The organism is Aquibacillus saliphilus, from assembly GCF_020404745.1.
Classification (GTDB): Bacteria; Bacillota; Bacilli; order Bacillales; family Amphibacillaceae; genus Aquibacillus; species Aquibacillus saliphilus.
Genome location: NZ_JAIZAP010000024.1, coordinates 1 through 57,671, shown reverse-complemented (window position 1 = coordinate 57,671; position 57,671 = coordinate 1). Strand labels below are relative to the sequence as shown.

The window sequence follows — 57,671 nt, the reverse complement described above, 5'->3', positions numbered from 1 at the left end:
GATTCTGATTGTATAGAGGCAATCGATGAATTTTATCACATGCTAGCCGCAGGTATATACAACTTACAATATATGTATGACCCTGAAATAATTCTAATCGGCGGTGGCATTAGTGCAAGAGATGATCTTGTTGATAACATTAAATTAAAATTGAAAGAGATTATGAAAGTTGTTACTATTGCCAAAGTCGTTCCTAATCTTGAAGTATGTAAATATAGACAGAATGCAAACCTTCTGGGTGCTGTATATGGGTTTATGAACGATAGTAAATTGAATGAATAGTTGCTGAATCGATTTGACTAATAGCTAATATTAACGCGAGATTGTAGTGTGGATATGGAATACATATTGGTGGAATGATAAATATAAGAAAAGACTACGATTCTTTGGAATGGTAGTTTTTTTTCGGAGTGAAAGTTTTTTATGAATTTTTCATCAAGAAATTTTTTGAAAATAGTTGAAACATAAAGTATGTTTATTTCGTCTAAAAGATAAGAAGATAAATTTTGACAAGCTACTACAAATATTTACTTTGGATAGAATATTGAACTCAGGAGGAATAGCAAATGAAAACAACTAGAATTATTTCAACCATCTTTTTAATAGTCTTACTAATAGGTTGTAATAGCAATAAGACAATTCCTGAAGGGTTCTATTCTTATGACCAAGAGGAAGTGAAAACAGCAGTCGAAACGCTAACGTTTCAACCAGAGTTACCTCAATTTGTTCCAATTAAAGTAGAATTTCAAGTTTCAGATCATTATACAGTTACTGATACAAATTCTGAAGCTCTAGATGTTAGCTTTTACACAATAGAAAATGATTTGTTGTCGATACAATTTGTAAATGGTAACTTAAATGAAATTGCTGTTGACCCAGAAAAGGTTGAAATTAATGATACTATCGAAGGTGAATACGTGGATAATTCATATGCAAAGACACTTTATTGGGAAAGTGCTGGTGTCAGCTATAAGATGACTTATCGAGCTAGTACTGTTATCGAGAATAATAATCCAGAAAATAATAAGAATGTAACGAAAGAAGAAATGGTAAAAGTGGCTAAATCTTTTCATTTATAAAACACCCTTCACCCTAAATTTGTGAGCCATTATCTGAAATGAATTTTCAGGATATCAGAAAGGAAGAACTATGTATATTATTCATCTTTTGTCTAAACATATGAGTAAAAGGTGGTTATTACATGGTTCAATGGTTAGTGCTAATTGCTTTGATTGTTGTCGTTTTCTCGTTATTTTATACATTAAAGGTAGGCAAGGTAATCAATGCTAGAAAAGGTGAGTTTGATACAGAAACCAAAACAACTCGAAGACATTCAATTATGCTCAATCCAATTTTTCTCGCATATATAATTGCATTAGGTGGATTGATTATTTTTGTCGCTTATCTCACACTATCATCTAGATAGATAAGTAATACGCTAATGTAGAGTGTCTATAATAATAAGACTTAACCAGGTTGAAGGTAGAGGAATTGCCCCACCAGCAGAAATCCCTGCAGGCATTTTCACAGCAGTTATTGGTGCTCCTTACTTTTTATACTTGCTTAGAAATTTAAATGCAAAATAGCATACATAGATCGATAATATTTTTGGTGAACTAGTACAAGATTACTCTTGTACTAGTTTTTTAATTATCATAATTTATATAATTTGTTGAATGATAACAGTATCGATAATTGATTAGATTTAGGTATTATTTTTTCAGCTGTTTGGGAGAATAAGATTCTATAATACATTACGGGAGGCATTATAAGTGGATATACTTCTAGGATTACTTGCGGTCATCGTAGTTATTGGTATAGCATACCTTATGTCAAATGATCGAAAAAACATTAATTATCTCGGAATTGGTGTCATGTTGGTTGCACAGGTGATAACTACATGGTTCATGTTTAAAACTACAATTGGAAGTTGGGTAATCCAAGGGATTGCAGGTGTTTTTAACAAATTAATTGAATTTGGTACTTCGGGAGTGAGTTTTGTTGTTGGAGGTTTGATGGTTGAAGAAGGAGGAAGTGTCTTCTTTTTCAATGTCCTGTTATTAATTATCTTCTTCGCTACAATTCTTTCCGTTTTAACCTATATACGGGTCTTACCATTATTAATTAAGTACTTAGGTGGGTTTCTTTCTTTAATTACCGGACTACCAAAGGTCGAGTCCTTCAATGCTGTTAACAGTATTTTCTTTGGTCAGTCGGAAGCAATTATTGCGATTAAGTCACAGTTTCAACATTTAAACAACAATCGACTTTATATTGTCAGCGCATCGGCAATGGGTTCAGTATCTGCATCGATCATTGGTGCCTATATGCAAATGTTGCCTGAAGAATTTGTACTTGTTGCTTTACCATTAAATATGTTTAGCTCGTTAATTTTAGCTTCTATTATTGCTCCAGTTAAGGTAGATAAAGAAGAAGATAAAGTCGATATTAAAGAAGTATCCGAGTCAAAGAGTATATTTGAAGCAATGGCGAATGGTGCTCTAGATGGTGGGAAAATCGCCTTAATTGTTGCGGCAATGTTAATTGCCTTTATCGCCTCGTTGGAGTTAGTTAATATGATTATTCAAACTGTATTTGCTGGAACAACCTTACAACAAATATTAGGTTATATATTAGCGCCAATTGGCATATTAATGGGAATTGCTCCGAGTGAAGTGATACAAGCTGGTGGAATTATGGGTACAAAAATTGTAACAAATGAGTTTGTAGCTATGTTGGAATTACAACCATTAATAGAGACTTTCTCTTTAAAAACAGTAGGTATTGTTTCGGTATTTTTGACTAGCTTTGCTAATTTCTCATCTATAGGTATTATCGCAGGAACAGTTCAAGGGATAAATGCCGAAAAAGGTGCTGAAGTTTCTCGCTTTGGCTTAAAATTATTAATTGGAGCTACCCTTGGTTCAATTTTGTCAGCGACGATAGCTGGATTATTCCTATAATATACTATTAAAGAGAGCAGGATTGAATTTGATGAAGAAAATCAAAATAACGAGTGATATAGCATAGATATGCATAATGATTGGTATGCTATTGTATAACCATATTTAAAGATAAAAAATAACACCCTTCTAATAGACGTTAGTAGGGTGTGTTTTTTATGAGATTTTTGTTGTTAAATGGAAGTCTAATAACTAACTGAACGTCAAAGTGAGTCTGAACACGAATGGAAATGACCTTCATAAAGGAGATGAAAGTCAAAATGAGCCGGAAAACGAAAGGAAATGACCTTCATAAAGGAGATGAAAGTCAAAATGAGCAAGAACACGAATGGAAATGACCTTCATAAAGGAGATGAAGGTCTAAATGAGCCAGAACACGAAAGGAAATGACCTTCATAGAGCAGATGAAGGTCAAAATAAGCCAGAACGCGAAAGGAAATGACCTTCATAAAGGAGATGAAGGTCAAAATAAGCCAGAACACGAAGGGGAATGACCTTCATGGAGCAGATGAAGTTCAAAATAAGCCAAAATACGAAAGGAAATGACCTTCATGGAACAGATGAAGTTCAAAATGAGCCTGAACACGAAGGGGAATGACCTTCATGGAGCAGATGAAGTTCAAAATGAGCAAGAACACGAATGAAAATGACCTTCATAGAGCAGATGAAGTTCAAAATGAACTAGAACACGAAGGGAAATGACCTTCATAAAGGAGATGAATGTCAAAATAAGCCAGAACACGAAAGGAAATGACCTTCATGGAGCAGATGAAGTTCAAAATGAGCAAGAACACAAAGAGAAATATCCTTCATGAAGAACTTTAATCTTGTTCGTAGCAACTGTAGTTGCACAATACAATAATAGTCATGTGTTTTCCCTGCGGTAAGTGAACTACTTAGACTGAATGAAAGGCTCTCTTTTCATTTTATAATTAGATTTTAACCTAATACAGCAAATTGAGTTTTAATTTTTCTGTAAGTGGAATATAAATACATAACACAAGGAAAGGAAGGTTGTTATGTCGCAGGTATATAAGCTTTACATAAATGGAAAATGGATTGAAACAAGTGAGAAGAAGGATGTTTTAAATAAATATAATCAAGAGGTGTATGCCTCCGTTTCTCAAGCCTTAGAAAAGGATGTTGATCACGCAATTGAGTCTGCACAACAAGCTTATAAATCAGACGCTCTCTCACCGTATCAACGATTCGAAGTATTAAAACGTGTTAGTGAGCTTTTAATAGAAAAGAAAGAAGAACTTGCTGTTTGTATACTTAAGGAAGCTGGAAAACCTTTGAAACAAGCGAGGAGTGAAGTTGAGCGCTCAGCACAGACATTTGAGGTTGCTGCAGAGGAAGCCAAAAGAATTACTGGTGAAGGTGTTCCAGTCGAAGCTGCACCTGGATCAGAAAATCGAATGGCGTTTACCATTAAAGTTCCTGTAGGTGTCGTAGGAGCAATCAGTCCGTTTAATTTTCCACTAAATCTTGTTGCACATAAAGTTGCACCTGCAATCGCTGCAGGTAATGCGGTAGTATTAAAACCCGCGAGCGCAACTCCGATTACTGCTTTAAAGCTGGCAGAAATTTTTGAAGACTCAGGTTTACCTGCTGGTTTATTTAATGTTGTCGTAGGTTCAGGTTCGACAGTTGGCAAGCAAATGATGAAGGATGATCGAATCAGTGTATTTACTTTTACTGGTAGTGCAGAAGTTGGCTTAAAATTAAAGCAAAACACTGGCCTGAAAAAGTTAATATTGGAGTTAGGTAATAATTCGCCAGTTATTGTCGATAAAGAAGCGGATTTAGAACAAGCGGCAAAAACTATCGCACAAAAAAGTTTTGCTTTTGCAGGACAAGTTTGTATTTCGGTACAGCGTATTTATGTACATGAAGAGGTCTTAAATGAATTTCAACAAAAGCTTGTTGAGGAGGTTAAACAATTAAAAGTTGGTGACCCATCCGACCCTGATACAGATGTAGGTCCGATGATTGCTGAGAAAGAAGCTGAACGTGCCGAACAATGGGTCAGTGAAGCAGTTGAGAGTGGAGCTGAGGTTATTTATGGTGGTGAACGGAACGGTGCTATTCTGCAACCAACGATAATTGGCAAAGTGAACAAGAATATGAAGGTTGTTTGTGATGAAGTGTTTGCTCCAGTTGTGAGTATTATCCCGTTTAGTCAACTAGACGCATGTATTGATGAAGTGAATGAGTCATCTTATGGACTCCAGGGAGGAATCTTTACAAAAAATCTCGATACAGCATTTTATGCAGCACGTAAAGTTGAAGTTGGAGGTTTGATGATCAATGATGCTTCCCAATACCGAGTTGATTTAATGCCATATGGTGGCATCAAAGATAGTGGGAATGGAAAAGAAGGGCCTAAATACTCAATTAAAGAAATGACGGAGGAAAGATTAATTGTATTAAATCTAACTAAATAGGGGATACGAAAACTCGCGTTGTGGCCTAAGAGCAACGCGAGTTTTCTTTCGGATTGTATGTTAAAGTATAGTGGTTAGGGGGAGAAGCATGACTACACAAGAAAGTTTACTGAAATTTTGGATTCAACCAGGAAGAGTAATTAATAATGAAGTTGACAGAAATACAAGGAAAGTCCCTATCATAATTGTACTGTTATCAGGAATTTACGATTTCTTAATGATTAGTCAATCAAACAATCATGGCGATCAATTCTCACTAAGTTCGATACTCTTAATGGCTAGTTTAATTGGTCCTTTAATTGGATATCTTTCTTATTTAGTAGGCTCGTGGATCACAGATTTGATTGCTGGATGGTTTAATGGAGATAGAGATTTACGTGGATTTCGGATTGCCTATGCTTGGGCTCATTTGCCGGTACTAGTCAATTTGGTTGCGATTCTGCCATTCATATTGTCAAAAAAAGAGGCATTTTTTCTAGAAGGTTATGCACCTTTACTTTATTTAATAATAGACGGTCTTCTAATTATTCCTTACACGGTTTACTTTATTATTGCCATCAAGACCTTTTATAACTTTTCTTGGTGGAAAGCGATTGTTGTTTATGCTTTACCGGCATTTATATTAGCTGGATTAATTTTGATAATGTCATTACCATTTATATTCGCATAAAATAAAGGCTTTACCGATGGCGGTGAAGCCTTTATTTAAAGGTGAGAAAGTATAAAAATTTGAGTCTTGATGTCTAGCTCCAGCGCCTACCCGGAAATAAGCGGTTTGCTTATTTCGAATGACCCCGCCTGAGGTCCCGGAGTCAATCCTCTTTGCGTGAAAAAGCACCACATAGAGGCGCGACTTATTGCCCTAGGGTGAGCAAGGCGCCTGCGCTTTTCTTTTAAAAGACGTTTTAACTTGAGATAGGATTCTAATTTACCTCGGCCGCAAATTTTTTTAATAATTTTCTTTGCAAATAAAGCATTCGGCCAAATAAGATAATCGCTCCCGCACTCAATCCAATGATTAATCCCATCCAATAACCAAATGGTCCAAAGTCCGTATAATTAGCAAGTAAAAAGCCGCTTGGAAGACCAATTAACCAATAAGATACAAGGGACATCCAAAACGTAATATTTACATCTTTATATCCACGTAAAGAGCCTTGAATAGGTGCTCCGAATGCATCTGCAAATTGAAAGAAAATCGCATAGAAAATAAATTGTTTTGTCAGATTGACAACTTCAGGGTTACCATTATAAAGTCGGGCGATTTGGTCATCAAAAGCTAGGAGAATAAATCCAGAAACAAAAGCAATCAATACCCCTGAAATGATTCCCATATAGGAATAAATTCGTGCATCTTTGATTCTCTTTGCACCTACTTCAAATCCTACGGCAATTGTTAAGGCAGTCGCAACACTTAATGGAACCATGTATAAGAATGATGCAAAATTGATTGCAGCTTGGTGAGCGGCGATTGTATAGGTGCTGTAGGCACTCATGAACAAAGTAACCGCTGAAAAGATACTAACCTCAAAAAAGATGGAGAAGCCAATCGGTACACCGATTTTTAATTGATCCCACCATACACGTAAAGACGGACGAGACCACTGACTAAAAATTTTATGTTTGGAAAATGGACGTATCTTTAAAACAATCCAAATAGATATGCCTAATGCAAGCCAGTATGTTAAAGCGGTAGCGATTCCTGCACCAATTCCACCTAATGCTGGGGCACCAAATTTTCCGAAGATAAACATATAGTTAAATAAGATATTAAGAGGTAAAGACATTAAAATGATGACCATTGATATTCTTGTGTGTCCTAGTGCGTCGATGTAACAACGAACTAAATTAAATACAAATAATGGAATAATACCAATTCCGATTGTAATCAAATAATACTTAGCAACATAACGGACTTGTTCTTCTAGATCCATATAGTTTAAAATTGGGTTTATTAACAAAAAGCCAATAACAGAAACAACAATTCCTAATGCAGTTGCCAAATAAACTCCTTGTCTGACTGTTTCGGGTACGGCCTTCTCATCTTTTGCACCTACTAAATGGGCAACAATAGGCGAGATTGCCATTAGTATTCCATTGATACCTGTTGATATTGGTACCCACAGACTTGAGCCAATTGCGACTCCAGCTAATTCTTCGGCTCCGGCATTACCAGACATAACTGTGTCAAAGAAATTCATTGCATACATACTTAGCTGTGTAATTAGAATAGGAATAAGGATAACTGAAAATAATTTAAGCTTTTGTTTGAATGTATTTGTTTGATACATGGAGAATCGCTCTTCCCTTTTCAATCAATTTCCATTAGGATAGAGAGGATTATAGCACATTTTAAATTTTTATGGTATTTTAGTCGCTAACCTGGTATTACTGTTGTAGGTGGCGCGCAGAGATAACAAAAAAACAAATCATTTTATCCTAGTATAAAAGCAAATATACGGCAATCTGTTTTCCAACAAATAGATGCGATACATAGAAAGGACGTACGTCATGAAGAATAAGCAAATTTTATTTACTGGTGGAGGTAGCGCAGGTCACGTTATCGTTAATCTAGCAATTATTCCAGTTTTTCAACAAGAAGGATGGGAAATTGATTATATCGGTTCAAAAAATGGAATAGAGAGAGAATTAATTTCCCAATTAGACAACGTAACATACCACCCGATATCTACAGGGAAACTGAGAAGGTACTTTTCAAAAGAGAACTTTAAAGATCCGTTTAAGGTCTTAAATGGGACAGCTCAAGCTTTCCGAATTTTAAAAAAGAAAAAACCAACAGTGATTTTTTCTAAGGGTGGCTTTGTATCTGTACCTGTTTTGGCGGCAGCTTGGATGAGAAAAATACCCGCAGTTATCCATGAATCTGATTACAGTCCAGGACTTGCGAACAAGTTAGCTACTCCATTTGCTAAAAAAGTGTTAGCAACGTTCCCTGAGACGATGCAATACTTGCCGGAGGATAAATCAGAATGGGTTGGTGCTGTAGTTAGAAACGAGTTGTTCCAGGGAAGTAAGAGTAAGGGTCTAGAGATAGCGAATCTTACCGGTGATAAACCGGTACTGCTAGTTATGGGTGGTAGTGGCGGAGCCCAAAAAATAAATCAGGCCGTACGCGATCAATTAAATATTTTGTTAGAAGAATTTCAAATTATTCATATATGCGGAAAAGGAAATATTGATGAATCAGTAAAAGCTAAAGGATATGCTCAGTTTGATTATGTTAATAAAGAGTTAAGTGATTTATTTGCAGCAACTGATTTTATTTTATCACGTGCTGGATCCAACGCTATTTTTGAATTTCTTGCATTGAAAAAACCAATGTTATTAATCCCACTATCTCGTAATGCGAGTCGGGGGGATCAAATATTGAATGCGAAGTCCTTTAAAAAACAGGGCTACGCAAATATGTTAGAGGAAGAGGATTTAACTAAAGAAAGATTGGTTAAAGAATTACTACAATTAAAAGAATCCAAAACCAATATGTTAAAAAGTATGCGAAATTATGAAAGTCATCAAGCCAAAGATACAGTTATTAAAATTATAAAGGATTCACAGAAGTAAACAGGACAAAGATTTCTAACCTTAAGTATTGTCACATGAAATTGCACATGATTATGACTATAAGAAAACTACTTGTTATAATGAGATAAATAGTAGACGAAAGGAAATGAGAATGGGCCCGAATATTTGTAGATATTGTTATAAAGAGATTAAAAATAGAGATGAGTTAGTAACTGCATCTAATTTCCTCCGAATTAGACCATTTCATTTCGTTTGTTTTAACGAGTTGGAAAAGGAAGTAAGAACATTGTGGGGTTTTTGGAGACCTTTAAATGGTGTATCAGGTAACACAAGAACGATTATTATGGGAGTTATAGCCGCTTGGTTACTCGCTACCAATACACTTGCTGAGATAGGTGATTTAATTGGTTTGATTGCACTGTATTCCGTTCTTGTTAGAGCTATGTCCTATATCTTTTTTGAAAGAAAACTACCTAAACTAAAACATCGCTAATTGCGATGTTTTTTTGTTTAAACTTTTCGCGGACTTGGGACTTACTAATCGTTCGGAGTGCTTTTGTTCTCTTCATTAATACGAAAGGGCCGATTAGTTATGAATTTCGAGTTATTACTAAGGATAGTAAGTATATGAAACTAAATATATAGAATAATTGATTTATATATTCGTAGTGACTTCTTATAATAAAATTAATGTTGATATGGCTATTTATCCAATTTGGGTAAATGTTACCTGTGCTGTATACTATTAATTATTGTCGGTTTGTGTTGTTTATTATTTATGCTAAACCTCTCCAAGCTAATTATATGTTTTAGACCTATAATTTTTATCCTCAATGGTGTCTAACTAGTGAAGTGAAATCCCACTTAATGTTAACTAATTTTATAATAAGGCTCTAAAGCAAGAGTAGGGCTAGCATGCAAGTTATCTTTAGGTGGTTAAACGTTGGATTTGTATGTGTAAATATGTCTTATACATATTAAATATAAAATGTAATAAAAGGAGACGGAGAAATGAAAAAAATAATTCTGTTAGTATCAACAGTATTCTTATTAATTCTTGCTGCGTGTGGAGAAACAGATGATTCAAACGATGCAGGTTCAGGTGATGGAAGTGCAAATGAACTGGATACAATTGTAATGGCGGATGCTGGTTGGGACAGCATACGTTTTCATAATAGTGTAGCTCAAGTTATTATCGAAGAAGGATTTGGTTATGAAACTGATGTGACACCAGGTTCTACAGCAGCTACAATTCAAGGATTCCGTGAGGGTGACATAAATGTCTATATGGAAGTATGGACGGATAATATTAAAGAAGTATATGAAGAAGCAATCGAAGAAGGAGATATAGTCAAAACTTCTACTAATTTTGATGATAATCAACAAGGTTTATATGTTCCTACTTACGTGATTGAAGGGGATGCGGAACGGGGCATAGATCCAATTGCTCCAGATTTAAGAACAGTAGAAGATCTGAAAGAATATCCTGAAGTTTTTGAAGATCCAGAAGACCCAGGTCGAGGACGAATTCTGAACGCTCCAAGTGGCTGGGCTGTTGCCGAACAAATTGATGCAAAATTTGAAGCGTATGGTCTAGATGAGACAATGAATAATTTTATGCCAGGTTCTGACGCTGCGATTGTCGCATCGTTGGCAGATGCATATGATGCAGGTGAGCCATGGGTCGGTTATTACTGGTCTCCTACTGGAGCAACTGCTATGTATGATTTAACTTTACTTGAAGAACCAGAATTTGATGAAGAAACTTGGAACGAAACAAGAGCAACAGAATTCCCACCAAATGATGTTGTTGTTGCTGTACACAAAGATTTTCCAGATCAAGCTCCAGAAGTATATGAATTTTTAACTAACTACGAAACAAACAGTGCGTTAACTGAAGAGGCATTAACTTATATGAACGAGAACGATGCGGATGCGGATGAGGCTGCTAAGTGGTGGTTAAAAGAGAACCAGGACGTATGGACTGAATGGTTACAAGAAGATGTTGCTAATAAAGTAATGGATTCTTTAGAATAAGTGAGAAGTGGCTGGCCGCTACGGCCAGCTGCTTTGTTTTCTAGTAGAAATACTAAAATTATTTTAAGAAATGAGAGGTGAGAAGGCTGTTTTGTTGCAGTCGTGCCTATGGGAAGCTTTCCTAATATACAAAGTAATTTAGGTGATTATGTTGAAATGTTTGTTGATTTTCTAGATGAAGGATTAGAAGGATTATTTGATTTAATCTTCTTTATTTCTTCTAGGACAATTAATGGTATAGAGGCATTTTTAAACTTTTTACCATGGTGGTTATTTATTATTCTTATTATTTTAGTGGGTTGGTATTTTAAATCGATAGGCTCAGGCCTTCTGTATGGCTTGTTTATGTTCTTGGTTGGTACATTTGGCTTATGGGACGAGATGATGATGACTATTTCAATTGTTGTCTCAGCTGTATTAATTTGTCTGGTTTTAGGTATTCCACTTGGTGTATATATGGCATTTAGTAAAGGGTTTTCCACCGTTATGCGTCCAATCTTGGATGCGATGCAGACAATGCCAAGCTTCGTTTACTTAATACCAGCGATATTTTTCTTCGGTTTAGGAAATGTATCAGCTATTTTTGCAACACTAATTTACGCTTTACCACCAGTGATTCGTTTAACTGAACTTGCGATTAGAGGAGTTGACGAAGAAGTAATTGAATCTGCTCAATCGTTTGGATCATCAAGATGGCAGATGCTTATGAAGGTTCAGTTACCTCAAGCATTACCAACAATCATGGCCGGTGTGAACCAGACGACGATGATGGCTTTAGCTATGGTAGTTATTGCGTCTATGGTGGGTGCTCAAGGGCTAGGGGAGCAGGTGTTAATTTCAATTAACAGAATTGACATTGCACTTGGATTTGAAGCGGGTATTAGTATCGTATTCTTAGCCATCATTATTGACCGGGTAACAAATGGCGTTGCAGATCGATTCCAGAAACATAGGAGGGCTAAATAATGGCTGAAAATAAAATTAAAATAGATCATGTCTCAAAGATTTTTGGCCCGAAACCAAAAACAATTGCACCTATGATAAAAGAAGGAAAGTCTAAAGATGAAATACTAGCAGAAACCGGTCATACTGTTGGTGTTTATGATGCATCAATGGAAATTAATGAAGGAGAAGTCTTTGTCATTATGGGGCTCTCTGGTAGTGGGAAATCTACATTAATTCGTTGTTTCAATTTATTGAATAAGCCAACTGATGGCGCTATTTATGTAGATGGTGAGAACATTGTAGAATATAAGACACCCCAGTTAAAAAAGTTCCGGCAAGATAAAATTGCAATGGTTTTTCAGCATTTTGGTTTATTTAATCACCGTACTATCCTTGGCAATGTCGAGTATGGTTTGGAGATTAAGAATATGTCAAAAGAAGAACGTCAAAAAATTGCACAGGAAAATATTGAACTAGTTGGTTTAAAAGGATATGAAGATAAGTACCCTGATGAACTATCTGGTGGTATGCAACAACGGGTTGGCTTAGCTCGTGCCTTGGCGAATGATCCAGATATCCTATTAATGGATGAACCTTTTAGTGCATTGGATCCACTTATACGTCGTGATATGCAACTCGAGTTATTAGATATCCAAGAACGTTTGAAAAAGACAATTGTCTTTATCACGCATGATGTCAATGAGGCATTTAAAATAGGTGACCGGGTAGCTGTAATGAAGGATGGGAAAGTTGTTCAAGTTGGGACTCCGGAGAGTATATTGGAAGCTCCAGCAAATGATTATATTTCAGACTTCATTAAAGATATCGATCGTTCAAAAGTCTTCCAAGCTGAACATGTGATGATCAAACCGAATGCCCTTGTTTCACTAAAAGATGGTTTAAATGTTGCTGTTAAAGAGATGCAACAAAACGGTATTTCGAGTGTGTTTGTCGTCGACCGTGGTCGACATCTAAAAGGTATTGTAACGATTGATGCTGCGATCGAAGGAATTAAACAGAAAAAATCTTTAGAGGATGTAGTAGATACAGATGTAACAACTGTTGCAAAAGAAGACTACATCAATGATATTATTCCAAAGGCGTTAGAGTCTAAATTCCCTCTAGCTGTGACAAACAAAGAAGATAAACTAGAAGGCTTTATCTTACGAGTTCATGTTCTTTCTGGTTTAGTTGCTGATGATATTGAAGAGAGCAAGGAATATCATGGGTATTATCAAGCAACAAATAATCAAACAATAGAAGATATAGAAAAGTAAACTTCTCCCCTGTCTATCTAGTGACAGGGGTTTTAAATGAAACACGTATTACTTCAATGTAACTTAACTTTCGTTTAAAATAAATTAGAGAATGTATTAAAGAAAGGGGTTTTAAAGATGAGTTTATTAACTACGAGAAAATTACATAACGGTGTGGAAATACCTGCTGTTGGACTTGGCGTATTCAAAATGGAAGACGGAACGAGTGTCTATGAAGCTGTTAAGTCTGCACTAGACATTGGCTATCGGCATATTGATACCGCTTCCTTTTATGAAAACGAAGAGGGGGTTGGTAAAGCAATCAGAGATAGCGGTGTTCCGCGCGAAGAAATTTTCATTACAACAAAGGTTTGGAATGATGAGCAAGGGTATGAGGAGGCATTAGTTGCCTTTCAACGTAGCTTGGATCGTCTTCAATTGGATTATGTAGATTTATACCTCGTTCATTGGCCTGTCCCTGGAAAGTACAAGGATACCTGGAGGGCACTAGAAAAGCTTTACCGTGAAGGAAAGGCAAGAGCGATTGGGGTAAGTAACTTTTTACCACATCATTTAGAAGACTTACTAACTAGCGTTGAAATTAAACCAATGGCTAATCAAATTGAACTTCATCCACAATTAACTCAAGTTGAAACGAGGAAATACTGTGAGAAACATAACATTGTAGTGGAAGCATGGTCGCCTCTAGGAAAGGCACGGTACTTAGATGAGCCAGTATTAATGGAATTAGCTACCAAGTACAAAAAAACTCCAGCACAAATCATTATTCGCTGGGATTACCAAAGTGGAATTGTTACCATTCCAAAATCTATTCAACGTTCAAGACAAACAGATAATGCGGACATTTTTGATTTCGAATTATCAGCTGAAGATATCAAGAAAATTGATCGTCTAAATCAAGATAAACGAACTGGACCACATCCGGACGAGTTTAACTATTAATAGATAAAGGAGCCATTAAGGCTCCTTTATATTTTTCATCCAGATAGGAAGATGAGTAGACAAAAGGTACTGGCTTCTAATCAAAAACTCCATGTCTTAAAATATTTACATCGACATTAAAAGTGACATCGATAGTTGGATATAATTCACGCCACTTTTGCTCTGTCAGTTCTTTATGCTTTGTTTCTTGATTATAAATCCTGCCAAATCCAATGGTATCCACATTTAATTCTTTTAATTTATCTAACATTTCTTCTAATTTTTTGTTGATTTTTTTTGAAATCTGCTCTTCCATTTTATTTAATACTTTCTCGTCTTCGATAACTACTTGCTCTGATATTTCCAACAAGTTCGCATCGATTTTTATATCTACGTTATATTTCAGGTTTTTAGTATCCTCCAATGTAATTTTTTGGCCGCTTCTTAGTTCACTCAATATTACATGTAAGTTTTCAGCATCGCGTTTATCTTCATGTTTCTTTATAAATTCCTCGAATGGCTGTTTTGGTATCGTAATCTCTTGTGTAACAGCTTTGAAGTTTTCCATAACTAGTTTAAATAGAAATGTTTCTTCGGTTGTCAGAGAACCAACAAATACATCGTTTTGGAATAATGCTAGCCTTTCGATAATGGGTTTTTTTTTCTCAATGGTTATTAAAGGTTGGATAGGGTCTATTCCAATATCAGCATACTTATGCGCAAAATCTTTAAAATCACTCTTAGGCAAAATCTCTAGTTTTCTATTGTTGTCAATTAAATTATAAAGAAACTTACTCAAGTTAAACGAAGTATTAATTGTAAGTACATCTTTCGCAGTCGTGTCACTAACAACAACATACAGCCTGGAGGGCTCTTCAGCATCTCGATAATGTGTCGTAAGTAAGCGCACAATACCTTGTTTTGCTAACTCTTTTCCAAAAACTTTCAGACGTAGTTGTCCTGTAACAAGTTTATAATTTGTTTTTAGATTTGCAGCATCAACGGCACCTTCATAGGAATTGGATTTGCTTTCTACTAATTGAATTGGCTCTTTTATGTCCGGATCAAATTGTGTATATAACAATGTATTATTTATCAAATCATCTTCTAATAAATCTGCTCCATAACTTGTAATGATACCAAGTTGTTCGATTTGTTTTGTGTCAACACAACCGATTAGTAATGTAGCCATACATAGTATAGGTAAGACTATTTTCAACTTTCCCCCTCCTTATTTTTATTTGTTTTCTTTTTAATTAGTACAAGCGGATAGAGGATGAGTGGATAAATAATAACGATCCAAAAGCCAATTTGTGCAACATAATCAATAATTGTTTCGATAGTGTATTGGTTTTTAATTGTCCCACCACAAATTAAAAGTAGAAGAATAACAACAAATAACGTTTTTTTTTGAGAAATTTTATATAGTCGCTTGACACCATAAGTAATCATCCAAGATAAGAGAATCATAATGGGAATAATAACCATCATCCATTGTGATACGACGATAATGTCAAACCGCTCAATCAGTGTATATTCGATTAGTTTGTATAATATTAATACAGGCCAAATTGCTTGTTCTAAAGTGTCACCACCAAAAAAACCAATAGAGATTCCAGTAACTAATAAAATTATAAAAGTTGTCGTTGCTATGCCTATTTGCGTGGGTAGTTGAGCTTTTTTTTTGTTATCGATAAATGGATAGATAAAAAAGAGTATCTCTAAACCGAGAAAAGAATAAGAAGTTGCTTTAGCCCCTAGCAACAGTTCTTTTGGTGATGCTTCAAGTAGTGGCTTGAAGTGACCAAAATCGGTTAAAGTCATTGGTTTATAAAGAAAAATCACCAACCATATAGAAAGTATAAAAAAAATAAACGCGACCCCGACGGCAACCCTTAGCCCACCAAGTACTGCGTAAGTTACGATTAATAATAATAAAATAGTTATCATCCATCGAGATAATGTTGGAAAAATAAAGACCTGTACAACCTGGATGTAATTAATTAACACAGTTAATAAACTACCAAATACATAGGTAATAAAGATTGTCCCGAGTATTTTACCAACCCAGTTACCGAATAGATCAACTTGGATACCGAAGATGTCAGTATTTTCATACTTGTTTAGTATTTGAAACATAACAAAAACCACAATGTGGATAAATAAACCTGCAATAAGGATAGACACCCATGAGTCTTGTTTTGCTTCTTTATAAATGTATCGTGGTACTCCCATAATACCTGTTCCATTTTGAATGTTAGCAATGATGAAAAACAAATAAAACGCTCTGATACGTATGCCTGGCTTTACAGCTACATTAATGTCCATACTAATCCCCCAAGTCATCAATATCCTTTTTCTTAGTTGACTTTTTTTCTTTGTACCTAGTGTCGTCTTTTAAGCGGTATGAGATAGATCGTTTATTACTTATCCCAAAAGGTAACCGGATCAATGAATTATCCAAATCTTTAAAAACAAATGGATAAACAGGTAAAAAATAGGGGCGACCAAGAGATGTCATTTTTAGTAAATGAATAATTAATAAGCACAAGCCAAATGTGACGCCAATAATTCCAAATAACCCTGCAACAATGATTAACGGATAACGTATAACACGAATAGCTGACCCCATGAGATAACTCGGTGCCGTAAACGATGCTAAGGCACTCATCGCGATAACAATAATTAGAACATTACTAGTTAGCCCGGCATCTACAGCTGCTTGTCCTAGAACAATTCCTCCTACAATACCAATTGTTTGGCCGACCTTTGTTGGTAATCGTGCCCCTGCCTCCCGAAGTAATTCAATGATTAATTCTAGAAATAATACTTCTAAAACAGGAGAAAAAGGTACTTTCGATCTAGATTGTCCAAGCGTCTCTAATAAACTAATTGGTAGTATTTCATAATGAAACGTAACGACAGCAACATAAATTGGTGTCAGGATGAACGAAATAAACATTGCTATAAAACGAAGCATGCGAAAAAAAGTTGCAATGTTCCACCTGAAATAAACATCTTCAGTGGATTCAAAAAAACCAAAAAAGGTTGTTGGCGCGACGATTCCTTCTGGACTACCATCTGATAAGACACCAATTTTCCCTTTGCTAATACTGTAATTAAACCGGTCTACACGTTCTGTTAAATAAAATTGTGGAAAAATTGAGATGGAAGAATCCTCAAGATATTGCGAAAGAACGGAACTGTCTTCAATATCATCCACTACCAAATCGTTCAGCCGTTGGCGCATTGTTTGGACGTCTTCATCGTTAGCAAGTGATTTTAAATAGGTGAGTCTTACTTCGGTTGGTAATCGTGATCCAATCGTAAATTTTTCAGCCACTAATTCGTTCGATTTTATGCTTGCACGGACAACGTTCAGATTCGTTTCTAACGATTCTGAAAAGGCAGCTTGCGGACCGATAACAATTGATTCTCTTTCAGGTTTTTCTAATGGCCTTTGTTGGTTGTTTAGAATCGAAAAAGTAACAATTTCATTTTCGTTCTCTATGTAAACACCAACAGAACCGCTGATTATTTGGCTGCAAACTTCCTCAACTGTTTGATATTGTTTACCGTCACCTATTGGAAGATTATCAACCAAATTTGATGTGGACCATTCAGTCTCGCTATAAAGTAGAGGTGTAAATAGATTGTCATCTAATCGTTTTTTATCGATAAGATAAGAAATATAGAAAATTAGAATGTTTTTATTCTGAACATTTATCTTTTTGAAAATAAGGTTGGCTTCATCATGTAGTTGATCTTTTACAGATTGCTCTAATTGGTCTATTACAATAGGGAATTCTCCCTTTTTCTTACTGTTCTTAAATTTATTTGTGCGTTTTTTCAAACGGATTCCCTCCCACACGAGGAATGTTCTTTCGTTAGTATGGCAGGAATGATAAAAAGTATGTGGTATAAGTCAATTTCATAATTACAATATCAAGGCATATCCTGATGGCGGTAAGTAGGTAGTATGAAATTGATTAGGTATATAGGGGAAATACTGTAGTATAAGGTATGTGGAACTAAAAGAAAAACACACAAAAAAACCTCCTTATTTTTAAGGAGGTTTGTACTATAAAGAAAGGCTTAATTAATCTTCTCGTAACCTTTTGTGACTATATCCAACTTCCCGGTATTTGGATCAATAACAAGACCATGTACTGGTGTGTCCTTCGGAAGCAATGGATGGTTTCGGATTACGCCAACACTATGTTCAACAGAATCTTCTACACTTTCAAAACCTTCTAACCACTGCTCAACGTCGATACCAGCATATTCTAGTGTATTAATCGTTTCTTTTTGGACACCTCGTTGCATTGCCTTTTCAATAAGTTGTTTGCCACTGAATCCCTTCATACCGCAATCATGATGGCCAATCACTAAAATTTCATCGGCCTTGAGTGCATAAACAGCAACTAGTAAACTTCTCATAATACTACCGAATGGATTTTTAATAATTGCACCTGCATTTTTGACGATTTTAGCATCACCATTTTTAATGTTTAACGCGTTAGGTAGAAGCTCCACTAAGCGAGTGTCCATGCAGCTAAAAATAACGATACGCTTGTCAGGAAATTTATCGGTTTGATATTGAATATACTTTTTTTCCTTGGAAAACTCCTGATTAAATTCGATTAACTCATCTAAATACATCATACAAACTCCTTTTCTATTTTTGTTAAGAAGGTTAGTCAATTTCATAATACTGATTTTTTGTAATTGTCGTCCACATATAGTGGGTTAGACTGTACCCAAACACAATTATAACATAAGGTAATTATGAAATTGATTCAGGTTATATCTAATATAAAGCAAACTTGAAGATATTACAAAAGTATGAAAATTACATTGACTTACCATAATTTTCATAATATAATAAAAAAACAAATACGCAAAGGAGGTCACGAAAATGAGAAAAGTAACTATTTATACATTCAATCAATTTTATATTAGTAGTGACCTTCTAGAATACCGTCCTATTTGTGGTTAAAAAGACAACGCAATAATACAATAATTGTTTTTATACTTAACCATACAATTAATTCTATGAAGGTCACGACAGACATTTGTCCGTGGCCTTTTTCTATTTATATTAGATATTAGCTGCACAAACAACTTCACCTTAATCTGGAAATTTCAGTGAACAGGATCTATTGTGCACTGCTTGGTAGTCGCCAAGTTTATTTTATTAGAAAACGCATGCGCCCTAGGACTAGGACACATGCGTTTTTTTTTATTGCTTTCTTCAGAGCAATAAAATTATATAAATAATTAAAGGAGGAGATTTATAATGAGGATTTTAAAAAGAACAAGGGTAGTAAATTCAGAATGGAAAGAAAGCGGATAGTTAAAAGAATAAAGAGAATAGGTGAGTCTATGTTTAACGCATTTAGGAAATTAGACTGGTTTGTTAATCAGTATATAAAAAGATATAAAGTTGTATTTATAATTATTTTGAATTTTGAAAGAAATAGTCCATTGATAGACAAGGCTGTATTAGTTGTTTCTAAAAGTGAGATGTGAAACTAATATTTTGTGGAATAGGATTGTTAGATTGTAAAAAGAGAAATGAATCGTTGTTTCAGATATTAAGGATAGATTGTACAAGTTCACAATTGGTAAGTAAGAAACCACTAGGTGAAAACCTATGTATACAAATCTATTTGGTTATAAATTTGTCGAACTTAACATGAATGAACAAGACATTTCCCGGGAAATGGCGACTATACTCTTTTAAAATAGGTAGCAGGCACGTATTATGGTCTGACCTTTGTCGATAATCGAAATAACAAAAATAAATTATAGTTTAAAACGTGGTACAATAATATGAAAGGGTAATCGATACTGCGTGCTCATGAGGTGAATAAATGAGTAAATCTGATGACTATCATAAAGATGTTATTGATGATGACTTATATGAGGAATTTGATGATGAAGAATTATTAGAGATTCTTACAGAAGAAAGAAATAAATCGATAGAGAAAAGTAAAAGAGAAAATGACAAACCGAAGAGACCGTTTCCTAAGTGGGCCTTTTGGTTAATCGCTGTTGCGATGACGATAAATGTGATTGCAATCATACCGCAAACATTTTCAATCCCAGCATTAGAGTTTTTAGTTACATCAGCAAAACTCTCAACTGATCCAGTCATTGATGAATACCAGGAGTCGGTAGTTGTCATTGAAGCTGGTAATAGTAAAGGGACAGGTTTTTCTATCTCTTCACAAGGAATTATTATAACAAACCACCATGTAATTGAAGATGAAAAAAGAATTATGGCTGCTTTTCCAGAACAAGGATTGTTTCAAGCAGAGGTAATCGCTAGCTATCCTGATATTGACTTAGCTGTATTACAAGTGGATGGCGAGGGATTACCTCAACTTTCTTTAGCAAAGAAGACAACATTTGACGATAATGAACATATTAACTTTATTGGTAATCCATTAAGGTTTCAAGGAATAGCAAATGAAGGAAAAGTGATTGGCTATACAAAATTAGATAGCTTTGAGCAAGAAGTTCTCATGCTAAAAGCACCTATCTATCGTGGTAATAGTGGTAGTCCAGTGATTGATTCAGATGGAGAAGTCATTGGAGTTGTGTTTGCAACATTAGATCATGACATTCATGGTAAAGTAGGATTAGCAGTACCAATTGATTATTATCATGAAAAAACAATGAATGAGAAGAACTAAAGCCCATGTATGCAGTTTTTTGATACATGGGCTTTAGTTAATGGTACGAGGGAAAATGGTAATAATTAGAAAGTTTATTTCAATCACATGATAAATTAGTCATATTGTCCTAGTTTTTGACAAAATTTTTAAATTAAATGTAAATTCCTTGAGATAGCATGACAGGTAATGATGAGGTATGCTTATTCATACTAGAATTAAAATGGAGAATCAAAACTATGACTATTAATAAAAATGCGCTACATGTATATATAAATATAGATAAATATGACACCCAAAAATGTTCTTCTGGTTACGAAAAATATAGTACTGGTGGTGAAGCGGTTGTCTAAGCTTCAGACTGAAGAAGTTACTATTTCATTAGAACAGCAGGTAGATCTCATTCAACAAGGTAATCAAGAAATTCGAAATGATTTATTGAAAAGCTACCGACCGTTTATAGCAAAGGCCGTTTCTGAAGTATGCAAGCGATATATCGATCCAACAAGAGATGACGAATTTAGTATTGGTTTAATGGCATTTGATGAAGCTATTTCTTCTTTCTCATCTGAAAAAGGGAGCTCTTTCTTATCGTTTTCCAGATTAGTAGTTAAACGAAAAGTGATTGATTATATAAGAAAAGAGAAGAATAAAACGATTACACTATCGCTGGATGAGTCGTATGATGAAGAAAAAATAGAAAGTTCAACAGAGATAATGGCAGCTAAAGCTTCATATAAACACCAAGTTGATCAATGGAATCGACGAGAGGAGATTATAGAATTAGAAAGAAAACTATCGGAGTATAAATTATCTTTTGAAGAATTAACTGCTATTTCGCCAAAGCACAAAGATGCAAGAGAGTCTGCGGTAAAGACTGCTCGTATCTTATTTGAAGATGACCAGTTAAGAGAGTATGTGGTTAAAAAAAAGAAAATCCCGATAAAAACACTAATTCATCATGTGGATGTGAGTAAGAAAACACTTGAACGAAACCGAAAATATATTTTAGCGATGTTTATCATTCTAAGTGAGGATTTTGTTTATTTGAAGGACTATTTGAAAGGGGTAGGGCTGTGAACAAAGGGACCATAATAAAGCAGCGTCATCGTTATACGATTATTTTAAATCGTGATGGTGGATTTGAAAGAGTTAAACCCTTGAGAGGTGCTGAGATAGGAGAAGAAGTGATTTATCTATCGAAACAAGAGTCCCGGGTACAAACTTTTTTTTCCGCGCAGCAAATTACGAAGAGAAAGTTGAAGCTAGCTACAATGGTTATGGTGTTAATCTTTGCAAGTTTTCCACTTTATGCATGGTTTGATAATCAAAAAGCTTATGCATTTGTAAGCATTGATATCAATCCTAGCCTAGAACTAGAATTAAACGATGATATGATTGTAGAACGTGTTAATCCATTAAATAAAGACGCTGAAGCATTACTTGATAAAACAATTCAGTTAGAAGGTGAATCTGTTGAGTTTGTAACAGAGACGATTATAAGTGCGAGTCAACAAGATTTAGTAGCCACAGAAGCTGACATGGTTCTAATTGGTGTTAGCTATCAAAGCAATCATCAGCAAGACAATCACGTTACAGAAGCCCTTGATAATTACTTCGAAGAACACCCTAAGTCTGGCTTGCAGATAGCAACATTTGTAGTACCAAAAGAAGTTCGTGAACAAGCTCAAGAACAAAACGCCTCAATGAATCAAATGATGGCAGAATCGATTAAAATGAATGATGTTTCTATTGGTGAAGATGAAAATATGGATCAAACAGAAAAAGCTATTATTGAATCTTATTATAATGATCCTGACAAAACAGATGAACCAAATTCTAATGAAGATTCTGCAATCAATCCTAATAACGAATTACAAAAACAAGAAAAAAATAAAAAGCGTGAAAAAGAGGACAAGGCTAAAAACGAAAAAGATGAAAATGCAGGAAATGACAAAGCTAAAAATGAAAACGTAAAAAATGATAAACCTAAAAATGAAAACGCACAAAATAATAAATCAAAAAAGACTGTTGATGAGAAAATAGATAACGCGATGAAAAATAGGGCCAATGATAAAGTTCCACCAGGGCTTGAAAAGGAACTAGAGGCTAATGATGGCCGTAATAATAATGCAAATCCAGACAAGACGCCTGCAAAATAGTTGCAGGCGTCTTTATTCTTTAGTCAATCTACAGAGTCCGCGGTAGTTTAGCTAAAGGCTATTATTTGTTGAACACCTAAACATCAAGTACAATTATCTAAAAGAATGACTCTGATTCGAATAAAGGAGTATATAAAATGGAAAAGAAAATCCGTATAGGTATAGTAGGTTTAGGCCAAATAGCACAAAAAGCATATTTGCCCATATTATCAAAGGCCTTAGACTGGGAATTAATTGGAGCTTTTTCTCCAGGTGTGGAAAAAAGAGAAAAAATATGCAAACAATATCGAATGAACAGTTTCAGTAGTTTAGCAGCATTGGCAGATAAATGTGACGCTATCTTCGTACATAGTTCGACGGAGACTCACTATGAGGTTGTCTCTTATTTACTTTCTAATGGTGTTGATGTTTATGTGGATAAACCTCTCGCTTCAACTATAGATGAGGCAGAACGATTAGTTGAGTTAAGTGAAAAAAATAAACGAAAGCTGATGGTGGGCTTTAATCGTCGTTTTGCACCGATGTATCGAAAGGCAAAGGAATTAGCGGGAGACTTCGTGTGGGCATCGATGGAGAAACATCGTGCTACAAGTGTTGGACCACTCGATTATCGATTTACGATGCTCGATGACTATTTACATCTAGTCGATACAATTCGCTTTATTGCTGGAGAAGATATAAAAATTTCGGATAGTTTCAGCAAATTAAATGAGCAGCAGCATTTAGTCTATGCAAACCATAATTATAAAGGAGAAAAGCGACTATTTTCTTCTGCTATGCATAGACAAGCGGGATCTAATATCGAGAAACTTGAATTTGTAACAAGTAATTCAATCGTTCGAGTGTTTAATATGAATAAGTTAGAAGTTGAGAAAGACCAAACAATCCATACTTCTAGTCTAGGCTCTTGGGATTCAATTTTAAAAACAAGAGGTTTTGAAGATTGCATCTATCATTTTATTTCGAGTATTCAAAATGACCAAATTCCAGAAGTTAGTGGCCAGGAAGCTGTTAAATCTCAGCAACTTTTGGAAAGAATAATAACCACAATGAACTAAGGACGAAAGGATAGATACACATATGTCTGAAAAAATAGATTTATCGAATTTTGAAAAAAAACTAGAAGTTAGAAATATAACAGTCAAAGATATAGATGAGCTCTTGGAAATGCAAAAAGTATGTTTTCCTAATATGGAACCATGGGAACCAGGTCATTTGGAAAGTCACTTGGATCAATTTCCTGAAGGACAATTTTGCGTTGAGTATGATGGTAAAATTATTGGCAGTTGTTCCAGTTTGATTGTTAACTTTGATGAGTACGATGACAAACACACGTGGGATGATATTACTGATGAGGGCTATATTACTAATCATAACCCAGAAGGCTATAACTTATATGGAATAGAAGTAATGGTAGACCCGGAATTTCGTGGCATGAGGATTGGAAAAAGACTCTATGAGGCAAGGAAGGAGCTTGCTAGAGAGCTAAATCTAAAAAGTATCATTATCGGGGGAAGAATTCCGAATTATCATAAATATGAAGGCGAATTGACTCCTAGACAATATGTGGAGGAAGTAAGTTATCGAAACATTCATGATCCGGTGTTAACTTTTCAAATAATGAATGGCTTTACAGTCATGCGTATTAATCCGGGTTACCTACCAGACGACCATCAATCATTAAAATATGCTACCTTAATGGAATGGAACAACATTGATTATCATGCCAAGACGAAGCGGCATTTTAAAACCGCGTATCCTGTAAGAATTACAGTAATCCAATATATGATGAAAAATATCGAATCATTCGAAGAATTTGCGAAACAAGTTGAATACTATGTGGATGTTGCTTATGACTTTGATTCTGATTTTGCTGTTTTCCCAGAAATATTTACGGCACAGTTAATGTCATTTTTAGAAGAGAAAGTTCCTTCTAGATCAGTTCGTAAGTTAGCTGAATATACCGAGGACTATATTGAACTTTTCACTAATTTAGCGGTAAAGTATAATGTAAACATTATTGGTGGTTCTCATTTTGTCGAAGAAGATGATCATATTTATAATATTGCCTATTTGTTCCGTAGAGATGGAACGATTGAAAAACAATATAAGATTCATGTGACTCCAAATGAAAAAAAATGGTGGGGTATTCAGCCTGGTGATACGGTCAAGGTATTTGATACTGATTGTGGGAAAATTGCTATCCAGATTTGTTATGATATTCAGTTCCCTGAACTTGCTAGATATGCAGTTGATCAAGGTGCAAATATTATTTTTGTACCATTTTGTACGGATGATCGCCAAGGGTACTTGCGTGTCCGCTATTGTGCGCAAGCTCGTGCTGTAGAAAATCAAGTCTACACGGTAATTGCCGGAACAGTTGGTAACTTAACACAAGTAGAAAATATGGATATTCAGTATGCTCAATCTGGAATATTTACACCTTCTGATTTTGAGTTTGCTCGTGATGGAATTGTTGGTGAATGTCATCCAAATATTGAAACAGTTGTAGTCGGTGATGTTGACTTAGAAATTTTACGGAGACAAAGAAGATCGGGGACGGTTCGACAGTTAAGAGATAGACGTAAAGATCTCTTTGAGGTCAAGTATAATAATATTGAGACAGAAGTAAAACCAATTAAAACGAAATAATTTACCAAAAAGGGACCTTTTTCAAGGTCCCTTTCATATGCTTTTTTTAAACTTCCATCATAGCAGCTGCTGGCGTATGACCCATTGCATGGTCAATATAGTGAAGGAGTTCTTCATGACTACTCATCACTTTTTGCTCGTTTGACGTATAGTGAAATGCATGGAGAAAAACTTCAATTTTTTTTGATAAAATGTCATCGTTTGTTCTAACCATGAGAACAAGTAGATCATCCCATTGTCCCCATAAGGTAAAGTACAATGCTTTGTCATAATCTGGAATATATATTGTTATTCTCCCCTTTCTTAAAGGGCTAACTATAGTATGACCGACTTTGATTTTAACAAGTAGTGAACAATATTGGTTTCTATTCCAATTCTTTACGTGAAATCTAATCATTAAATTCGACAACATGTTTTACTGCACTCAGTCTTTATATGTTTATCGATTGTTATGTACTCCGAATAATTCCATTGATTATTTTAGTATTTGTCGAATAAAGAGTTGTTTGGTGCAAATACTACTGTTAACCCTATAGAAGGAGGAATTATGCCGATGAATTGGAAATCAATTGGTTTAACTGTAGTGGCTTCATTAACGCTCACTGCTTGTGGGGTTGATAATAACGAAACCGGTCAAGGTTTAGATGACGGGGTGCAACAAACACGATTTGGAAATACAACAGATTTTCCGATGAATAATCGTGATAATCAGTATGGTCAATATCAAAACACCCGATTTGGAACAGAACGTAATGGAGCAGGGATGCAGGATGCTACACGTAACGGGACATACGATGGTGGCAATGTACGAAATGACAACAATACAGGAACACGAAATGGGCTTAACAATATCAACAATCAAACAGAAATGAATAGAAACAACACGACAAACAACAACGATGAAAATCGTTTCGAAGTAGCCGATAAAGTATCAGATCGTATTGTAAAAAAAGTTAATGCTATTGATAATGCATATGTATTAACAACTGATAATAATGCATATGTCGCAGTAGAATTAGATAGAGATACAAATAACAACAACAACAAAAACGGTGGCAATGGCGATAACGTCAGTGAGTCCATTGAAAAACAAATACGCGATGTTGTTAAAAATGTGGATAGTGATATTGACAATGTTTATGTATCAACAAATCCCGATTTCGTTAATTTAACAAACAATTATAGAGATGATGTTGAGAATGGAGAGCCAATTGAAGGTTTTTTTGACCAAATGGGTCAAATGATTGAACGTGTATTTCCAGATGCGCGATAACAAACAAATAGTAAAGCGAGGGCTAAATAGCCTTCGCTTTTTTTGTTCGAAGGTAAGAAAGTATAAAATTTTGCGCTTCGATGTCTAGCTCCAGCGCCTACCCCGCCTGAGGTCTTAAGTCAATCCTCTTTGTGGCAAAAAGCACCACATAGAGGCTCGACTTATTGCCCTAGGGTGACCAAGGCGCTTGCGCTTTTCTTAAATATAAAATTGAAAAGGCCTATTTTGTGTGGTATTATAACCAATAATACCGATAAAACATAGTGTAATAGTATGAATTAAATCAAACGTCAAGGGAGCTGAATAAAGTGGGGCGAGAATTCATTGATTTATTTGATAAATGGGCTATATCTTATGATGAGGCAGTAACCGGAAAAGATCCCGAATACCGGGCTGTTTTTGAAAATTATGATACAATATTAACCGAGGTAACAAATCATGCAGAAGGTAATGTATTGGAGTTCGGTGTAGGAACAGGTAACTTGTCTCAAAAATTACTTGATGCTGGTCATCATGTGATTGGGATTGAACCATCTGTTGCGATGCGAGATGCAGCAAAGGCAAAACACCCTAATTTAATAGTTAAAGACGGTGATTTTTTGGCATTTCCTCAATTAGATATGCCAATTTTCACTATTGTTAGTACGTTTGCTTTTCATCACCTAACCGATGAAGAAAAGGATAAAGCTATTAAAGCATTTAGTGTACTTCTACCTTCAAATGGCAAAATCGTATTTGCCGATACTGCTTATGAAAACAAAGAAACAAAAGAGAGAATCTTTAATAAGGCAAAAGAACAAGGTTATAATGACTTGTTATATGATTTAACTACAGAATATTATCCAATGATTGATACGCTTCGGACTTTATTTGAAAAGAACGGATTCTATGTTACCTTTAAACAAATGAATGATTTTGCTTGGCTAATAGTAGCAGAAAGACAGTGAATAATTCAAAGGGAGTGGACAATAATGTCAAAGAAAATGAATGTTGAAAGTTTTAACCTTGACCATACTAAAGTAAAGGCACCTTATATAAGGTTAGTGGGTGTAACAACCGGCCAGAGTGGAGATAAAGTATATAAGTATGACGTCCGTTTTTGCCAACCAAATCAAGACCATATGGATATGCCTGGTTTACACTCCATCGAGCATTTGATGGCTGAAAATATTCGTAATCATATTGATAATGTACTTGATATCGGACCTATGGGATGTCAAACAGGTTTTTATTTAGCGATACTAAATAACGATAGCTTCGACGATATTGCTCAAGCGCTGGAAAAAACGTTGCATGACGTTTTACAAGCGAATGAAGTACCAGCTTGTAACGAGGTTCAATGTGGTTGGGCAGCCAATCATAGTCTAGATGGTGCGAAAGAAATTGCGGCGCGTATGCTTGAAAGCAAAAATGAATGGCATATCGTTTTTGCTGAATAGAGGCTTAGTCAATGGTCCTATATAGAAATACACAAGAATTAATCGGAAATACACCTTTAGTAGAGTTATCAAACTTCCCTCTTCCTAAGGGCGTTCGTTTATTTGCTAAGCTTGAGTTTTATAATCCCGGTGGAAGCGTAAAAGACCGTCTAGGGCAGGAGTTACTTCATGCTGCATTAGAATCTGGAGAACTAAAAGAGGGCGGTACAATTATTGAACCTACTGCTGGAAACACTGGAATTGGCCTAGCGCTAGCTGCTCTTAATAAAAATGTTAGTATCATTTTTTGTGTTCCAGAACAATTCAGTGTGGAAAAACAAGATTTAATGAGAGCATTAGGTGCTAAAATTGTAAACACGCCAACTAAGGATGGAATGCGCGGTGCAATTGCTAAAGCAGAACAACTTCTGCTAGATATACCAAATAGTTATTCTCCCAGGCAATTTGGAAATCCTGCAAACCCATTAACCTACTATAAAACCCTTGGTCCTGAGTTATGGGACGACCTAAATGGTAAAGTGGATGTTTTTCTTGCAGGAGCTGGTACTGGAGGAACGTTCATGGGAACCGCCCGGTATTTGAAAGAAAAGAATAATGCAATTAAAACTGCAATTGTAGAACCTGAAGGCTCAATTATTGCCGGGGGAGAACCGGGTCCTCATAAAACAGAAGGAATAGGGATGGAATTTTTGCCGGATTATATGGACCGCTCTTACTTTGATGCTATTCATACGGTGTTAGATAAAGATGCCTTTCAATATGTAAGAGAATTAGCGAAAAGAGAAGGTCTACTCGTAGGAAGTTCTTCAGGTGCTGCTATGTTTGCTGCCTTAAAAGAAGCCAATATTGCAGAAGCGGGGACAACTATTGTAACTGTATTTCCAGATAGTAGTGAACGTTATTTAAGTAAGGGAATTTATTCTAACTAGCTTTGTGCTTTTATTTATTGTCGTTGTCGAAGCTAGGTTCGTTTTTGTGAAAAAGGAGGAGTATAATGAAACGTAAAACAAGAATGGTACACGGAGGAATCACTGGTGATGAACGAACCGGTGCAGTTTCTGTACCGATATATCAAGTAAGTACCTATAAACAAGAAGCTGCAGGGAAGCATAGTGGGTATGAATATTCAAGAACTGGAAATCCAACTAGACATGCTTTGGAAACAGTTATTGCTAATTTAGAAAATGGAAAAGCAGGCTTTGCATTTGGTTCAGGTATGGCTGCAATTACATCAGTGATGATGCTAATGAATGCTGGAGATCATATTCTTATGACGGATGATGTTTACGGCGGGTCTTATCGATTAACAACTAAAGTGTTGAACCGATTTGATTTAGACCATACATTTGTTGATACAAGTGATTCAACAAAAGTCGAAGCGGCAATTAAACCAAATACCAAAGCATTATTTATTGAAACTCCAACAAATCCATTACTTAAAATTACTGATTTAAAGAAAATGTCAGATATAGCAAAAGCGAATAATTTGATGTTAATCGTCGATAACACATTTGCAACACCGTACTGGCAACAACCATTAGACCTTGGAGCGGATATCGTTGTTCACAGTGCAACGAAGTATATTGGCGGGCATAGTGATGTAGTTTCCGGACTAGTTGTTGTTAACTCTGATGAAATCGCGGAAGATTTACATTTTATCCAAAATTCAGTCGGAGGAATTTTAGGTCCCCAAGATTCTTGGTTATTAATGCGAGGTATTAAGACACTTGGCTTACGTATGGAAGCAATTGAAAAGAATACACACCAACTCGTTGAATTTCTGCAAAGTCATCAAGATGTTAGTACAATTTATTATCCTGGAATTACAAGCCACAAAGGACATGATGTTGCAAAACTACAAGCTGAAGGTTTCGGTGGCATGATTTCTTTCGATGTAGGGAGTGCTGAAAAAGCCGATCAAGTTTTAAGTAAAGTTAAGTATTTTACTCTGGCTGAAAGCCTTGGAGCGGTCGAAAGTTTAATTTCTATTCCAGCAAAAATGACACATGCATCGATTCCGAGAGAACGTCGATTAGAACTTGGAATTACTGATGGATTAATTCGTTTATCAATAGGCATAGAAGATATTGAAGACTTAATTGAAGATTTGAAAAATGCATTAGCATAAAAAAACAGTAATCTCATCAAAATGAGATTACTGTTTTTTTTGTTAGAAATATCTCATAGAAAAACATGTTATACGAATAATAGTAAAAACGAAGTGTTAGTGAATAATACAAAGAAATTGGAGAGATTAGTGTGAATTATATTTTTCTAGCTGTTATTGTTATCGTGCTTATAGCCATTTACTTTGGAATGTACAACAGTTTGGTTAAGAGCCGGAATCGTGTCGAGGAAAGTTGGGCACAAATAGATGTTCAACTGAAACGTAGATATGATTTAATACCGAACTTAATTGAAACGGTCAAAGGCTATGCCGAACACGAGAAAAAAACGTTAGCATTAGTCGTGGAAAAGAGAAATCAGTTAACCCAAGTTCCAGAAGGAGATCGCAACCGCCAAATTGACGCGAATAATCAATTAGAAGGTGCTTTGAAATCAATTTTTGCACTAAGTGAATCGTACCCGGACTTAAAGGCAGATCAGCAGTTCAAAGAATTACAACAAGAGCTAGCAAACACGGAAAATAAAATTGCCTATGCACGTCAACTGTACAATAACACCGTAATGAACTTTAATACACGAATCCAATCAATACCAACAAATATCATTGCAAAGCTCCAACATTTTGACGAACGAGAGATGCTCGAAACACCAGTGGAAGAACGAGTAAACCCAAAAGTTGAATTTTAAAAGCAGAGGATTATAAAGATGAATAATATTTTATATAAACAAATTGACTCGAATAAAAGAAAAACAGTTGTGATTGTTTTGGTTTTTTTCTTATTTATCCTAGCCATTGGCGCATTGTTTGGGTACACCTTTTATGGAAGTGTTCTGTCTGGCGTAATAGTAAGTGGAGTAATAGCTCTAGTCTATATTCTTATTATGACAATGAACAGTTCCAAAATAGTGATGAAAATGAATCACGCAAAAGAAGTAAGAACAAGAGATGAAAATACTGAAGTCTGGGATGCGGTAGAAAATATGGCGATGGTTGCAAATATCCCGATGCCAAAAGTTTATATTGTTGAGGACATGAGTCCGAATGCTTTTGCAACAGGAAATTCCCCAAAAAAAGGCGCTGTAGCTGTAACGCGAGGGTTAGTGAATGAACTTGACAAATATGAGCTTGAAGGTGTTATTGCACATGAAGTGGCACATATTCGTAACTACGATATTCGTTTATCAACCATAGCAATTGCTTTGGTAGCAGTTGTTGGCATTTTGGGTGATATAGCAATGAGGTCTATGTTTTTTGGTCGATCAAGAAGAAGTAATAATAATGGTGGTGGACAAATAATACTAATTGTTGTCTCTTTACTATTGGTTATTATTGCACCTATTGTTGCAACGATTATCCAACTTGCTCTTTCAAGAAATAGAGAGTACCTAGCTGATGCCAGTGCAGTTAATTTGACTAGAAATCCAGATGCTTTGGTTGGGGCACTCGAAAAAATATCAGGAACAACTAAATCTGTTGAGGAAGCGAGTCAGACAACAGCGTCTATTTACTTCATTAATCCATTCAGGAAAAAAAAGAAGCGTTCGAAATTGTTTGCTACACACCCACCGATGGAGAAGAGAATCGAACGGATTAAACAAATGTAACGCGTTTAAGACAAAGTTATTAACAACTTGACTTTGTCTTTTAATCTTTTCAAAAGTAATAAAAATGCAGCTATGATACAATTATCATAAATAAAACATTATCAAAATTGAAGGAAGTGGAATTATGAGTGAAAAAGCTCTTACATATTTGAAAGAAAATAGAGATGTACTGTTAAAAAAATTAGATCAGTTTCTATCTATACCAAGTGTAAGTACGGATCCATCACATAAAAAAGATATAGGCAAGGCTGCTGAATTTGTTGCAAACTATCTTAATCAAATTGGTTTCCAACAAGTAGAGGTAGTCGAAACGAAAGGACACCCACTTGTATACGGTGAGTGGAATGGTGCTGGGGACGATGCACCTACAGCTTTATTTTATGGTCATTATGATGTACAACCGGCTGATCCATTAGATCTGTGGGATAGTGAACCATTTAAACCGGAAGTTCGTGACGGAAGACTATATGCACGAGGTGCTAGCGATGATAAAGGTCAAGTGTTTATGCACTTGGCAGTCTTTGAGGCCTATATGAAAACAGAAGGAAAGTTGCCTGTTAACATTAAGGTATGCATTGAAGGTGAAGAAGAAATCGGTAGTGAGAATTTATATGATATTCTAAAAGATAAAAAAGAAAAATTCCAAGCTGATTTTGCAATTATTTCTGACTCTGGAATGGTTGATAGTGATCAACCAACTATTCTTTACGGTTTAAAAGGTTTTACTGGACTAGAACTCACATTAACAGGTCCATCAAGTGATCTTCATTCAGGTATCTATGGTGGAGCAATCCGAAATCCAGCAATGGCGATGTCACACTTGCTTGCATCCTTGAAGAATGAAAATGAAGTCGTACAAGTAGAAGGTTTCTATGACGACGTCGAGGAACTAACAAATGAAGAGCGGCAGCTTATAAAAGAAGTACCTGGAGAGGACTTTAGTAAATCTACCGGAGTAAAAGAGACGGTATCAGAGCAGGATTACACAGCAAAAGAACATACAATGGCACGCCCGACCCTAGAGGTGAATGGTTTGTTTAGTGGTTATCAAGGTGAAGGGACAAAAACAATTATTCCATCTACTGCAACTGCTAAATTAACGTGTAGGCTTGTTCCTGGTCAGGTGCCAAATAAAATCCAGGACTTACTTGTAGCACATCTCGAGAAATATGTACCTAAAGGTGTGACTCTAGATATAAAGCGAGAAGCACTTTCTGCTAAAGCGTATAAGGTTGATCCAAACCATCCATTAATTGCAAAAGCAGCGAATAGTCTTACTACTGCATTTGGAAAGGAAGCTACCTACGTGCGAATGGGAGGGTCTATCCCGGTAGTAGAATGGATTGATTCTAATTATAATATGCCTATTGTATTATTAGGATTCGGTACTCCAGAAGATCGACTCCATTCTCCAAACGAAAGTTTTCTATTAGCTAATTTTGACAAAGGGATGGAGACTCTTGTTTATTACTTGGAAGAGGTTAGTAGTAAATAAAACTAGAAAACTGTTATGCATGGTTCTTACTTAAGACGCTATTGACAAGTCGTTATTTATGATTTAGATTGTTGTTTCTAGTATAAAACTAAGAATAAAGTTAAGGTTGTTGGATAATCTAATTACTACTAGAGGAGGTAGTAATCATGATTAACCATCATTTTGAAAGATTTATTAGATATCAACAAAAAGAAAATTCAACATATATAGGCAATGGAGAACGTGGAGGAAATCTAGATTCTAAAACGAACAACAGAAAAGCTCAGGATCCGAATGTAGGCGCTAGAAGAAATCTTGAATAACAAAAATGTCGAGTGTGTCTCTCCCTCTGACCACACTCGACATTCATTTATAGGGTTATTACTGACAAACGTATTACCAAAAGATCCCCCTTGATAATAGTATTCTATTCAAAAATCTGTAGATAGAGTCCCCTAATCACTAGCAATATAAGTTAAATGAGTATAAAGTATATAATTGAAAAAGAAATAATGTAACAAGAATACTAATTCTTGGTCTTTCTTGTTATTGACAATATACCCTTGAGGGTATAAGATGTAAGACGTTAACCATAATTGATAATAGGGGGTAAAACATGACTATCGTTATTATTGCCTTTTTTATGATTATAGCCTTGTATGTAATATATTTAAGATATGTACCTATCAAAGGGATTCCGTGTATAGATATAAATAGTAATAAGTTGGATCAAATGATTTTGAAACTTGATATTAGGGATTATAATTCTTCAGCTAAGCAAGAGATTATCGGGTCACATTCGTTACCTATAGCTTATTTTAAAAGATACTACCATGAAATTCCTGCTAAAGAAGTACATGTGATAGCATCAGACCGGATTGAAAAAAATCTAGGTATTCGTTATCTTCGTAACAAAGGTTTCAGAGTAAGTGGTTATACATTAACCAAATGCAACTGTGAATAACATATATCATTGTCCGAAACGATTTTTAACTAGGTCAGATTACCACAAACTATCTAGAAGTAAAATAAAAGAAATATCCTAGGAGGGTTAATAATGGAATATAACGACCAGATGAAAAATAGAGTTAAGCGGATTGAAGGTCAATTACGTGGTATATTAAAAATGATGGAAGAAAAAAGCGACTGTCGAGATGTGATAACACAAATGTCTGCTGCTAGGACAGCAATTGATCGCACAATGGGCTTAGTGGTAAGTTCGAACCTTGTAGAGTGTGTTCAAAAGTCCGAAGAAAATGGTGAGGATACAGAGGAACTAGTACAAGAGGCTGTTAACTTACTTGTTAAAAGTCGTTAAATAAAATTATATATACTATAAAAATAAGACTCCTAATCCAGTAGTCTTATTTTTTTATACAAACTGTTCATCATCCTTTTAGATGTATCATATAGTATAGGTAATACATCAAAAGGAGAGATTGTTTTTGAAACTTTCAGATCAAAAACACCTAGAAAGAGTGATTACAGAAATAACGGAAATTGCAGAGGGATTTGGGTTAGATTTTTATCCCATGCGATATGAAATTTGTCCTCCTGAAATTATTTATACATTTGGCGCCTATGGTATGCCTACACGATTTTCACATTGGAGTTTCGGAAAACAGTTTCATAAAATGAAAGTGCAATATGATTTGGGTTTAAGTAAGATTTATGAACTTGTAATCAATTCAAATCCCTGTTATGCATTTCTGTTAAACTCCAATAGTCTCATCCAAAACAAACTGATTGTTGCACATGTATTAGCACATTGCGACTTTTTTAAGAATAATGCGCGATTCCAAAATACAAAAAATGATATGGTTGAAAGTATGTCTGCGACTGCAGAACGAATAGCTGATTATGAAAAAATATATGGAATTAAAGAAGTGGAATCCTTTTTAGATGCAATTCTTGCCATTCAGGAACATATAGATCCTACATTAGTCAGGCCAAAACTTGATTGGGAGATAGAGGAGTTTGAAGAAGAACCTCCAATTAAAACTAGTGCATATGATGATTTATGGAAATTAGACGACGTTGAGTCTGAAAAATTACAAAAACCTAGAACCAAGAAAAAACCATTCCCACCTAGACCAGAAAAGGATCTACTACTGTTCATTGAGGAGCATTCTCGTAATTTAGAAGACTGGCAAAGAGATATTTTGACAATGATGCGTGCGGAAATGCTTTACTTTTGGCCTCAACTGGAAACAAAAATCATGAACGAAGGCTGGGCTTCTTACTGGCATCAGAGAATCTTAAGAGAGATGGATCTTACCAGTGACGAAGCAATTGAATTCGCTTCACTTAACGCGGGTGTTGTGCAACCATCTAAAACCCAGATCAATCCCTATTATCTTGGAGTGAAAATGTTTGAAGATATTGAAGAACGTTTTGATAATCCAACCGAAGAAATGAGACGATGGGGAGCGGAACCAGGTAAGGGTCGAGAAAAAATGTTTGAAGTGCGTGAAATAGAGTCTGATATATCCTTCGTACGTAACTATTTAACAAAAGAATTCGTAGATCGAGAAGACTTGTATTTGTTCCAAAAACAAGGCAACGAGTACAAAATCACTGATAAAAGTTGGGAAAGCGTTAGAGATCAACTGATTTCGATGCGGGTGAATGGAGGTTTTCCCTATATCACTGTTCAAAACGGCGACTTTTATCATAACGGGGAATTGTACCTGAAGCACCACTATGAAGATGTTGAGTTGGACCTAACATATTTGGAAAAAACATTGCCATATATTCATCAATTATGGGGGCGTACGGTCCACATGGAGACGGTTGTGGAGGATAGAAACGTCTTGTTCACCTATGAGGGGAATAAAGTAATGAAAAAGCATTTGTAGAAGAAGCAGGCTATGCGCCTGCTTCTTCAAATGGATTACCACACGTTTAAGAAGTTGATTTTAATTTATTGAACTATTTAACAACAAATCAAGCTCCTGGCTACAAGTAATTGTCTTGTTTGAGGATATCCCGTTTTACTTGCTGGCATTAACATTTCATAAAATGACTAGAAAAAGCAAGCGCACAGCCTGCTTTGTGTTTTTACTGTACTTGAGCTAATTAAGTTCTTTATTTTATTCAGGGCGTACCACGTTTACTAATGAAACTAGGCACCATTAGTAAACGTGGTACATTGTTGTACTATTAGAATTTATTAGCGAGAATTTTAGCTTGGGCAATTGCACTTTCTTTTATTTCATCTGCTTTTTCAGGCATAGCATCATGACCTTCTACAAAAAGTCCTTCAAAATAAGGAACACCAAAAAAGTTCATTAATATTTTTAAATAACGATGGCCCATTTCCTTATCAGCAGTGGGGCCATGTGAATAAATACCACCGCTTGCTTGAATATGCAATGCTTTTTTGTCTGTTAAGAGTCCGATAGGTCCTTGTTCAGTATGTTTAAAAGTTTTTCCTGCAACAGCAACCGAGTCGAGGTAAGTTTTCATAATTGGTGGAAATAATAAATTCCACAATGGAGTAACAAAGACATATTTGTCAGCATTAACAAACTGCTCACTTAATTCAGAGAGTCGACTGACTTTAGCTTTTTCCTCATCTGATAATTCTTCAAATCCTTGCCCAGATTGAAGTTTCCCCCAGCCTTGAAAGACATCCGCATCAATATGTGGGATGTGTTCCTTGTACAAATCGATATGAACGATCTCATCATCTGGATTCTTGTCTCTATAAGCACTAATAAATGCCGAACCTACTGCCATACCATAAGATTTTTTTTCATCGAACGGATTAGCTGTGATATATAATAATTTCCCCATAGTTAATTCATCCCTTCTTACTATTTATATTTTAAAAAACTTATAAAATCATAATATAAGTATAGTTGATTACTAATATTATGTATGTGAAAATAATCACATTTTTATAAAAAAGATTATTCAACTGAATCAATTTTAAAATTACCTTATCCAGCAATTATCATCCACATAAGGTAACGGTCTATACCAACTAAAATGTGGATGATAATTGAAAAAAAACAGTATGATGAAATTGATTAAACTATATAAACTATTTAGAAGGTTAGCCTCTTGAAAAGTAGCAGAACTCAATTAACAGCAATCCTAACAGCAAATAATCCGATACAATTATAAAGAAAAAGCATTAGCAAAGAGAATGCTAATGCTTTGTATATATCGACTTATTGATAACGAGCAAATATTTTTTCAATCCTAGGGTGCAAAACATGAATAATCGGTCCAATTAAAAATGTAACTAAAATTGTGCCAATCCCTATCGGTCCTTTAAATATAAGAGCAAAAGTCAAGGCTATTAACTCCCCAATTGTTTTAGCAACACTCATACGGACACCGAAACGAGTATGAATTGCAATCATCAAGTTATCAATTGGTACAGGGGCAAATTTTGCTTGTAGATAAACTGAAATTCCAAGTGCTAATAGAAACATCCCAAGTGAAAAAATTAAAATTTTTAATCCGAAGTTTTGGGGATTGAAATTTTTAAATACAATTAACCAAAAGTCAACGCCAAAACCAACTACGAAAATAGTAATTAACGCATATAAATCAGGCTTGTGTTTCAATAATATGGAGTTAATAATTATTAAAATAATTCCAACGAGAATAACCCATGTACCAACAGTGAACATTATGGTAGACAACCCAACATTTAAGGCATCCCATGCTCCAATTCCCATATCTGATTTAATAGTTAAAGTAACTCCTAATGATAAGATAATTAGACCTATGATATACATTAAGGCTCTTGGTAGATTTAACGACGACATGATCGATCTCCTTTAATACATTGACATGGATACATAAGTATAAAACTATATCATAGTTATAGCGTAAAGGAAATAAAATTTTAATATTTTTAACAATTGGTAAAACTTCACCTTGCTAAAGTAAAACATTTTAAACCGGTAATTTATACTGCAAATTACCGGTTTGATTCATTTATTTATTGTTTTTTTTGAAATGTTTCATTTCTTTAGTCCCCTCAGTTGTTAAAGCTTCCTCATCTCTTCTGTCTTTTTCTGTGGCATAGTGAAAATTAGTTAACTTTCCACTATCCTTTGGTTGATAGGGTTTTTTATCCATAATAAACCTCCTGCTCTAATTGTGTACGATGGTATTATTCACTTAACCTAGAATAGTTTATACGAAAAAAACAATGTTTTATGTTTTAAATTTATTATATTAGGTAATAATAACTGTGCAACATTAATTGCAATGTAATGCAATGCAATATTATGGATTTATGCTAGGAGGCAATTGGAAATGGAACAAGGTAAAGTAAAATGGTTTAATGGTGAAAAAGGTTTTGGATTTATTGAACGTGAAGGTGGAGACGATGTTTTCGTTCACTTCTCAGCTATTGAAGGAGAAGGATATAAGACATTAGATGAAGGCCAAGATGTTGAATTCGACATTGAAGAAGGACAACGTGGTCCACAAGCAACAAATGTACGTAAACTATAAGTAACAGGATGAAAGTTTATGTACTATTCATGGCGATATAAATTCAAAAGTTTAAACAGATATTAGGATGAAAGAGTAGGCGATTCGCCTACTCTTTCTGTTATATGAAGACATTAGTAACTTAGAAATATAAAGTTTACTTTATCCGTTTTTACATGAGGGTATAATCCGGATCAATTGAAGTTTTAGTTCATTATTGCTGAATACATGTTAAAATTATATTAAATTAGACATAAAATATACTAGTACCTTGGAGGGAAATATGGAAGATTTACTTCAACTAAAGAATAAGAACATTGTAGTTATGGGAGTTGCGAACGAAAGAAGCCTAGCTTGGGGCGTAGCAAAATCGCTATCTAAAGCAGGTGCAAAATTGACGTTTACATATCGAAAAGAACGGTCACTAAATAAATTGAACAAGCTTTTGAATGATAATAATATACATGCTGAAGTAGTTGTTGCATGTGATGTCAATAATGATGAAAGTATTAAACATGCTTTTACAGAGATTAACAATCAGGTTGGCAAAATTGACGGGCTTGTCCATTCAATTGCATTTGCAAATGCAGAAGATCTAAAAGGCGATTTCGTAGAAACATCAAGAAGTGGTTATGCATTTGCACAAGATACGAGTGCATATTCGCTAATTGCAGTTGCTAGAGAAGCTAAACCATATATGACAGATGGAGGTTCTATCATTACGATGAGTGCTCTCGGCGCTGAAAGAGCTCTTGAAGGTTATAAAGTGATGGGAGTAGCCAAAGCCGCACTAGAATCGTCTGTAAAATACCTTGCTTTAGATTTAGGTAAAGATAATATAAGAGTTAATGCTATTTCAGCAGGTCCTATTCGAACTCTGGCAGCAAAAGGAATTCCATCCTTTAATGAAATGCTCCGAGGTATAGAGGAGCAATCGCCTCTTAAAAGAAATGTAACACAAGAAGAAGTTGGTGATATGACTCTCACCTTGTTAAGTGCACTTTCACGTGGTGTAACCGGCGAGGTTGTCCATGTGGATTCCGGATACAATATTATGGGTTAATCCGTACATTCAGACCTTTACACTTATTTTAGTGTGAAGGTCTTTTTAATGGGATTTTTATCTTTTTTTATGCAGGTAAATGTATAGGAATATCTTTCTAAAATGCAACGTGTTATTGGGAATAAAAACTAAATTAATGATAATGCTAAAGAGTAGTATCTTGTGTTTTCGAGGGTGGTAGATGTGAAAAAGGAGAAAACGATTCTATATGGATTGACATTATTTGGTTCGGTATTTCTATTGTTTGCATTAAATAAAAGACCAAGAAAAGATTGGCTAATTGTATTTCTGTTGAAAACAGTTATTTCAGTTTTTTTTGGAAATATAGTTGCTGCAAACAAATGGTTAGAATACCCTGATCGATTATTACCTAACTCCTTTAAAGGTAGTGTTTTATTTGAATATTTATTATTCCCATTGATATGTGTGTACTATAACCAAACAACCTACAAATCCAAGCTGCCAGGGATGATCTATCAATCGTTTCTTTACAGTATTCCGATGACAATAGTTGAGATTTTCCTGGAAAAAAAGACACAGCTAATTAATTATAAAAAGTGGAGATGGTACTATACGTTGTTTTCTCTGTCTGGAACTTTTTTACTTGTGAGAGGTTTGATAGCAATCATCAGGAGTTGGTCCAAATCAGAACAAGTTACTAATGACCAATCATGGAGTGAGAATACGTGAGTAAGCTATCTCAAGTTTTTAAAGCTTTGAAAAGTAAAAAAATAGTAATGGATAATGTATCTGATGATGACAATATGCCATTGAATAAGGAAATAAAAAAGAATATTTCCGAAGTGTCCAAGGTGTTGGGGAATAGTTTTGATATTGTAATTAGAGAATTTAAGATAGGTAAAAATCCTATAGAAGCTTGTCTTTTTTACACGGATGGATTAATTGACAAGGATCTTGTTCATAACTATGTTTTAGAAAATCTTATGATTGATGGTAGAAAAGCTGAATCTGATGAAAAAATTAGTAGTAATCAAGATATGTATAATTTCATTAAAAATTCAAGCCTTACAAGTGTAGAATTAACAGAAATTGATACTTTCCAAGCTTTGTATCAGCATTTACTTTCGGGCGATACGATTGTACTTCTCAATGGAGTTTCAAAAGGATTTGCAGTTGGGTCAAGAGGTTGGGAAGACAGAGGTGTTCAAGAGCCGAGTTCACAGCAGGTAGTAAGAGGCCCTAAGGATGCATTTTCAGAAACTTTAAGGACAAACACCGCACTAATAAGACGGCGAATTAAAGACCAAAATCTTTGGATTGAAACTCAAAAAATAGGCAAGAAATCTAAAACAGATGTAGCGATCGCATACATAAATGGCGTAGTAAATGAAGACATTGTTTTAGAAATAAAGGAACGATTAAAAAAAATTGAGATTGACGCAATTCTAGATAGTGGCTACATAGAGGAATTAATACAGGATGAAATATACACTCCATTTCCGACGATTTTTAATACAGAACGCCCGGATGCAGTCTCTGCAGGGATATTGGAAGGTAGAGTAGCTATAATTGTCGATGGAAGCCCATTTGTTTTACTTGCTCCTGCACTGTTTATTGATTTTTTTCAATCAAGTGAGGATTACTATCAACGTAGTGATATAGGAAGCTTGTTGCGTATATTGCGTTTTTTTTGCTTTTTCTTAGCGTTGTTAACACCATCAGCATTTATTGCATTAACAACATTCCATCAAGAAATGATACCTACAACGCTTTTAACTAGCTTAGCAGCTCAGCGGGAAGGAGTGCCATTTCCAGCATTTATCGAAGCGTTAATCATGGAAATCACGTTTGAAATATTACGTGAAGCCGGGATTAGACTACCTCGTGCAGTTGGATCTGCGATATCGATAGTAGGTGCATTAGTACTTGGTCAAGCGGCTGTTGAAGCGGGTATTGTCTCTGCAACTATGGTTATTGTTGTTTCACTAACTGCAATAAGCAGCTTTGTTTCACCAACTTATAACATGGCAATTTCAGTAAGAATTTTACGATTTGGATTTATGATTTTAGCGGCTACCTTTGGTTTAGTTGGAATAATATTAGGACTCATTATCATGGGATTACATTTATCTAGTTTACGCTCATTTGGAATACCTTATTTGTCACCAATGGCACCATTTATACCATCTGACCAAGATGATGCGCTCATTCGTTTGCCTGTGTGGATAAAGGAGAACAGGCCGAGATTAATTAGTCAGATAGATGTTAAACGAGAAGCTACTGAACAACCGAAACCGCCACCAAAGTAATGTAAAAAAAGAGGTTAGCATAATATGAAAAAAAACGGTTCAAAAGCTTTACTTTTATTTATGACAATCTTCCTCTTAACTGGGTGTTGGAGTTCTAGAGAGCTATCAGATTTAGCTGTTGTTACTGCTTTAGGAATTGATAAACATGAAGATGGGTATAAATTAACTGTACAAGTAATGGATCCTGGAGAGATTGCAGGAAAGGATTTAACAACAAGAACATCTGTTACGACGTACTCCATGACGGGCAAGACTGTTTTTGAAGCGTTAAGGCGTTTGACAGTAACAACACCACGAAAATTGTATTTATCACATCTCCGTATCATACTTTTAGGACAAGAGTTTTCAGAAGGTGGAATTTCGCAGTCATTGGATTTTATTTCTAGAGATCACGAAATGCGATTGGAATTTTCTTTAATGATTACTAAAAATATGGAAGCGGAGAAGGCGTTGAAAATATTAACGCCAATCGAAAAAATTCCCGCAAACAAAATATATTCTAGTCTTCAAACGGCACAAGATAATTGGGCGCCAGCAAAGATCGTAGAGTTAGATGAATTAGTGAGCTCTTTGACGGTCCCAGGCAAAGAAGCTGTTCTAACTGGGTTAAGTGCGGTTGGTAGTCCCGAAGTTGGCGCACAAATAGAAAATGTTGAAGTAGTAGATTCACATACAATTGTTAACATTGACGAAATCGGTGTATTTAAAGATGATAAATTAGTTGGTTGGTTTAATGAAAATGAAAGCAAGGGATTCAACTATATTACCGATAATGTTCGAAATACTATTGGGTGGGTAGAGTGCGGCAAGGAAGAGGAAGGAACTATTTCGGTTGAAGTAACAAAAAATGAAACAAAGCTTAAGGGATCTATCGATAGTAATCTGCCTAAAATCACTATAGAAACAACTATTGAGGCAAATATTGCTGATGTTGAATGTGCTATCGATGTCTATGACCAGTCAAAAATTAAAGAGATTGAAGGCAAATTAAAGAAAAAGATTGAAGAGATTATTAAGGAAAGCATAGGCAAAGCTAAAGAGTTAAATAGTGATGTTTTCGGTTTTGGGCAAGTTCTTAGTCGACAGGAGCCCAAACAATGGAAACAACTTAAAGACAATTGGGATAAAGAGTTTGCAGATCTAGATATTGAAGTCAAGGTTAAGTTTAATATAAGAGGAACAGGAACAATTACAGAAACCTTACTTGGTAACATGAAATAAAACTAAATAAAAAGGAAGAATCAAGCCATGTTAAACGTTACTGCTATTTTACTTGTTACAGGTTTAATAGGTAGGTTTGAATATAAAAAAATAAAAAAACTCGATTCAAAAAAAGATAAATGGGTATTTGTTGTGGGGACTACAGTAGCTGCTACTTTATCCGTTGCTCTAGTGCTAGGGTATTATATACCAAATCTTTCAAAGGGATTCGAAATAGTATATCAACCGATAACAGATCCAATAGTAACTATTTTAGACACCTATAAGTCAAAGTAATAATATATGTTCAAAAATTCATTAGGAAGTGATCATTCACTTAGCGGATTGACTTTCGTTTTTTGCCTCGAAAGCTCTCATGCTAGGACTTTTTGAACATTAACTAACATATATGGTATAGGGTTTCTTACAGTGGGGGCAAATTAATTTGAATTCAGAAGTGAAGATAAATGGCAGGCAGTTTACTATCTTGGTAATTATGAATACACTTGGATCTGCGATTATTATGGGACCTGCAATTGTTGCAAGCTATGGTCGGGAAAACAGCTGGATATCAGTCTTAATAGCTTCGATGATTGGAATCCTAGTTGTGTTGATGTATATCCAAATTTTTAAATTAGATCGAAATAAAGATATATTTCAACTGCTGGAAAAGTTGCTTGGAAAGTGGCTAGGAAAGTTCATTTCGTTCTTGTTTGTTCTATATGTTTTTTATGTAGTGATTGGAAACCTTAGAGCGATGGGTGACTTTATAATTACACATATATTGGTTGAAACGCCACTTGAGGTGATGATTCTACTTATTCTAATAACTTGCTTAATAGGGGTTAGGATGGGGATAGAAGTTATTAGTAGAACATCGGAGGTGTTTTTCCCATATGTAGCTATAGCAATTTTCTTATTAATTGCTATGGTATTTAAAGAGGCAGAAGTAACCAAAATTCAGCCAATTCTACAAACGAATATTGGTGGGATGTTGGCTGGAGCTGTACCTTTAATCGGATACCCTTTTTTTGAATTAATTATTTTACTGTCGTTGATGAAAGATGTGAATAAACCAGAAAAAGCTAAAAAAGCATTTATAATAGGTGTAACCATAGGGGGATTTTTACTAACTAGCATCACTCTGATGTGTCTACTCGTTTTAGGAGTTGATTTAACAGTAAGAAACACGTACCCAACTTATGTACTAGGTAAAAAAATTAGTATAGCTGACTTTGTTGAGCGCGTGGAGGTAATTGTTGCCATTATTTGGTTTTTTACCATTTTCTTTAAAATTATGACTATCTTTTATGTTCTATCTGTCGGAGTGAGTCGGATACTAAACTTGAAGAGTTATAAGACAGTGACTGTTCCAATAGCGTACTTTATTATTGTGTTTGCCGTTGTACTAGCACCTAATGTTGTATACACTAGCCAATTTATAACTGGTACTTGGATTCCACTGTCGGCTACGTTTGGACTTGTATTACCTATTATTCTTTTAGTTGTAGGTTTGCTTAAAGAAAATAAAACCCGCTCCTAGAGCGAGGTTTTACTGATTATAATAGAGTAATTAACCATCCACCTAATGCACCTGATAGAACTACTACCCAAGGCGGTAATTTCCAATAGACGAGCATACTAAATAGAATAGCTGCTAGAGCAAAGTCGATTGGAGCTAAAATTGAACTCGTCCATATAGGTTGATAGAAGGCAGCTATTAAAATTCCAACGACAGCAGCGTTTATCCCCATCAGTGCACCTTTCATTTTAGGATTTTTACGTAAGGTTCCCCAAAAAGGTAATGTACCAAAAACAAGTAAGAACGCTGGTAAGAAAATAGCAAACGTTGCTAGTAATCCAGCTTGCCACCCTCCAATAACAGTTCCGATATAAGCAGCAAATGTGAATAATGGTCCTGGAACTGCTTGTGCTGCTCCATAACCTGCTAGAAATTCTTGTTCAGTTAACCAACCTGTGGGAACAAATTCTCGTTCAAGTAAAGGTAAAACAACGTGTCCACCACCAAATACAAGTGAACCAGATCGATAAAAACTGTCAAACATTGCAATCCAATTAACAGTAGTCATTTCCCTTAAAATAGGTAATATAATTAGTAACATGATAAAAAGTAGTAAACTAACAGCTCCGATTTTTTTTGAAATGGGTACGTTAATAGTACTTTCAGCCTGATCAGTTTTGTTTGTAAAAAGAATAAAGCCAATAATTGCTGCTAATAAAATAATTGCAATTTGCGTGTATGCAGTCTGCCATAAAAGTGTAGCAACAATTGCGACAAGTGCAATCGTCTTGCGCTGTAAATCAGGAGTTAACTTCTTGGCCATACCGATTATTGCATGTGCGACTACAGCTACAGCGACAATTTTTAATCCATGGATAAAGCCAGCATTCGCGATAGCATAGTTTTTTAAAAGGACAGCGAATACTATTAGCGCTACAACAGAAGGTATCGTGAATCCAATAAAAGAAACAATGCCTCCCAGCGCACCCCCTCGAACGATTCCTATTCCCATGCCAACTTGGCTACTAGCAGGACCAGGCAAGAATTGACAGAGCGCTACTAAATCAGCATAGCTTTTTTCATCCATCCACTTCTTTCTACGAATATACTCTTCATGAAAGTAACCAAGATGAGCAATTGGCCCTCCAAAAGAGGTAAAGCCAAGTCGTGTTGAAATTAATAAGATTTCCCACAACGTTACTAACTTGTTTGTCTTATTCAATAAAAGACACCTCTTTATTTCTTCATTTATCTTTAGAAAAAAGTTATTCCAATCAAATTAACTAAACAATGCCTGTTTTCGTTATTTGAGTATACACGAAGTTATCCCTCGAATTCAATGCGAATAAATGTAAAGATTTTGTAAATTGGATACTAACAATTGTCCATATGTAAACTTCACATTTCCTGACTGTGATAAGATTGCCGGTTGTTATAGTGAATGACTTGAGTGGAGGGGAATTTATTATCTTTTTATAAAACGTAACGATTATTATTTACAAAACGTAACCATTACGATATAATTCGGATTGGATGTTGAAAAGGGGAGAGTTCAAAATGAGAAAAAAGTTATTGGTTTTATCTTTTATACTACTTATACTTATGCTTATTGGATGTAGTAGTGAATCAGCGCAATCAGATACAAAAGCAGATGATGATGTATTAAAAATATATACAACACTTTATCCAATTGAGGATTTCGTAAATAAAATAGGTGGATCACATGTAGAAGTTACTTCTATTCTTCCGGCTGGTGGGGACCCACATACGTATGAACCTACATCAAAGACTTTAGTGGAAATTGCTTCGGCTGATCTATTTTTATATAACGGAGCAGGGTTAGAGGCGTACGCGGATAAAATTATTGGAGCTATTGCGGATGAGGATACAGTAATTGTAGAAGCGGCGCAGGGAGTTAGTCTGTTAGATCATGTGCATGAAGACGAAAAAAATGATTCCCATGAAGAAGCTGATCACACTGATGAAGATGATCATGAACATGCTGAAGAGGAAAATCATGAAGAAGATGAAGAAGACAACCATAACCATGGTGATGTAGATCCCCATGTTTGGTTAGATCCTATTCGTGCTATTACACTTGCTGAAAATATCACAGAGGCGTTAGTTGCGGCTAATCCTGATTTACAGACAGAATTCCAAGAAAATTTTGAGCAACTAAAATTGAAATTGCTAGAGTTAGATGAAGAGTTTCATAATAAAGTAGAAGCTAAGGAACAAAATAAAATTTTAGTCTCTCACTCAGCCTACGGATATTGGGAAAAGGCATACGGTATTGAGCAAATTGCGATAACGGGGTTGTCTCCATCGAATGAACCTTCGCATAAACAGTTAGAAAAGGTTATCGAAAAAGTAAAGGGAAATAACATTAAGTACATTTTATTTGAACAAAATGTAGCGCCTAAAGTTGCTGAAGTTATTCAAAATGAGGTTAGTGTTGAACCGCTCGAAATTCACAATTTATCTGTTCTAACTGAAGAAGATATAGAAAATAAGGAGGATTATTTTAGTTTAATGAATAGAAATATTGAAGTGCTTGTAAAAGCATTATCATCAAACTAGATTAATCGATGAAGATGACTCCTGTACCTGAACAGGGGTCATTTTCTTTTAAAAAGACCTTATTTGAAAACGAAAACTTTAGAAGAGGGAATTACTGAAATAGAAGCATGTGCTAGCAATCAATTTGAGATAGAATATCCTCAATTGTTTAATAATTATATCAGGGATAAATATATTCAAGTAAAAAGAAGATTTCTTTTTGAAATTAAGTTAAAATAGAGAGTAAAGAACCAGTCTTAAAATACTGAGTCTCTACTATCTAAAATGAAATGAATAATATAACAATCGATAAGATGGCTATGATAAGACTAACGAACAGTAAAGCGAACCTCCTTGATGTATTTGCTACTTGTATTTTTTGCCAATTGACTGGTTTTATACCGCTAAACCAAAATACAAGAATTGCTGACAAGATAATCGAGCTTATGTTCACTAGCAATAGTAAAAAGGGTGTTAATGCCTCAGACCAATCTCCAGAACCAACCATCATTCCAAGTACAATAGTCGGTGGCAATAATGCAACAGAAACCATCACACCAACTAGAGCCTCTGCCATTCTTTTTACAAAAGATATTGCACCGGCAGCCCCGGCAGCTAGTGCTACCGCTATATCAATAATTTCAATGTTAGTTCTAGCAAGAAATTCATTACTATGTATAGGAAGTTTGAAAAAAATCCCGAATAACGCTGCAATTGCTAAAGGTACAAAAAGTCCATAGAATGATGTTAGTACGGATTGTCGCATAAGTTTATAGTCACCTAGTACAGAAGCGAAGGCAGCCGATGTATAAGGACCTATAAGTGGTGCGATTACCATAGCACCAATGACAATAGCTGGACTGTTTTTTATGATTCCTGCGGTTGCAACAATTGAAGATAAAACTAGGAACCATGAAAAACTTCGGGTAATTTGACTAGATGAGTGGACGACTGTATATAGTTCATGTCTACTAGCACGAATTAACTCAGCATTTTCATCTAGGTCCTTCGATTCTTCTTTTTCTTCACTGATGTGTGGGATATATGTTTGGACAGTATATAATAAAGCTTTTAACTCTTCACTTTGTTCTGCCTTCTGTTGAAGATAGTTCAGTATTTTTTCAGAGTTCGCCTTTTTTACTAGGATTCGAATAAGTTCATATTGCTCGGACTCTTTCAAATGCCACTTTGATATAATAGAGAAATCCTCAAGTCTAGATAGTAATGGCTTGAGTTCTTCTTCTTTTATATATACTTCAATTAGTTGTAATTCCATTTTCTTTCTCTCCTAATAAAAGAAAAGTGCTATCAGTAGTATTGTTCGTAAATGAAGTGATTATACGCTACCCTAGATGGTAGGCTATTAAATTGAAAGGGAGTTGGTATATTGAGACTAGAAACAGATCGCTTATTGTTACGGCCATACCAAATGAAAGATGCGCAAAGAGCCAAAGAATTAGCAGGAGTAAAGGAAATAGCAAAAACAACCATTTCAATTCCGCATCCTTATACTTTGGGAGATGCAGAGGCTTTTATCCGAAATAGTGTACAGCTAATTGATGAAAACAGGGCTTATCCGTTGGCAATGGTTATTAAGGAGCAAGATCTTCTGATTGGTACAATGACGCTTCGGTTAGATAGACAACATAACAAGGGGGAGCTTGCTTATTGGGTTGGAAAAGATTATTGGAACAACGGATATGCCCAAGAAGCTGGAGAAAGGATGTTGAGGTTTGGTTTTGAGGAGCTTAAGTTTAACCGGATTTTCGTACCAATGATGAGTATAAACAAAGCGTCTGCTTCAGTCATGAAAAAGATAGGGATGTCATATGAAGGAACACTAAGACAAGATATTATTAAGTGGGGAGAGTTTCAAGACGTTGATGTCTATGGAATTTTAAGATCAGAATTTTTAAAGCGATGATTCCATATAATAAGAGGGAGAAATAGGACTATGAAGCGGATCATGGTGATTGGTGTTTCAGCAGGTGTCGGAAAATCAACATTTGCAAGAAAACTGGGGAAATCACTAAACATAGATGTCTACCATCTTGATGCATACTACTGGAATCCAGGTTGGATTGAAGCTTCATTTGATGAGTTTAAAAGCGCTCAGGAGAACATAACGCTAAAAGAAGAATGGATTATTGAGGGGAATTATAGTAGTACTTTTGAGATTCGGAAAAAACAAGCTGACACAATCATCTACCTAGAACTTCCCCTTTACTTGTGCCTTTTCAGGGTGATAAAGCGGTGGTTAACAAACCGCGGACGAACTAGAGTAGATATGGGAAAAGACTGTGAAGAGAAAATGGATTGGAAGTTCCTTAAATTCATTATGACTACATATTACAAAAGAAAAAATACGATGAAAAATCAGTTATCTGATTTTCAAAAAGGAAACTCATCTAACCAAGTTATTATCCTTAATAATAAGAAAAGTATTCACTCCTATCTTGAGGACTCTCTTTAGATTCACTACTGCTGATAATCAACTACAAACAACGAATACTATAACTACATATTTCACCTAGGAGGATTCATTTGTTTATTGCAATTGGCTTTTTTATCGTTACGTCTTTTTTCTTATCAGGAAGTGAAACTGCTCTAACGGCTGTTAATCGTACGAAGATATATACGAAAGCAGAAAATGATGATATTCAGTCTAAAAAACTATTGAAATTAATATCAAAACCTAATGAATTAATTACTGCTATCCTAATTGGTAATAACATTTCTAACATTTTGCTCCCAACACTTGTGACAATTGTTGCGATAGAGCATGGTTTTAATGTTGGGGTTGCGACTGCAATCTTAACTGTTTTACTAATAGTATTTGCAGAAGTTTTACCTAAATCTATAGCTGCAACCTTTTCAGATAAAGTGGCTTACTTGGTGGCACCTATCATCCGTATTTTGGTAATTACACTTACACCATTAACATTCCTTTTGTCTAAGTTCACCAGTTCGGTCATTTCGTTACTATCAAGAGGCAGGGCGAAAGAAACGACAGTATCAAAGGAAGAATTGAAAACAATGGTTGATATTGCTTTGTCAGAAGGTACATTTCAACATGACGAAACCCACCATATAAAAGGAGCTATAGATTTTTATAGTAAAGATGTTCGCGACGCACTAAAGACACCAAGAATTGAAATTGAAGGAATACCCTTAGAGTCTTCCTTTGAGCATGCTAGGGAAATTGTCTTATCAAATAGCCATACTAGGTATCCAGTGTATAAAGAGAATATGGATCATATCGTTGGAGTATTTCATTCTAAAGTTTTACTCAAATGGTCTTTAGATCAAACGAAAAAGTTAAAGGAATTTACTGATTTAGACCCACTCTTTGTAGCGGAGACAGCTTCAATAGAGAAAGTGTTCAAAATGATGTTAAAAGAAAAAAAGCACTTGGCAGTTGTTATTGACGAATATGGAGGGACCACAGGAATTCTTACAAATGAAGATATCATTGAAGCGATGATTGGACTAGAAATTGAAGATGAAACAGATGAAGTAGAGGATATTTTGATTAAAGAATTAACAGATTCAAAAATTATTTGTCATGGTAAACTAGCGATACGTAAATTAAACGAAGTATTTAAAACGAAAATACCTGAAGAAGAAGATATTCTGGCGGGATTTTTATTTAAAGAATTTGAGGGTATTCCAGAAGAAGGGGAACAGTTAGAGTATCACCATCTACATTTTAAAATAGTAGAAATAGAGGATAATAAATTAACTAAAGTCCAAATAACCAAAAAGCATAAGACAGCCAATCAGTCTTTATTCTAATCCCTTTGAGTGGTAGGGTGAAAGGAGGCTTGAGTTTCATTCACTTAAGCCTTCCTTATTTTCAAAAAATACATGCTTCAAAACAACTGTTTCCCCAATATCTATTATTCCGTAAGAATACGAAGGGCTTCTTCTTTTATCTGTCGGTGAGCCCGGATTAAACAAAATGATATCCTCATGTTTTTTTAATACAGGTATGTGGGAATGGCCGAAAATAACAATATCAACATCGTCGAACGCAAAGTCGTCTAAGGCTCTTTTCTCTGTTGTTTTTGATTTCCCGTCCCCATGGGTTAGGCCAATTGATATATTTCCAAAGTCAAGGACTTTCCTCTTTCCGAACAGTGAATGTAGGTCGTCACCATCAACATTGCCTGCAACTCCCTGAACCGGTGCATAAACTGTCAATTCTTCTAGTACCTCTCTTGTTTGCCAATCACCAGCATGAAGGATAAGATCAACATTTATTAGTCCCTCTATTAATCTTTTTGGGAGATGTTTGGCTCGCTTGGGCATATGAGTATCGGCTATAACTACAATTCTCATTCCTCTTCTCCCTTTCTTTTTCTAACTGAATAGATCATCTCTAATATAGCTATCCCCATTATCCCCCAGAAAAATGGATTATCAAAGGCTATACCCACTTTGGACGTTCCGCCTAAAAGAGTTAGTACTCCAATAAGTAAGATTGTATATAAGATGAAAAATAGCTGCCATTTATAAACAGTTGGGTTTTCTCTTCTATTCCAATTTTTACTTTTGGTAAATAATAGGACAATTACTATAATTAATAGCCATTTCGGAATGTAACTTGCTACATGTGTTTCATGGAAATAGTCACCAATTAAGAGTAAAGTAATACAAACCATTATTGCTGTTTCGATTAGATACTTCAATTTCTTATCTCCTTGTTGTCCGGTTTACTACCAATGTTTATCAATGTTCATAGATCATTTTTCTAGACATGCCGCCATCGATGATAATGTTTTCACCAGTAATAAAATCATTGTTAGGGTCTGTCAGGAACAAACAAGCGCGAGCAATGTCTTCTGGTTTTCCTACCCGTTTAGATGGATGCTGTTGATGATCAACAGGTCTAAGTTTTTGGTAATTCCCGGTTTCAATCCATCCAGGACTAATCGCATTTACTGTGATGTTGTCACTGCTTAAAGACATGGACAATGCATGCGTTAAAGCAGAAATACCACCTTTTGTTGCGGCATAAGCTTCTGAATTTTTCTCGGACATAAAGGCTCGGGTCGAAGCGATATTTACGATTGACCCACCATTGCTATTTTCTTTGATGTATTTTGCTGCTTCCCTTGAACAAAGAAATGTGCCACGAAGATTAATGTTAATAACATCGTCCCAATCGTCCACACTTAGGTCGTAAACAGATTTAAAGCGTGAAACACCAGCATTATTGACGATAATATCAATACGATTGTAATTTTCAATTGTTTGTTTCATTAATTGAACTATTTGTTCTGGCTCTCTTACATCTGTTTTAATAAAAAGTCCTTGTCCGTCTTTTGAATGTATTTTATCAATGGTATTTTCAGCAGCTTGTTCATCAACATCTGCAACGACTACTTTAGCACCAGCTTCTGCATAGGAAAGAGCAATGGCTTTACCGATTCCGTTAGCACTTCCAGTAACAATAACTACTTTTTCTTGAAATGACATGAGTTTTCTCCCTTCAATCTGAATGGATTACTTAAACTTAAAAAAGGTCCTTCATTCTATTATGAACGAACTTGAAAATTCCTTAAAGTATTTCATTTTTGATAAACTTAAAAGGTATAAAAATAAGGTGATTTTAGAAGTCGTATATCATTAAAGATATAATATCCCTATAGTAAAATACTAGGGAGAAATTATTGTAGTGGAATAACGAATACCATGTAAAAACAATGTATTTAGGTGTAAAAAAATGAGGAGTGAAGCTTTAAGTTGACTAAAAAACTATTTTATCAAGATCAATATTTAAAAAAATTCTCTGCAAGTATATCTAAACAACAACAAGATAATGAAGAGAAGTGGTATGTTGTGTTAGATCAAACGGCATTTTATCCAACAGGTGGTGGTCAACCAAGTGATACTGGTTTTATTAATGGTATTAACGTCGGTAGTGTCGAGGAAATAGAAGGAGAAGTTCGGCATTATTTGGATCAAGCAATTACCGGAAATGGACCTGTTCACGGTCAAATTGATTGGCCAAGACGATTCGATCACATGCAACAGCATGCAGGACAGCATATCTTATCAGCTGCTTTTGAAGAGTTATTCGGCTTCAAGACTATTAGTTTTCATTTAGGAAAAGAGATTTGTACGATTGATTTGGATATAACAGAGCTTACCCAGCAACAAATGAATGAAGCGGAAGAACTTGCCAATGACGTTATACTAGTGAACCATCCAATTGAGACTAGATGGGTTAGCATGGAAGAGCTTGAACAATATCAGCTTAGAAAAGAGTTATCTGTTGAAGATAATATACGTCTCGTCATTATCCCTAACTTTGATTACAACGGTTGTGGTGGAACACATCCAAATGCTACAGCTGAAGTAGTTGCAATAAAAATAATTGATTACGAAAGAGTCCGAGGCAGAATTCGTCTGGAGTTTATTTGTGGTAATCGAGTAAGAAAACAGTTGGCTTTAAAACAGGGTGTTATCAAAGAGTTAAATCAGTTGCTGAATGCCCCAGAAGATAAATTCGCTCAGTTAATAGGGAAATTGATTGATGATGGAAAGTCAGTGGAAAAGTCACTTCAAGAAACCAGGGACAAACTAATTGAATATGAAGCAAAAGATATTATTAATAGAAGAGAAATCGTTAATGGACTAAACGTTGTTGGAGAAATTTTTAATAATCGATCAATCAAAGAATTACAAAAGACTGCTCAATTAATTGTTTCTGAAGCTGCAGATTTAGTAGTTATTCTTATTAGCAGTAGTCAAAAAAAAGTACAACTGGTTGTAGCAAGAGGTAACGCTATTGATATTAATATGAAAGAATTACTGGAAAAATCTCTGCCATTTATTAATGGAAAAGGTGGGGGAAATGAAAAAATTGCACAAGGTGGGGGGACTCCTCTTTTAACTAGCGAAAATTTGTTGGAAAAAGTAAAAGAATCGATGGAATAAACCACTGTATTTTCATCTTAAGTTCAAATAAATGCATAAGTTCGGAAATATTAAGTTCGTTTAACTTGACTATTGACTAATAAACAAAACCTCTTCCTCTTTGTCATGGAAGAGGTTTTTTACGTCAGGTTTTAAGTGAATACTTTTAAACTGTGTATTCCTTTTAATAGAAGAGGTCTGATATATAAATCAGACCTAAGTCTGACAAAGGTTCAATCTGATTACTGTTAAGAAGTCTTTGAGTGCCAGCTATAATTTAAGTAATAAGAAAACGAAGGAGAGATAAAAAATGATTAACGAATACGAGTTACAACAACTAGTAGATAATCGTCGAAATAAATAGCAGAAAAGACAGGAGGTATCGTAATGTTTAACGAATTTGAAATTCAACAGCAAGTAATTGAACGACGCCCTAAATAATTGTTTGAATTGCAATATTCTATGTGGAATTCATGGTATATAAAAGAAATGGGGCCTATCTATAATGCTAACGACATACGTGCAAAAAGAGTAAAACTTCTTTCCGAGTTATTTTAAGGAAAGAGGTTTTTTTATATTTTAATATGTTAATGTATTGTATAATTTGCATTTTTTTCGCATACTACGATTATCATAATTAGAGTGAAAATGTAGATGTTAAATAGGTACCCCAATATTACTATCTAGAGGAGAATTATATGATGCATAAGCACGTACTTTCATTTTTGATAACCTTATTAGCTTTAGCTACTCCCATTGCAACACTTGCTCATGTTAAGTGGTTCGCTACTGTTGAACCAGAAAAAGTATCTATAGAACAGATTTTATCTCCAATGTTTATTTCTATTTCGATATTAATTGCCATATTATTAGCTGTTTTATCACGAATAATGAATCATATAATGGAAGTTCCTTTTGCGAAAAAGCTTGATTCTACCCTTGCAGGTTTGAGAAAATATACTCGGTATATCTTAAAGTATGGTACCGCGTTAGCTTTTATGATCCAGGTGTTATCAGGTACAATGTTTGCACCCGACTTCGCAATTGATTATACATGGGAAGCGATTGTGATGTGGTTAATAATTTTAGGTTTATTAATTCCGCATCATATGGCAACAAAAACGGCTGCTATATTAATGTTAGGTTTATTTGCTTATGAATGGACTGAAACAGGTTGGTTTTATATGTTGGACTATGGATTTTATATTGCTATTATTGGTGTACTATTGTTATGGAATACAAAATTTGAAAATTGGGGTTTCCCTTTTTTATATCTTGGGACTGGTTTAAGTTTATGTTGGGTAGCTGTAGAAAAATGGGTTTATCCCGATATGACGATTAATATTATAGAGACGCATGGGGTACCAACGTTTGGTTTTGATCCGGCAGTGTTTATTGTATTAGCTGCATTCATTGAATTTGTAGTAGGGTATTTATTAGTTGTAGGAATCCTGAATCGTATTTTAGCAGTGGTTGTTACAGTCATCTTCATCCTTACTACTACTATTTTTGGGCTCACCGAAATTATCGGACATGCAATGATTCATATTGTTTTAATCATCTTTGTTATAGAAGGAATCTCATTTTATCACCCACCAATAAAAATGCATCGAACAGTATTGGATCAAATGGTCTTTGTTTTTCTTAACTTTATTTTTGTGTTAGCAACTTTCATATTGATCTATTATCGGTTCGCTTAATTGTCGATTAATGACAGTTGTCACTATTTATATGATGCAATATACGGTATTCTAGTAAGTATCTATAGTAATGACCATATCTAAAGTATATTTAATTGTAAAATTTAAATTTACTTAAAAGGGGAAAAGTAATGAAAATCGCTTGGATTACAGACAGTACATGTGGACTACCACTTGATTTTATTAAGGAACACGGAATACATGTGTTACCTCTTAGTGTAATAGTAAACGGAAAATCTTATAAGGATGATATTGATATAACAAAAGATGAGTTTTATTCGTTGTTAAAAGAGCATGGCAATGGAGCTAAAACAAGCCAACCAAGCTATGGTGATTTCATTAGTCTATATGAAAAATTAAAAGAGGAAGAGTATGATTGTGGAATTGCAATTCATGCGTCAAGCGAATTAACTGGTACATATCAGAGTTCAATTAGTGCTTCTGAAATGACAGGTTTTCCTGTAGAAGTTATTGATTCTAAAATTGGTTCTTATCCTCTAGGCAAAATGATTCGGAATGGTCTTGAACTTCAAGAAGAAGGTAAAACATATGATCAAATCGTAGAAAGTATAAACACATATCCTAATCTTGCTGAGATGTATTTACTACCTGAGAATTTGGAACAGCTCAAAAATAGTGGTAGAGTGAGTACAACTCAATCAGTATTTGCCAATCTAATGCAGATTAACTTACTGTTAAAATTTGATAACGGGAAAGTAGTTGTTGGTGAAAAGATAAGAATTAAAAAAAGAGCAAAAAGAAGACTATTTCAGATAATAGATGATGCAATTGAGAACCATCAACTCAAAGAATTATGTTTAATACATGCAGGTGTTAAAGATCAAGCTCTTAAATGGAAAGAAGAATTAGAGAAGATACATGATCAAATTGTAATCAGAGTTGAACCTTTAGTTCCGGTTGCAGGTGTTCACACGGGTTATGGTACGATGAGTGTTGCTTGGCTCAAAGAAAAGTGACATTGTAAGGATAAAAAGGAGTGGGCCAACTTAGTTGATTCACTCCTTTTTATTATCTTCCTGACTAACAGTGTGGTATACATTATGCTTGGAAGGAAGAATCCTAGGTATAAAGAGTTTGATAATGAAATTATTAAATATAGATTTTGCTATTGCAATTAACTATTTATCGTGGTATATTGAATATCCGCTTCACGAGTTCGACAGATTTCGACAAAAGTTGTTAACTTGGTTTGCGGAACAAAACGAAAAAACAATTTTAAAAGTTGTTGACTTTATCAAAAAAAGTTGATATACTAATTAAGTTGTCGCAAAAAGACATCAACCATTTGATCCTTGAAAACTGAACGAAACAACCAGTATGTTAAGTAAGAAATTAAGCTAGTTTTTTGAACGAGCAATCAAGCTCATAAACTTTATGGAGAGTTTGATCTTGGCTCAGGACGAACGC

Annotated in this window: 58 protein-coding genes and 2 pseudogenes (1 of these 60 running past the window's edge); 45 read left to right on the top strand and 15 right to left on the bottom strand. The window is 35.0% G+C overall.

Annotated elements, in window-relative coordinates; translation table 11 throughout:
- The 7 genes and pseudogenes from LD272_RS19440 to LD272_RS19410 form a co-directional block, all read left to right on the top strand.
- Nucleotides 1-282, top strand: the end of a protein-coding gene (locus LD272_RS19440; RefSeq protein ID WP_226038263.1) for an ROK family protein. Its footprint begins 606 nt before the window's first position; 282 of the gene's 888 nt are visible here — the last part of the coding sequence; the start codon falls outside the window, past its left edge; it ends in the stop codon at nucleotides 280-282.
- Between the two features lie 284 nt (nucleotides 283-566).
- Nucleotides 567-1,079 carry a hypothetical protein gene (locus tag LD272_RS19435; RefSeq protein ID WP_226038262.1) on the top strand — a complete coding sequence of 171 codons (513 nt, stop codon included), beginning with the start codon at nucleotides 567-569 and terminating at the stop codon, nucleotides 1,077-1,079.
- 122 nt (nucleotides 1,080-1,201) lie between these two features.
- The gene (locus LD272_RS19430) at nucleotides 1,202-1,426 is read left to right on the top strand and encodes a hypothetical protein (RefSeq protein WP_226038261.1); all 225 of its coding nucleotides are present in this window, start codon (nucleotides 1,202-1,204) and stop codon (nucleotides 1,424-1,426) included.
- Nucleotides 1,427-1,475: 49 nt separating this feature from the next.
- Nucleotides 1,476-1,586: pseudogene (locus tag LD272_RS19425) on the top strand (iron chelate uptake ABC transporter family permease subunit); the annotation flags it as partial.
- Nucleotides 1,587-1,772: 186 nt separating this feature from the next.
- Nucleotides 1,773-2,963 (top strand): NupC/NupG family nucleoside CNT transporter, encoded by a 1,191-nt coding sequence (locus LD272_RS19420; RefSeq protein WP_226038260.1) that lies wholly within the window; start codon nucleotides 1,773-1,775, stop codon nucleotides 2,961-2,963.
- A 1,019-nt stretch (nucleotides 2,964-3,982) separates the two neighbouring features.
- A complete protein-coding gene (locus LD272_RS19415; protein ID WP_226038259.1) occupies nucleotides 3,983-5,410 on the top strand; it encodes an aldehyde dehydrogenase family protein in 1,428 nt (475 codons plus the stop codon).
- Nucleotides 5,411-5,498: 88 nt separating this feature from the next.
- Entirely contained in the window at nucleotides 5,499-6,080 is a 582-nt protein-coding gene (locus tag LD272_RS19410) for a YIP1 family protein (protein WP_226038258.1), read from the top strand.
- Between the two features lie 253 nt (nucleotides 6,081-6,333).
- On the opposite strand, the gene LD272_RS19405 is transcribed toward LD272_RS19410, so the two are convergent.
- Nucleotides 6,334-7,701, bottom strand: a complete 1,368-nt coding sequence (locus tag LD272_RS19405) for an MATE family efflux transporter (protein WP_226038257.1) — start codon at nucleotides 7,699-7,701, stop codon at nucleotides 6,334-6,336.
- A 220-nt stretch (nucleotides 7,702-7,921) separates the two neighbouring features.
- On the opposite strand from LD272_RS19405, the gene murG reads away from it, so the two are divergent.
- From murG to LD272_RS19375, 6 genes are all read left to right on the top strand, one after another.
- Nucleotides 7,922-8,992: an undecaprenyldiphospho-muramoylpentapeptide beta-N-acetylglucosaminyltransferase gene (gene murG / locus LD272_RS19400; RefSeq protein WP_226038256.1), complete on the top strand. Its 1,071-nt coding sequence runs from the start codon at nucleotides 7,922-7,924 to the stop codon at nucleotides 8,990-8,992.
- 112 nt (nucleotides 8,993-9,104) lie between these two features.
- On the top strand, nucleotides 9,105-9,446 hold the full coding sequence (locus tag LD272_RS19395; protein WP_226038255.1) for a hypothetical protein: 342 nt from the start codon (nucleotides 9,105-9,107) through the stop codon (nucleotides 9,444-9,446).
- A gap of 518 nt (nucleotides 9,447-9,964) precedes the next feature.
- The gene (locus LD272_RS19390) at nucleotides 9,965-10,990 is read left to right on the top strand and encodes an ABC transporter substrate-binding protein (protein WP_226038254.1); all 1,026 of its coding nucleotides are present in this window, start codon (nucleotides 9,965-9,967) and stop codon (nucleotides 10,988-10,990) included.
- Between the two features lie 108 nt (nucleotides 10,991-11,098).
- Complete coding sequence (locus LD272_RS19385) at nucleotides 11,099-11,956, top strand: ABC transporter permease (protein ID WP_226038253.1); 858 nt, start codon at nucleotides 11,099-11,101, stop codon at nucleotides 11,954-11,956.
- Nucleotides 11,956-13,212, top strand: a complete 1,257-nt coding sequence (locus LD272_RS19380; protein ID WP_226038252.1) for a quaternary amine ABC transporter ATP-binding protein — start codon at nucleotides 11,956-11,958, stop codon at nucleotides 13,210-13,212. The genes LD272_RS19385 and LD272_RS19380 overlap by 1 nt, the downstream gene beginning before the upstream one ends.
- Nucleotides 13,213-13,329: 117 nt before the next feature.
- Entirely contained in the window at nucleotides 13,330-14,154 is an 825-nt protein-coding gene (locus LD272_RS19375) for an aldo/keto reductase (RefSeq protein ID WP_226038251.1), read from the top strand.
- 76 nt (nucleotides 14,155-14,230) lie between these two features.
- Here LD272_RS19375 and LD272_RS19370 read toward each other — a convergent pair whose 3' ends face one another.
- The 4 genes from LD272_RS19370 to LD272_RS19355 form a co-directional block, all read right to left on the bottom strand.
- Nucleotides 14,231-15,352 (bottom strand): Ger(x)C family spore germination protein, encoded by a 1,122-nt coding sequence (locus LD272_RS19370; protein WP_226038250.1) that lies wholly within the window; start codon nucleotides 15,350-15,352, stop codon nucleotides 14,231-14,233.
- Nucleotides 15,349-16,461 carry a GerAB/ArcD/ProY family transporter gene (locus tag LD272_RS19365; RefSeq protein WP_226038249.1) on the bottom strand — a complete coding sequence of 371 codons (1,113 nt, stop codon included), beginning with the start codon at nucleotides 16,459-16,461 and terminating at the stop codon, nucleotides 15,349-15,351. The genes LD272_RS19370 and LD272_RS19365 overlap by 4 nt, the downstream gene beginning before the upstream one ends.
- 1 nt (nucleotide 16,462) lies before the next feature.
- Nucleotides 16,463-17,986: a spore germination protein gene (locus tag LD272_RS19360; RefSeq protein ID WP_226038248.1), complete on the bottom strand. Its 1,524-nt coding sequence runs from the start codon at nucleotides 17,984-17,986 to the stop codon at nucleotides 16,463-16,465.
- Between the two features lie 242 nt (nucleotides 17,987-18,228).
- Nucleotides 18,229-18,798, bottom strand: a complete 570-nt coding sequence (locus LD272_RS19355) for a beta-class carbonic anhydrase (protein WP_226038247.1) — start codon at nucleotides 18,796-18,798, stop codon at nucleotides 18,229-18,231.
- 1,211 nt (nucleotides 18,799-20,009) lie between these two features.
- On the opposite strand from LD272_RS19355, the gene LD272_RS19350 reads away from it, so the two are divergent.
- The 5 genes from LD272_RS19350 to LD272_RS19330 all read left to right on the top strand — a co-directional run bounded on the left by LD272_RS19350 (nucleotide 20,010) and on the right by LD272_RS19330 (nucleotide 25,627).
- Nucleotides 20,010-20,834 carry a S1C family serine protease gene (locus tag LD272_RS19350; protein WP_226038246.1) on the top strand — a complete coding sequence of 275 codons (825 nt, stop codon included), beginning with the start codon at nucleotides 20,010-20,012 and terminating at the stop codon, nucleotides 20,832-20,834.
- A 324-nt stretch (nucleotides 20,835-21,158) separates the two neighbouring features.
- The gene (gene sigI / locus LD272_RS19345; protein WP_226038245.1) at nucleotides 21,159-21,893 is read left to right on the top strand and encodes an RNA polymerase sigma factor SigI; all 735 of its coding nucleotides are present in this window, start codon (nucleotides 21,159-21,161) and stop codon (nucleotides 21,891-21,893) included.
- Nucleotides 21,890-22,975, top strand: a complete 1,086-nt coding sequence (locus LD272_RS19340; RefSeq protein ID WP_226038244.1) for an anti-sigma-I factor RsgI family protein — start codon at nucleotides 21,890-21,892, stop codon at nucleotides 22,973-22,975. The genes sigI and LD272_RS19340 overlap by 4 nt, the downstream gene beginning before the upstream one ends.
- Nucleotides 22,976-23,112: 137 nt before the next feature.
- Nucleotides 23,113-24,033 carry a Gfo/Idh/MocA family protein gene (locus LD272_RS19335; protein WP_226038243.1) on the top strand — a complete coding sequence of 307 codons (921 nt, stop codon included), beginning with the start codon at nucleotides 23,113-23,115 and terminating at the stop codon, nucleotides 24,031-24,033.
- A gap of 22 nt (nucleotides 24,034-24,055) precedes the next feature.
- Nucleotides 24,056-25,627 (top strand): bifunctional GNAT family N-acetyltransferase/carbon-nitrogen hydrolase family protein, encoded by a 1,572-nt coding sequence (locus tag LD272_RS19330; protein WP_226038242.1) that lies wholly within the window; start codon nucleotides 24,056-24,058, stop codon nucleotides 25,625-25,627.
- A gap of 46 nt (nucleotides 25,628-25,673) precedes the next feature.
- Here LD272_RS19330 and LD272_RS19325 read toward each other — a convergent pair whose 3' ends face one another.
- Nucleotides 25,674-25,913, bottom strand: coding sequence for a YhdB family protein (locus LD272_RS19325; protein ID WP_226038274.1), 240 nt, complete (start codon nucleotides 25,911-25,913; stop codon nucleotides 25,674-25,676).
- Between the two features lie 267 nt (nucleotides 25,914-26,180).
- Between LD272_RS19325 and LD272_RS19320 the strand changes: the two genes are divergently transcribed.
- From LD272_RS19320 to LD272_RS19265, 12 genes are all read left to right on the top strand, one after another.
- Nucleotides 26,181-26,900 carry a YhcN/YlaJ family sporulation lipoprotein gene (locus tag LD272_RS19320; RefSeq protein ID WP_226038241.1) on the top strand — a complete coding sequence of 240 codons (720 nt, stop codon included), beginning with the start codon at nucleotides 26,181-26,183 and terminating at the stop codon, nucleotides 26,898-26,900.
- Nucleotides 26,901-27,208: 308 nt separating this feature from the next.
- The gene (locus tag LD272_RS19315; protein WP_226038240.1) at nucleotides 27,209-27,847 is read left to right on the top strand and encodes a class I SAM-dependent DNA methyltransferase; all 639 of its coding nucleotides are present in this window, start codon (nucleotides 27,209-27,211) and stop codon (nucleotides 27,845-27,847) included.
- A gap of 24 nt (nucleotides 27,848-27,871) precedes the next feature.
- Nucleotides 27,872-28,339: an S-ribosylhomocysteine lyase gene (locus LD272_RS19310; RefSeq protein WP_226038239.1), complete on the top strand. Its 468-nt coding sequence runs from the start codon at nucleotides 27,872-27,874 to the stop codon at nucleotides 28,337-28,339.
- An 11-nt stretch (nucleotides 28,340-28,350) separates the two neighbouring features.
- On the top strand, nucleotides 28,351-29,268 hold the full coding sequence (locus tag LD272_RS19305) for a PLP-dependent cysteine synthase family protein (RefSeq protein ID WP_226038238.1): 918 nt from the start codon (nucleotides 28,351-28,353) through the stop codon (nucleotides 29,266-29,268).
- 65 nt (nucleotides 29,269-29,333) lie between these two features.
- Entirely contained in the window at nucleotides 29,334-30,467 is a 1,134-nt protein-coding gene (locus LD272_RS19300; protein ID WP_226038237.1) for a bifunctional cystathionine gamma-lyase/homocysteine desulfhydrase, read from the top strand.
- 188 nt (nucleotides 30,468-30,655) lie between these two features.
- Entirely contained in the window at nucleotides 30,656-31,153 is a 498-nt protein-coding gene (locus LD272_RS19295) for a LemA family protein (protein ID WP_226038273.1), read from the top strand.
- A gap of 27 nt (nucleotides 31,154-31,180) precedes the next feature.
- A complete protein-coding gene (gene htpX / locus LD272_RS19290; protein WP_226038272.1) occupies nucleotides 31,181-32,071 on the top strand; it encodes a zinc metalloprotease HtpX in 891 nt (296 codons plus the stop codon).
- A gap of 124 nt (nucleotides 32,072-32,195) precedes the next feature.
- Nucleotides 32,196-33,566: a dipeptidase gene (locus LD272_RS19285; protein WP_226038236.1), complete on the top strand. Its 1,371-nt coding sequence runs from the start codon at nucleotides 32,196-32,198 to the stop codon at nucleotides 33,564-33,566.
- A 146-nt stretch (nucleotides 33,567-33,712) separates the two neighbouring features.
- The gene (locus tag LD272_RS19280; RefSeq protein ID WP_226038235.1) at nucleotides 33,713-33,868 is read left to right on the top strand and encodes a hypothetical protein; all 156 of its coding nucleotides are present in this window, start codon (nucleotides 33,713-33,715) and stop codon (nucleotides 33,866-33,868) included.
- Nucleotides 33,869-34,161: 293 nt separating this feature from the next.
- Entirely contained in the window at nucleotides 34,162-34,509 is a 348-nt protein-coding gene (locus LD272_RS19275; RefSeq protein ID WP_226038234.1) for a sulfurtransferase, read from the top strand.
- A gap of 93 nt (nucleotides 34,510-34,602) precedes the next feature.
- Nucleotides 34,603-34,863 (top strand): metal-sensitive transcriptional regulator, encoded by a 261-nt coding sequence (locus LD272_RS19270; RefSeq protein WP_226038233.1) that lies wholly within the window; start codon nucleotides 34,603-34,605, stop codon nucleotides 34,861-34,863.
- Nucleotides 34,864-34,990: 127 nt separating this feature from the next.
- Nucleotides 34,991-36,403 carry a SpoVR family protein gene (locus LD272_RS19265; protein ID WP_226038232.1) on the top strand — a complete coding sequence of 471 codons (1,413 nt, stop codon included), beginning with the start codon at nucleotides 34,991-34,993 and terminating at the stop codon, nucleotides 36,401-36,403.
- A gap of 60 nt (nucleotides 36,404-36,463) precedes the next feature.
- On the opposite strand, the pseudogene LD272_RS21695 reads toward LD272_RS19265, so the two are convergent.
- The 4 genes and pseudogenes from LD272_RS21695 to LD272_RS19245 form a co-directional block, all read right to left on the bottom strand.
- Nucleotides 36,464-36,535 (bottom strand): annotated as a pseudogene (locus LD272_RS21695) (aspartyl-phosphate phosphatase Spo0E family protein); the annotation flags it as partial.
- A 172-nt stretch (nucleotides 36,536-36,707) separates the two neighbouring features.
- Nucleotides 36,708-37,343, bottom strand: coding sequence for an FMN-dependent NADH-azoreductase (locus tag LD272_RS19255; RefSeq protein ID WP_226038231.1), 636 nt, complete (start codon nucleotides 37,341-37,343; stop codon nucleotides 36,708-36,710).
- A 380-nt stretch (nucleotides 37,344-37,723) separates the two neighbouring features.
- The gene (locus LD272_RS19250) at nucleotides 37,724-38,329 is read right to left on the bottom strand and encodes a YczE/YyaS/YitT family protein (protein WP_226038230.1); all 606 of its coding nucleotides are present in this window, start codon (nucleotides 38,327-38,329) and stop codon (nucleotides 37,724-37,726) included.
- 172 nt (nucleotides 38,330-38,501) lie between these two features.
- Nucleotides 38,502-38,645: a hypothetical protein gene (locus LD272_RS19245; protein WP_226038229.1), complete on the bottom strand. Its 144-nt coding sequence runs from the start codon at nucleotides 38,643-38,645 to the stop codon at nucleotides 38,502-38,504.
- 180 nt (nucleotides 38,646-38,825) lie between these two features.
- Between LD272_RS19245 and LD272_RS19240 the strand changes: the two genes are divergently transcribed.
- The 7 genes from LD272_RS19240 to LD272_RS19210 all read left to right on the top strand — a co-directional run bounded on the left by LD272_RS19240 (nucleotide 38,826) and on the right by LD272_RS19210 (nucleotide 45,081).
- On the top strand, nucleotides 38,826-39,026 hold the full coding sequence (locus tag LD272_RS19240; protein WP_226038228.1) for a cold-shock protein: 201 nt from the start codon (nucleotides 38,826-38,828) through the stop codon (nucleotides 39,024-39,026).
- Between the two features lie 262 nt (nucleotides 39,027-39,288).
- Nucleotides 39,289-40,068 carry an enoyl-ACP reductase FabI gene (fabI, locus tag LD272_RS19235; protein ID WP_226038227.1) on the top strand — a complete coding sequence of 260 codons (780 nt, stop codon included), beginning with the start codon at nucleotides 39,289-39,291 and terminating at the stop codon, nucleotides 40,066-40,068.
- A gap of 183 nt (nucleotides 40,069-40,251) precedes the next feature.
- Nucleotides 40,252-40,758, top strand: coding sequence for a CBO0543 family protein (locus LD272_RS19230; RefSeq protein WP_226038226.1), 507 nt, complete (start codon nucleotides 40,252-40,254; stop codon nucleotides 40,756-40,758).
- Between the two features lie 47 nt (nucleotides 40,759-40,805).
- Nucleotides 40,806-42,338 carry a spore germination protein gene (locus LD272_RS19225; RefSeq protein ID WP_439647412.1) on the top strand — a complete coding sequence of 511 codons (1,533 nt, stop codon included), beginning with the start codon at nucleotides 40,806-40,808 and terminating at the stop codon, nucleotides 42,336-42,338.
- A gap of 24 nt (nucleotides 42,339-42,362) precedes the next feature.
- Complete coding sequence (locus tag LD272_RS19220; RefSeq protein WP_226038225.1) at nucleotides 42,363-43,559, top strand: Ger(x)C family spore germination protein; 1,197 nt, start codon at nucleotides 42,363-42,365, stop codon at nucleotides 43,557-43,559.
- A 27-nt stretch (nucleotides 43,560-43,586) separates the two neighbouring features.
- Complete coding sequence (locus tag LD272_RS19215; protein ID WP_226038224.1) at nucleotides 43,587-43,835, top strand: hypothetical protein; 249 nt, start codon at nucleotides 43,587-43,589, stop codon at nucleotides 43,833-43,835.
- 148 nt (nucleotides 43,836-43,983) lie between these two features.
- The gene (locus tag LD272_RS19210; protein ID WP_226038223.1) at nucleotides 43,984-45,081 is read left to right on the top strand and encodes a GerAB/ArcD/ProY family transporter; all 1,098 of its coding nucleotides are present in this window, start codon (nucleotides 43,984-43,986) and stop codon (nucleotides 45,079-45,081) included.
- A gap of 16 nt (nucleotides 45,082-45,097) precedes the next feature.
- Here LD272_RS19210 and chrA read toward each other — a convergent pair whose 3' ends face one another.
- The gene (gene chrA / locus LD272_RS19205; protein WP_226038222.1) at nucleotides 45,098-46,282 is read right to left on the bottom strand and encodes a chromate efflux transporter; all 1,185 of its coding nucleotides are present in this window, start codon (nucleotides 46,280-46,282) and stop codon (nucleotides 45,098-45,100) included.
- Between the two features lie 335 nt (nucleotides 46,283-46,617).
- On the opposite strand from chrA, the gene LD272_RS19200 reads away from it, so the two are divergent.
- Nucleotides 46,618-47,640: a metal ABC transporter solute-binding protein, Zn/Mn family gene (locus tag LD272_RS19200; protein WP_226038221.1), complete on the top strand. Its 1,023-nt coding sequence runs from the start codon at nucleotides 46,618-46,620 to the stop codon at nucleotides 47,638-47,640.
- 259 nt (nucleotides 47,641-47,899) lie between these two features.
- Here LD272_RS19200 and LD272_RS19195 read toward each other — a convergent pair whose 3' ends face one another.
- Nucleotides 47,900-48,895 (bottom strand): TIGR00341 family protein, encoded by a 996-nt coding sequence (locus LD272_RS19195; RefSeq protein ID WP_226038220.1) that lies wholly within the window; start codon nucleotides 48,893-48,895, stop codon nucleotides 47,900-47,902.
- A gap of 111 nt (nucleotides 48,896-49,006) precedes the next feature.
- On the opposite strand from LD272_RS19195, the gene LD272_RS19190 reads away from it, so the two are divergent.
- The 3 genes from LD272_RS19190 to LD272_RS19180 all read left to right on the top strand — a co-directional run bounded on the left by LD272_RS19190 (nucleotide 49,007) and on the right by LD272_RS19180 (nucleotide 51,414).
- Nucleotides 49,007-49,543 carry a GNAT family N-acetyltransferase gene (locus LD272_RS19190; RefSeq protein ID WP_226038219.1) on the top strand — a complete coding sequence of 179 codons (537 nt, stop codon included), beginning with the start codon at nucleotides 49,007-49,009 and terminating at the stop codon, nucleotides 49,541-49,543.
- A gap of 30 nt (nucleotides 49,544-49,573) precedes the next feature.
- On the top strand, nucleotides 49,574-50,092 hold the full coding sequence (locus LD272_RS19185; RefSeq protein WP_226038218.1) for a P-loop NTPase family protein: 519 nt from the start codon (nucleotides 49,574-49,576) through the stop codon (nucleotides 50,090-50,092).
- Between the two features lie 71 nt (nucleotides 50,093-50,163).
- The gene (locus LD272_RS19180; RefSeq protein WP_226038217.1) at nucleotides 50,164-51,414 is read left to right on the top strand and encodes a hemolysin family protein; all 1,251 of its coding nucleotides are present in this window, start codon (nucleotides 50,164-50,166) and stop codon (nucleotides 51,412-51,414) included.
- Nucleotides 51,415-51,450: 36 nt separating this feature from the next.
- Here the strand turns inward: LD272_RS19180 and LD272_RS19175 are convergent, their stop codons facing one another.
- The 3 genes from LD272_RS19175 to LD272_RS19165 are packed head-to-tail and all read right to left on the bottom strand — an operon-like array spanning nucleotide 51,451 to nucleotide 53,100.
- Nucleotides 51,451-51,960 (bottom strand): metallophosphoesterase family protein, encoded by a 510-nt coding sequence (locus LD272_RS19175; protein WP_226038216.1) that lies wholly within the window; start codon nucleotides 51,958-51,960, stop codon nucleotides 51,451-51,453.
- The gene (locus LD272_RS19170) at nucleotides 51,957-52,310 is read right to left on the bottom strand and encodes a hypothetical protein (protein ID WP_226038215.1); all 354 of its coding nucleotides are present in this window, start codon (nucleotides 52,308-52,310) and stop codon (nucleotides 51,957-51,959) included. The genes LD272_RS19175 and LD272_RS19170 overlap by 4 nt, the downstream gene beginning before the upstream one ends.
- A 40-nt stretch (nucleotides 52,311-52,350) precedes the next feature.
- Complete coding sequence (locus LD272_RS19165) at nucleotides 52,351-53,100, bottom strand: SDR family NAD(P)-dependent oxidoreductase (RefSeq protein ID WP_226038214.1); 750 nt, start codon at nucleotides 53,098-53,100, stop codon at nucleotides 52,351-52,353.
- A gap of 267 nt (nucleotides 53,101-53,367) precedes the next feature.
- On the opposite strand from LD272_RS19165, the gene LD272_RS19160 reads away from it, so the two are divergent.
- The 4 genes from LD272_RS19160 to LD272_RS19145 all read left to right on the top strand — a co-directional run bounded on the left by LD272_RS19160 (nucleotide 53,368) and on the right by LD272_RS19145 (nucleotide 57,512).
- Nucleotides 53,368-54,564, top strand: coding sequence for an alanyl-tRNA editing protein (locus tag LD272_RS19160; protein ID WP_226038213.1), 1,197 nt, complete (start codon nucleotides 53,368-53,370; stop codon nucleotides 54,562-54,564).
- Between the two features lie 680 nt (nucleotides 54,565-55,244).
- Nucleotides 55,245-56,243 (top strand): DoxX family membrane protein, encoded by a 999-nt coding sequence (locus tag LD272_RS19155; protein WP_226038212.1) that lies wholly within the window; start codon nucleotides 55,245-55,247, stop codon nucleotides 56,241-56,243.
- Nucleotides 56,244-56,374: 131 nt separating this feature from the next.
- Complete coding sequence (locus LD272_RS19150) at nucleotides 56,375-57,220, top strand: DegV family protein (RefSeq protein WP_226038211.1); 846 nt, start codon at nucleotides 56,375-56,377, stop codon at nucleotides 57,218-57,220.
- Between the two features lie 124 nt (nucleotides 57,221-57,344).
- Nucleotides 57,345-57,512: a hypothetical protein gene (locus tag LD272_RS19145; protein ID WP_226038210.1), complete on the top strand. Its 168-nt coding sequence runs from the start codon at nucleotides 57,345-57,347 to the stop codon at nucleotides 57,510-57,512.
- Nucleotides 57,513-57,671: the final 159 nt, after the last annotated feature.

What these genes read in the sequence shown, in the direction of transcription:
- LD272_RS19435 (WP_226038262.1), top strand. Translation starts at nt 567, where the DNA reads ATGAAAACAACTAGAATTATTTCAACCATCTTTTTAATAGTCTTACTA.
- LD272_RS19430 (WP_226038261.1), top strand. Translation starts at nt 1,202, where the DNA reads ATGGTTCAATGGTTAGTGCTAATTGCTTTGATTGTTGTCGTTTTCTCG.
- LD272_RS19415 (WP_226038259.1), top strand. Translation starts at nt 3,983, where the DNA reads ATGTCGCAGGTATATAAGCTTTACATAAATGGAAAATGGATTGAAACA.
- LD272_RS19410 (WP_226038258.1), top strand. Translation starts at nt 5,499, where the DNA reads ATGACTACACAAGAAAGTTTACTGAAATTTTGGATTCAACCAGGAAGA.
- LD272_RS19405 (WP_226038257.1), bottom strand. Translation starts at nt 7,701, where the DNA reads ATGTATCAAACAAATACATTCAAACAAAAGCTTAAATTATTTTCAGTT.
- murG (WP_226038256.1), top strand. Translation starts at nt 7,922, where the DNA reads ATGAAGAATAAGCAAATTTTATTTACTGGTGGAGGTAGCGCAGGTCAC.
- LD272_RS19395 (WP_226038255.1), top strand. Translation starts at nt 9,105, where the DNA reads ATGGGCCCGAATATTTGTAGATATTGTTATAAAGAGATTAAAAATAGA.
- LD272_RS19390 (WP_226038254.1), top strand. Translation starts at nt 9,965, where the DNA reads ATGAAAAAAATAATTCTGTTAGTATCAACAGTATTCTTATTAATTCTT.
- LD272_RS19385 (WP_226038253.1), top strand. Translation starts at nt 11,099, where the DNA reads ATGGGAAGCTTTCCTAATATACAAAGTAATTTAGGTGATTATGTTGAA.
- LD272_RS19380 (WP_226038252.1), top strand. Translation starts at nt 11,956, where the DNA reads ATGGCTGAAAATAAAATTAAAATAGATCATGTCTCAAAGATTTTTGGC.
- LD272_RS19375 (WP_226038251.1), top strand. Translation starts at nt 13,330, where the DNA reads ATGAGTTTATTAACTACGAGAAAATTACATAACGGTGTGGAAATACCT.
- LD272_RS19365 (WP_226038249.1), bottom strand. Translation starts at nt 16,461, where the DNA reads ATGGACATTAATGTAGCTGTAAAGCCAGGCATACGTATCAGAGCGTTT.
- LD272_RS19355 (WP_226038247.1), bottom strand. Translation starts at nt 18,798, where the DNA reads ATGATGTATTTAGATGAGTTAATCGAATTTAATCAGGAGTTTTCCAAG.
- LD272_RS19350 (WP_226038246.1), top strand. Translation starts at nt 20,010, where the DNA reads ATGAGTAAATCTGATGACTATCATAAAGATGTTATTGATGATGACTTA.
- LD272_RS19335 (WP_226038243.1), top strand. Translation starts at nt 23,113, where the DNA reads ATGGAAAAGAAAATCCGTATAGGTATAGTAGGTTTAGGCCAAATAGCA.
- LD272_RS19330 (WP_226038242.1), top strand. Translation starts at nt 24,056, where the DNA reads ATGTCTGAAAAAATAGATTTATCGAATTTTGAAAAAAAACTAGAAGTT.
- LD272_RS19320 (WP_226038241.1), top strand. Translation starts at nt 26,181, where the DNA reads ATGAATTGGAAATCAATTGGTTTAACTGTAGTGGCTTCATTAACGCTC.
- LD272_RS19310 (WP_226038239.1), top strand. Translation starts at nt 27,872, where the DNA reads ATGTCAAAGAAAATGAATGTTGAAAGTTTTAACCTTGACCATACTAAA.
- LD272_RS19305 (WP_226038238.1), top strand. Translation starts at nt 28,351, where the DNA reads ATGGTCCTATATAGAAATACACAAGAATTAATCGGAAATACACCTTTA.
- LD272_RS19300 (WP_226038237.1), top strand. Translation starts at nt 29,334, where the DNA reads ATGAAACGTAAAACAAGAATGGTACACGGAGGAATCACTGGTGATGAA.
- LD272_RS19295 (WP_226038273.1), top strand. Translation starts at nt 30,656, where the DNA reads ATGTACAACAGTTTGGTTAAGAGCCGGAATCGTGTCGAGGAAAGTTGG.
- LD272_RS19285 (WP_226038236.1), top strand. Translation starts at nt 32,196, where the DNA reads ATGAGTGAAAAAGCTCTTACATATTTGAAAGAAAATAGAGATGTACTG.
- LD272_RS19280 (WP_226038235.1), top strand. Translation starts at nt 33,713, where the DNA reads ATGATTAACCATCATTTTGAAAGATTTATTAGATATCAACAAAAAGAA.
- LD272_RS19275 (WP_226038234.1), top strand. Translation starts at nt 34,162, where the DNA reads ATGACTATCGTTATTATTGCCTTTTTTATGATTATAGCCTTGTATGTA.
- LD272_RS19270 (WP_226038233.1), top strand. Translation starts at nt 34,603, where the DNA reads ATGGAATATAACGACCAGATGAAAAATAGAGTTAAGCGGATTGAAGGT.
- LD272_RS19255 (WP_226038231.1), bottom strand. Translation starts at nt 37,343, where the DNA reads ATGGGGAAATTATTATATATCACAGCTAATCCGTTCGATGAAAAAAAA.
- LD272_RS19250 (WP_226038230.1), bottom strand. Translation starts at nt 38,329, where the DNA reads ATGTCGTCGTTAAATCTACCAAGAGCCTTAATGTATATCATAGGTCTA.
- LD272_RS19245 (WP_226038229.1), bottom strand. Translation starts at nt 38,645, where the DNA reads ATGGATAAAAAACCCTATCAACCAAAGGATAGTGGAAAGTTAACTAAT.
- LD272_RS19240 (WP_226038228.1), top strand. Translation starts at nt 38,826, where the DNA reads ATGGAACAAGGTAAAGTAAAATGGTTTAATGGTGAAAAAGGTTTTGGA.
- fabI (WP_226038227.1), top strand. Translation starts at nt 39,289, where the DNA reads ATGGAAGATTTACTTCAACTAAAGAATAAGAACATTGTAGTTATGGGA.
- LD272_RS19225 (WP_439647412.1), top strand. Translation starts at nt 40,806, where the DNA reads ATGGATAATGTATCTGATGATGACAATATGCCATTGAATAAGGAAATA.
- LD272_RS19220 (WP_226038225.1), top strand. Translation starts at nt 42,363, where the DNA reads ATGAAAAAAAACGGTTCAAAAGCTTTACTTTTATTTATGACAATCTTC.
- LD272_RS19215 (WP_226038224.1), top strand. Translation starts at nt 43,587, where the DNA reads ATGTTAAACGTTACTGCTATTTTACTTGTTACAGGTTTAATAGGTAGG.
- LD272_RS19200 (WP_226038221.1), top strand. Translation starts at nt 46,618, where the DNA reads ATGAGAAAAAAGTTATTGGTTTTATCTTTTATACTACTTATACTTATG.
- LD272_RS19195 (WP_226038220.1), bottom strand. Translation starts at nt 48,895, where the DNA reads ATGGAATTACAACTAATTGAAGTATATATAAAAGAAGAAGAACTCAAG.
- LD272_RS19185 (WP_226038218.1), top strand. Translation starts at nt 49,574, where the DNA reads ATGAAGCGGATCATGGTGATTGGTGTTTCAGCAGGTGTCGGAAAATCA.
- LD272_RS19175 (WP_226038216.1), bottom strand. Translation starts at nt 51,960, where the DNA reads ATGAGAATTGTAGTTATAGCCGATACTCATATGCCCAAGCGAGCCAAA.
- LD272_RS19165 (WP_226038214.1), bottom strand. Translation starts at nt 53,100, where the DNA reads ATGTCATTTCAAGAAAAAGTAGTTATTGTTACTGGAAGTGCTAACGGA.
- LD272_RS19155 (WP_226038212.1), top strand. Translation starts at nt 55,245, where the DNA reads ATGCATAAGCACGTACTTTCATTTTTGATAACCTTATTAGCTTTAGCT.
- LD272_RS19150 (WP_226038211.1), top strand. Translation starts at nt 56,375, where the DNA reads ATGAAAATCGCTTGGATTACAGACAGTACATGTGGACTACCACTTGAT.
- LD272_RS19145 (WP_226038210.1), top strand. Translation starts at nt 57,345, where the DNA reads ATGAAATTATTAAATATAGATTTTGCTATTGCAATTAACTATTTATCG.